The organism is Sphingomonas sp. OTU376 (genome assembly GCF_038440415.1).
Taxonomy (GTDB): Bacteria; Pseudomonadota; Alphaproteobacteria; order Sphingomonadales; family Sphingomonadaceae; genus Sphingomonas; species Sphingomonas kyeonggiensis_A.
In genome coordinates this window covers 1-57671 of sequence record NZ_JASATQ010000025.1, presented here as the reverse complement: position 1 = coordinate 57671, position 57671 = coordinate 1, and the positions used below count along the sequence as shown (strand labels likewise).

At 67.1% G+C, this 57671-nt stretch carries 37 protein-coding genes and 1 tRNA gene (1 of these 38 running past the window's edge); 13 read left to right on the top strand and 25 right to left on the bottom strand.

Going from position 1 to position 57671, the window contains the following annotated elements; translation table 11 throughout:
• From AAHM44_RS12565 to AAHM44_RS12555, 3 genes are all read right to left on the bottom strand, one after another.
• The coding region annotated (locus AAHM44_RS12565) for an autotransporter-associated beta strand repeat-containing protein (protein WP_342250191.1) crosses the window boundary (this coding region is incomplete at its 3' end): on the bottom strand, nucleotides 1–3233 show 3233 of its 9992 nt. The annotated region extends 6759 nt beyond the left edge of the window.
• 199 nt (nucleotides 3234–3432) lie between these two features.
• Nucleotides 3433–4833: a chromate efflux transporter gene (chrA, locus tag AAHM44_RS12560; protein WP_342250190.1), complete on the bottom strand. Its 1401-nt coding sequence runs from the start codon at nucleotides 4831–4833 to the stop codon at nucleotides 3433–3435.
• On the bottom strand, nucleotides 4830–5654 hold the full coding sequence (locus AAHM44_RS12555; RefSeq protein ID WP_342250189.1) for a chromate resistance protein ChrB domain-containing protein: 825 nt from the start codon (nucleotides 5652–5654) through the stop codon (nucleotides 4830–4832). Before AAHM44_RS12555 ends, chrA begins: the two co-directional genes overlap by 4 nt.
• Before the next feature lie 334 nt (nucleotides 5655–5988).
• Between AAHM44_RS12555 and AAHM44_RS12550 the strand changes: the two genes are divergently transcribed.
• From AAHM44_RS12550 to AAHM44_RS12535, 4 genes are all read left to right on the top strand, one after another.
• On the top strand, nucleotides 5989–6378 hold the full coding sequence (locus AAHM44_RS12550) for a response regulator (protein ID WP_269575031.1): 390 nt from the start codon (nucleotides 5989–5991) through the stop codon (nucleotides 6376–6378).
• 159 nt (nucleotides 6379–6537) lie between these two features.
• On the top strand, nucleotides 6538–8412 hold the full coding sequence (locus AAHM44_RS12545) for a PAS domain S-box protein (protein ID WP_342250188.1): 1875 nt from the start codon (nucleotides 6538–6540) through the stop codon (nucleotides 8410–8412).
• On the top strand, nucleotides 8409–9056 hold the full coding sequence (locus tag AAHM44_RS12540) for a response regulator transcription factor (protein WP_269575033.1): 648 nt from the start codon (nucleotides 8409–8411) through the stop codon (nucleotides 9054–9056). The genes AAHM44_RS12545 and AAHM44_RS12540 overlap by 4 nt, the downstream gene beginning before the upstream one ends.
• A 102-nt stretch (nucleotides 9057–9158) precedes the next feature.
• Nucleotides 9159–9638 carry a hypothetical protein gene (locus tag AAHM44_RS12535; protein ID WP_342250187.1) on the top strand — a complete coding sequence of 160 codons (480 nt, stop codon included), beginning with the start codon at nucleotides 9159–9161 and terminating at the stop codon, nucleotides 9636–9638.
• A gap of 16 nt (nucleotides 9639–9654) precedes the next feature.
• Here AAHM44_RS12535 and AAHM44_RS12530 read toward each other — a convergent pair whose 3' ends face one another.
• The 9 genes from AAHM44_RS12530 to AAHM44_RS12490 form a co-directional block, all read right to left on the bottom strand.
• Complete coding sequence (locus AAHM44_RS12530) at nucleotides 9655–10662, bottom strand: hypothetical protein (RefSeq protein ID WP_342250186.1); 1008 nt, start codon at nucleotides 10660–10662, stop codon at nucleotides 9655–9657.
• Nucleotides 10659–13217, bottom strand: coding sequence for a fimbrial biogenesis outer membrane usher protein (locus AAHM44_RS12525; RefSeq protein WP_342250185.1), 2559 nt, complete (start codon nucleotides 13215–13217; stop codon nucleotides 10659–10661). The genes AAHM44_RS12530 and AAHM44_RS12525 overlap by 4 nt, the downstream gene beginning before the upstream one ends.
• Complete coding sequence (locus AAHM44_RS12520; RefSeq protein WP_269575037.1) at nucleotides 13192–13950, bottom strand: fimbrial biogenesis chaperone; 759 nt, start codon at nucleotides 13948–13950, stop codon at nucleotides 13192–13194. Before AAHM44_RS12520 ends, AAHM44_RS12525 begins: the two co-directional genes overlap by 26 nt.
• 30 nt (nucleotides 13951–13980) lie before the next feature.
• Nucleotides 13981–14547, bottom strand: a complete 567-nt coding sequence (locus tag AAHM44_RS12515) for a hypothetical protein (protein WP_269575038.1) — start codon at nucleotides 14545–14547, stop codon at nucleotides 13981–13983.
• Nucleotides 14544–15128, bottom strand: a complete 585-nt coding sequence (locus AAHM44_RS12510; protein WP_269575039.1) for a hypothetical protein — start codon at nucleotides 15126–15128, stop codon at nucleotides 14544–14546. The genes AAHM44_RS12515 and AAHM44_RS12510 overlap by 4 nt, the downstream gene beginning before the upstream one ends.
• Nucleotides 15129–15141: 13 nt before the next feature.
• On the bottom strand, nucleotides 15142–15705 hold the full coding sequence (locus tag AAHM44_RS12505; RefSeq protein ID WP_184166972.1) for a hypothetical protein: 564 nt from the start codon (nucleotides 15703–15705) through the stop codon (nucleotides 15142–15144).
• A gap of 40 nt (nucleotides 15706–15745) precedes the next feature.
• Complete coding sequence (locus tag AAHM44_RS12500) at nucleotides 15746–16297, bottom strand: hypothetical protein (RefSeq protein ID WP_184166969.1); 552 nt, start codon at nucleotides 16295–16297, stop codon at nucleotides 15746–15748.
• Nucleotides 16298–16364: 67 nt separating this feature from the next.
• Nucleotides 16365–16925, bottom strand: coding sequence for a hypothetical protein (locus tag AAHM44_RS12495; RefSeq protein WP_184166966.1), 561 nt, complete (start codon nucleotides 16923–16925; stop codon nucleotides 16365–16367).
• Nucleotides 16926–17045: 120 nt separating this feature from the next.
• Nucleotides 17046–17648, bottom strand: a complete 603-nt coding sequence (locus tag AAHM44_RS12490; protein ID WP_184166963.1) for a hypothetical protein — start codon at nucleotides 17646–17648, stop codon at nucleotides 17046–17048.
• A gap of 550 nt (nucleotides 17649–18198) precedes the next feature.
• Here AAHM44_RS12490 and AAHM44_RS12485 point away from each other — a divergent pair.
• Nucleotides 18199–29100 (top strand): autotransporter outer membrane beta-barrel domain-containing protein, encoded by a 10902-nt coding sequence (locus AAHM44_RS12485; protein WP_342250184.1) that lies wholly within the window; start codon nucleotides 18199–18201, stop codon nucleotides 29098–29100.
• 13 nt (nucleotides 29101–29113) lie between these two features.
• Here AAHM44_RS12485 and AAHM44_RS12480 read toward each other — a convergent pair whose 3' ends face one another.
• The 6 genes from AAHM44_RS12480 to AAHM44_RS12455 form a co-directional block, all read right to left on the bottom strand.
• Nucleotides 29114–29620, bottom strand: coding sequence for a hypothetical protein (locus AAHM44_RS12480; RefSeq protein ID WP_269575041.1), 507 nt, complete (start codon nucleotides 29618–29620; stop codon nucleotides 29114–29116).
• On the bottom strand, nucleotides 29620–34617 hold the full coding sequence (locus AAHM44_RS12475; RefSeq protein WP_342250183.1) for a hypothetical protein: 4998 nt from the start codon (nucleotides 34615–34617) through the stop codon (nucleotides 29620–29622). The genes AAHM44_RS12480 and AAHM44_RS12475 overlap by 1 nt, the downstream gene beginning before the upstream one ends.
• Nucleotides 34618–34685: 68 nt before the next feature.
• Complete coding sequence (locus AAHM44_RS12470; protein ID WP_269575043.1) at nucleotides 34686–35756, bottom strand: DUF11 domain-containing protein; 1071 nt, start codon at nucleotides 35754–35756, stop codon at nucleotides 34686–34688.
• A 68-nt stretch (nucleotides 35757–35824) separates the two neighbouring features.
• Nucleotides 35825–36295 (bottom strand): hypothetical protein, encoded by a 471-nt coding sequence (locus AAHM44_RS12465; protein ID WP_342250182.1) that lies wholly within the window; start codon nucleotides 36293–36295, stop codon nucleotides 35825–35827.
• Nucleotides 36296–36309: 14 nt separating this feature from the next.
• A complete protein-coding gene (locus tag AAHM44_RS12460) occupies nucleotides 36310–37068 on the bottom strand; it encodes a hypothetical protein (protein ID WP_342250181.1) in 759 nt (252 codons plus the stop codon).
• Nucleotides 37069–37577: 509 nt separating this feature from the next.
• Nucleotides 37578–38474 carry a LysR family transcriptional regulator gene (locus AAHM44_RS12455; protein WP_342250180.1) on the bottom strand — a complete coding sequence of 299 codons (897 nt, stop codon included), beginning with the start codon at nucleotides 38472–38474 and terminating at the stop codon, nucleotides 37578–37580.
• Nucleotides 38475–38619: 145 nt separating this feature from the next.
• On the opposite strand from AAHM44_RS12455, the gene AAHM44_RS12450 reads away from it, so the two are divergent.
• The 6 genes from AAHM44_RS12450 (at nucleotide 38620) to AAHM44_RS12425 (ending at nucleotide 48506) form a co-directional block, all read left to right on the top strand.
• On the top strand, nucleotides 38620–39855 hold the full coding sequence (locus AAHM44_RS12450) for a multidrug effflux MFS transporter (RefSeq protein ID WP_342250179.1): 1236 nt from the start codon (nucleotides 38620–38622) through the stop codon (nucleotides 39853–39855).
• Nucleotides 39856–39883: 28 nt separating this feature from the next.
• Entirely contained in the window at nucleotides 39884–40903 is a 1020-nt protein-coding gene (locus AAHM44_RS12445; protein ID WP_342250178.1) for an aldo/keto reductase, read from the top strand.
• Entirely contained in the window at nucleotides 40900–41112 is a 213-nt protein-coding gene (locus AAHM44_RS12440) for a hypothetical protein (protein WP_342250177.1), read from the top strand. The genes AAHM44_RS12445 and AAHM44_RS12440 overlap by 4 nt, the downstream gene beginning before the upstream one ends.
• A 32-nt stretch (nucleotides 41113–41144) precedes the next feature.
• The gene (locus AAHM44_RS12435) at nucleotides 41145–41696 is read left to right on the top strand and encodes a flavodoxin (protein ID WP_342250176.1); all 552 of its coding nucleotides are present in this window, start codon (nucleotides 41145–41147) and stop codon (nucleotides 41694–41696) included.
• A 48-nt stretch (nucleotides 41697–41744) separates the two neighbouring features.
• Complete coding sequence (locus AAHM44_RS12430; RefSeq protein WP_342250175.1) at nucleotides 41745–42737, top strand: AraC family transcriptional regulator; 993 nt, start codon at nucleotides 41745–41747, stop codon at nucleotides 42735–42737.
• A gap of 312 nt (nucleotides 42738–43049) precedes the next feature.
• Nucleotides 43050–48506, top strand: a complete 5457-nt coding sequence (locus tag AAHM44_RS12425) for an autotransporter domain-containing protein (protein ID WP_342250174.1) — start codon at nucleotides 43050–43052, stop codon at nucleotides 48504–48506.
• A gap of 241 nt (nucleotides 48507–48747) precedes the next feature.
• Here AAHM44_RS12425 and AAHM44_RS12420 read toward each other — a convergent pair.
• The 6 genes from AAHM44_RS12420 to AAHM44_RS12395 form a co-directional block, all read right to left on the bottom strand.
• A tRNA-Lys gene (locus AAHM44_RS12420) sits at nucleotides 48748–48823 on the bottom strand.
• A 101-nt stretch (nucleotides 48824–48924) separates the two neighbouring features.
• Nucleotides 48925–50061 carry a rod shape-determining protein RodA gene (rodA, locus tag AAHM44_RS12415; RefSeq protein ID WP_269575054.1) on the bottom strand — a complete coding sequence of 379 codons (1137 nt, stop codon included), beginning with the start codon at nucleotides 50059–50061 and terminating at the stop codon, nucleotides 48925–48927.
• Entirely contained in the window at nucleotides 50061–52094 is a 2034-nt protein-coding gene (gene mrdA / locus AAHM44_RS12410; protein WP_342250173.1) for a penicillin-binding protein 2, read from the bottom strand. Before mrdA ends, rodA begins: the two co-directional genes overlap by 1 nt.
• Nucleotides 52094–52600: a rod shape-determining protein MreD gene (mreD, locus tag AAHM44_RS12405; RefSeq protein ID WP_311768446.1), complete on the bottom strand. Its 507-nt coding sequence runs from the start codon at nucleotides 52598–52600 to the stop codon at nucleotides 52094–52096. Before mreD ends, mrdA begins: the two co-directional genes overlap by 1 nt.
• A gap of 2 nt (nucleotides 52601–52602) precedes the next feature.
• Nucleotides 52603–53502 (bottom strand): rod shape-determining protein MreC, encoded by a 900-nt coding sequence (mreC, locus tag AAHM44_RS12400; protein ID WP_269575057.1) that lies wholly within the window; start codon nucleotides 53500–53502, stop codon nucleotides 52603–52605.
• A 16-nt stretch (nucleotides 53503–53518) separates the two neighbouring features.
• A complete protein-coding gene (locus AAHM44_RS12395) occupies nucleotides 53519–54559 on the bottom strand; it encodes a rod shape-determining protein (RefSeq protein WP_116840784.1) in 1041 nt (346 codons plus the stop codon).
• Nucleotides 54560–54707: 148 nt separating this feature from the next.
• Here AAHM44_RS12395 and mutL point away from each other — a divergent pair, with 148 nt between their 5' ends.
• Together mutL and AAHM44_RS12385 are read left to right on the top strand one after the other, a co-directional pair.
• Nucleotides 54708–56510: a DNA mismatch repair endonuclease MutL gene (mutL, locus tag AAHM44_RS12390; RefSeq protein WP_342250172.1), complete on the top strand. Its 1803-nt coding sequence runs from the start codon at nucleotides 54708–54710 to the stop codon at nucleotides 56508–56510.
• A 20-nt stretch (nucleotides 56511–56530) separates the two neighbouring features.
• Nucleotides 56531–56821, top strand: a complete 291-nt coding sequence (locus AAHM44_RS12385; RefSeq protein WP_342250171.1) for a hypothetical protein — start codon at nucleotides 56531–56533, stop codon at nucleotides 56819–56821.
• 435 nt (nucleotides 56822–57256) lie between these two features.
• Here the strand turns inward: AAHM44_RS12385 and AAHM44_RS12380 are convergent, their stop codons facing one another.
• Entirely contained in the window at nucleotides 57257–57544 is a 288-nt protein-coding gene (locus AAHM44_RS12380; protein ID WP_269575060.1) for a hypothetical protein, read from the bottom strand.
• Nucleotides 57545–57671: the final 127 nt, after the last annotated feature.

The window sequence follows — 57671 nt, the reverse complement described above, 5'->3', positions numbered from 1 at the left end:
TTGAGATTGTCGCCGCTCAGCGTCAGCGTGTTCGCGCCCAGCTTGGTGATCCGCCCGTCGCCGGCGATCTCCTGCGCGACGGTGATGTCGTCGGAGCGGTTGAACACCAGCTGGCCCATGTTGAAGACCGTGCCGGCGCCCAGCGCGCCGCTGGTGCCGCCATCGCCCACCTGCAGGATGCCGTCGGGATTGAGGATCACCGTGCCGCCGGCATTGCTGTTGTTGCCGGTCAGGATCAGCGTGCCGCTGCCGAACTGGCCGATCAGGCCGTCGCCCGAAACCTCCGCCGCCAGCGTGACCGTGTCCGATCGGTCGAACGCCAGCATCGCCAGGTCCTCGACCGTGATGCTGCCGGTGCCGAGCGTGCCGGTGGTGCCGCCTTCGCCGACGACCAGCGTCGCCAGCGTGCCCACCACGGTGTCGCCATAGCTGTTGTCCGCGGTCAGGGTGATGGTGCCGCCGCCGCTGCTGTCGGCGAAGCGGATACCGCCGCCGGTCAGCGGGCCGTCGAGATAGGTCTGGCCGCCGCCGCTGTCGATCGTCGCCGTGGTGATGACGTTTATGGCATTGGCCAGGGCCAGCCCGCAGCCACAGCTGCCGGCGTTGAGCAGGGTGGTCCCGCTGGCCAGCTCGATCGAGCCGGTGCCCGCCGCGAAGTCGTCGCCCAGGCCCAGCGTGCCGGCGGAGACCAGGGTCGTGCCGGTATAGCTGTTGGCTGCGGTCAGGATCAGCGTGCCCGCGCCGATCTTCTCGAAGCCGCGACTCTGCAGGTCCTCGTAGATCGCGCCGCTCTGGGTGGCGACATCGGCGCCGAGTACTTCGAACTGGGTGGTGTCGGAGCCGAGCCCGATCGCCGTGCCATTGTCGACGCCGTCGGCATAGCTGATCACCGATCCGGCGGTGAAGATCGTATTGCCGGCGCCGCCGGCCGCGCCGCTCTCGCCGATCACCAGCCGGCCGGCCAGGGTGATGCCGCCGGTCAGTGCGTTGTTGCCGAGCAGCGTCAGCGTGCCGCTCGGGTCGATCGTCAGCATGACATCGGAGTCGATCGAATTGCCCGTGCTGCCGAACGTTACCGTCTGGCCGGCGCCGACATTCAGGCTGCCGGTGCCGGAAGCGGCGATCGTGCCGTTGCCGCTGCCCAGGCGGGCGAGGTTGAAGGCGATATCGCCGACATCGAGCGTGCCGCCGTCGAGCAGGATGCTGCCGTTGCCAAAGGCATTGGCGCTGCCAAGCAGCAGCGTGCCCGCGCTGATCGTGGTGTTGCCGAGATAGTTGCTGTTGCCGCTCAGGGTCAGCATGCCGGCGCCCAGCTTGGTCAGGGTGCCGGTGCCGCCGATAGCGTTGGCGACGGTGATGTCATCGGCCCGGTTGAAGACCAGGTTGCCGGAATTGGAGACATTGCCGGATCCAAGCGAGCCGGTGGTGCCGCCATCGCCGACCTGGAGGGTGCCACTGGTGATGGTGGTGGTGCCCAGATAGCTGTTGTCGCCGGTCAGGATCGCCGTGCCGCCATTGGTCTTCCGCACGTCTCCGGAACCGCTGATTTCGTTCGAGACGGTCACCGTGTCAGACCGTCCGAATACCAGCAGGCCGTTATTGGTGACGTTGCCGCTGCCCAGCGTTCCCGAAGTCGTGACCCCCACCCGCAGCTGCGAGTTGCTGTCGATCGTGGTGGCGCCGTAGCTGTTGGTGTTGAGCAGCGCGACCAGGCCGGAGATCGTCAGGTCGCCGCCGCCGGTGACCGCGCCGTTGAAAGCGGCGCCGGCGCTTGTGTTGCCGTTGATGGTCGCGCTCTCGCCGGCGTCGATCCGGATCGCATTGGCGTAATAGGGCGTGCCGCTCGTCACCAGATTGCGAAGCGTGGTGCCGTCGCGGAGCCAGATCGTGCCCGTGCCGGCCGCCGTGGCGTTGTTGAGCGCCAGCGTGCCGGCGTCGACGATCGTCCCGCCCGTATAATTGTTCCCGCTGTTGCCGAGCGTCAGCGTGTTCGTGCCGAGCTTGCGCAACTGGCCGTCGCCGGTGATCTGGTGGGCGACGGTGATGTTGTCGGAGCGGTTGAAGGCCAGCTCGGCGCCGCTGGAAATGCTGACCAGCCCGCTGCCGAGCACGCCGGTGGTGCCGCCATTGCCCATCGTCAGCGTGCCGCCGCGGATTTCGGTGCCGCCGGCATAGCTGTTGTTGCCGCTCAGCGTCAGGTTGCCGATGCTGCTCTTGATCAGCTTGCCGACACCGGAAATGTCGTTGGACAGCGTCTGGTTGTTGCCCTGCACGAATTCCAGGCTGGTCCCGGCGATCTCGATGCCGCCGACCAGGCCCCAGCCGCTGGCGAGCGCGATCTGGTTGACCCCGCCCAGTCGCATCGCAAGCGCGCGCGTAACGCCGTTGCCATTGAGGCCGCCACTGATCGTGGCATGAAGGACAATGGCCACATCGCTGCCGACCAGGCCGATTCCGCCCGCACCGTTCTGGCCGACCGCGCAGCAGCCGGCGGCCGAGAAGCCACCGCGCACGCCGCCATTGCCGCCAGTGATCGCGCCACTGATCGAGGCGGTGGCGCCGGTGCCGGTGAACACCAGGCCATAGCCGCCATCACCGCCGCTGCCGCCATAGAAATAGCCGCCGCCGCCATCGCCGCCATTGCCGCCGGTGATCGCATAGTTGAAGAATATCGTGCCGGTACCGGTCGCCACCGCGCCATAGCCGCCCGCACCGCCGCCGCCGCCGTCGCCATCGCTCGAGGTGCCGCCCGCGCCGCCCTTGCCGCCGCTCACTGCCGAGCCTGGTGCGCCGGAAAGATAGGCGCCATGCGCGCCGCCGCCGCCGCCGCTCGCGCGGCTTCCGATGCCGCCACCCACGCCGTCGCCGCCCGCTGCGCCGGCGGTGGCGCCGCCTGCGCCACCCAGGCCGCCATCCGAAGCGTTGCCGCCATTTCCGCCGGTCACGCCGGCACCGCCGCCGGCGGCGCCCTCATAGCTTTCGCTGGTGCCTGCGCCGGCACCGCCCGCGCCGGTGCTGCTGCTGGTGCCACCGATTGGTCCAGGCGCGCTGTTGCCCTGGCCGCCGCCGCCGCCGCGCGTATCCTGCGCCATCGCGGGCACCGCGAGGAGGATGGTCGCGGCCAGGCCGCCGGCCAGCGCCGTCGCGCTGCGATAGCGTCCCGGACGGACGCCCTTGCGCGATTTCCGCCCCGCGATGCTCAGGATCCCGGACGACTCGATGCTGCTGGCCATGAAAATTCCCCCTTTCAGGGAGCCATTACCCACGGCGAACAGGAGTCAATACGCCATATGGGGGTGAGTCGAGGGCGCCGTGCCGCACCCATGGCCGGCACGGCGCTCAAGTTATTGGAACCACGCGCACATCTTGGACGGCTTGGCGTCACGTTTGCGGTGCGGGTTTTCGCGACGTCCTTGATTTTCCGGGCAGAAGTCAGAGCAGCCCGAGCAGGTGCAGCGCGATGCCCGCCGCCGATGTCGCCGCCAGCGTCACGATGACGCCGGCCCGCAGCACGAACACCCCCACGATCGCCGCACCGGCCAGCACCAGCGCCCACAGATCGATGCTCGCGGCCACGGGTGCGGCGAAGCGGATCGGCCCAAGCTCGACCGGCAGCGTCTGGCGGAACAGCGTGTGGATCGTGAACCAGATGGCAAGGTTGAGCACCACGCCCACCACCGCCGCCGTGATCGCCGAAAGCGCGCCCGATACGGCCGCGTTGCCGCGCAGCCGCTCGATATAGGGCGCCCCCAGGAAGATCCACAGGAAGCAGGGCAGGAAGGTCACCCAGGTCGCGAGCAGCCCGCCCAGCGTGCCGGCGAGCAGCGGAGAGAGCACGCCCGGTGTGCGATAGGCGCCGAGGAAGCCGACGAACTGCAGCACCATGATCAGCGGCCCCGGCGTGGTCTCGGCCATACCGAGCCCGTCGAGCATTTCGCCCGGGGTGAGCCAGTGATATTCCTCCACTGCCTGCTGCGCGACATAGGCGAGCACCGCATAGGCGCCGCCGAACGTCGCCACCGCCATCTTCGAGAAGAAGATCGCGATGCTGGAGAAGGTGTTGGTCGGCCCGAGCAGCAGCACCAGCGCGGCGACCGGCACCAGCCATAGCAGCAGGCAGGTCACCACCGTCCGCGACGTCTCGCGCCACGAGGCATGGGCGTGCGCCGGCAGTTCCTCGCCCAGCAGGGTATCGGCATCCGCGACCACGGCACCTCCTTTCGGCCCGCCATGCCCGCCGCCCTTGAACGCATTCGAACCGCTGCGCCCGGTCCACCAGCCGATCAGGCCGGCGGCGAGGATGATGAGCGGGAAGGGCACGCCCAGGAAGAAGATCAGGACGAAGGCGGCGGCCGCCAGCGCCCGTGACGCGCCGCTGCGCAGCGCCCGTCCGCCGATCCGGACGACCGCCTGGAGCACCACCGCCAGCACTGCGGCCTTCAATCCGAAGAACAGCGCCGCGACGAAGCCGAGCTTGCCGTACAGGACATAGATCCAGCTCAGCGCCATGATCGAGACCATGCCCGGCAGCACGAACAGCGTGCCGGCGATCACGCCGCCCTTCGTCTTGTGGAGCAGCCAGCCGATATAGGTGGCGAGCTGCTGCGCCTCGGGGCCGGGCAGCAGCATGCAGTAGTTGAGCGCGTGCAGGAATCGCTGCTCGCCGATCCAGCGTTTCTCCTCGACCAGGATGCGGTGCATCACCGCGATCTGCCCGGCCGGTCCGCCAAAGGAGAGCGCTGCGATCCGCAGCCACACCCAGAAGGCCTGGCCAAGCGTGACGGGAGCAGGTCGGGCCGGGGCTGCGGCCCCGTCGAGAGCCGCCGCGCTCATGCCTGCACCGCGCGCGGCTTGTGCGAGGTCCAGTCGTGCGTTTCCGATCGCGCGTCGCGGCACCAGCGGTAGAGCGCGTCGTAGATCGGCATGCCGGCCTCGAGCTGCTCCAGGTCGTCGGCATGGACGCGGGAGAGGCCGAGCGAGAGGGCGAGCAGGCCGGCTGCCTCGGGCACGATGTCGGGCCGGGCGGTGTCGGCGCCGCGCACGATCGTCGCCAGATGTTCGAGTGCGGGGAAGGCCGTGAGGCCGAAGGTCTCGACCATCAGGTCGAAGGTGCAGCGCTCGCCGCGATGGCTCCAGAACACCTCGTCATGCGCCACGTCGAAGGCGGCGGCGTCGAAGCGCCGGGCGGTCTCGATCACGTCGCCGGGGGCGACGAACAGGAAGCGTGCGGCGGGGTCGACGAAGCGCCGGATCAGCCAGGGGCAGGCGATGCGGTCGACCTTGGGCCGCGCGCGGGTGACCCAGAGTGTCCGGCCCTGGGCGTCGCGCCCCGGGAGCCGCTCGGTTGCGAGCAGGGGCAGGGTGGCGGCCTGCCAGGCGGCGAAACCGCCCTCCAGGATTTCGGCATCGATCCCGTCGCTGCGCAGCCAGGCAGCCAGGCCGGGCGCGGTGCGCGTGCCGTCCTCGTCGATGATGATTGCGGCGCGGCCGGTCAGGCGGGCGGTCCATTCTCCGATCGCGCCGGCGGGGACGGGGAGGGAGGCGGGTATCAGCGTGGTGCCGCGATCCTCGCGCAGGTCGAGGAGCATTGGGGCGGCGGCGGTGCCGATCAGGCGTGACAGCTTGTCAGCGGCTATGCTGTTGGGCGTGGGCATGGGGCGTCCTTCATTGCGGAACAGGACGCGATGCTTCGGCTGACGCCTCGTGGGGAGATCGCGTTCCCCATGGCTCGAAAAGAGCCCAGCGGGCTGGCGCTGTCAAGCGGCGGCGCGAGGGTTGGGCGGGACGGATCGAGGCGGAGGGGCACGTGTAAGTAAGACTACCAATCGCCATATGTTCGGTGCTCGCCTTAGGCTCGTGTGGCGTATCGGGACCGGTTTGGTGCATTGCCCTGTTCGCCACCTCCCCGAAGGCTGATATGGTAACCGGGCGCGGGAATCGCGCGAAGCCCGTTGCAGTGTCGAACCCGCTAGCTAGGCGCAGGTTGTAATGACGTCGTCGCGGAAGAAGAACATGCCGCCGCTGCTCCTGATCGAGGATGATGCCTCGGTGCGTCGGGGGCTGCAGCTCATGCTCCAGGGCGCGGGATATCAGGTCATCGCCTTCGCCAGCGCCGCCGCCGCGCTCGCCGATCCCGTATCGGTCGAGGCAACACATCTCGTGGTCGATTATTCGATGCCCTACTGTGACGGTATCGAATCCCTCCGCACGCTCCAGGAGAGGGGTTGGGACGGCGTTGCGGTGCTGATCACCGCGCATTTTTCCGAAAGCCTGCGAAGCGAAGCGATCTCCGCCGGTTTCGTCGAAGTGCTGCCCAAGCCGTTTCGCGATGACGTACTGCTCGAGGAACTAGCCCGAGTCGTCGAGCCGATAGTCTAACTGCGTCCCATTTCGCGGCATCGGACGCGGGATTTGATGTGTCCGTATAGTTTCCAAACCATTTCCGACCAATTTCTTTCGTGCTATCGACATCCGACCCGCTGAACGAGGGAACCCACTATCGGGTGTGGCTCGGGCGCTTCAGCGGCGGAGATTGCGGTGGCCGGTGCCCCAAGCACATCGGCGCGCGACCTCGCTGCCGCCTATGGTCTGGCGGTAGGCTCGGTCGTAGTCGCCACGCTTCTGCGCTGGGCCCTCGAGCCCTGGCTGAACGGTCACGGACATTATCTGCTCTATGCGGTCGCGGTGCTCGTCACCGGTGCCTTTGCCGGCTCGGGGCCCGCGCTGGCAGCCGCCCTCGCATCGGTGGCGGCGGTTACCCTGATGGGCTGGGCAAGCGGCGAGGCCGCCATTCTCGAGAGAGTCGTCTTCCTGTTCGCCTGCTCGGTCATCATCCTCGTCGTATCCTATATCATGCGCCTGCAATGGCGGTTGCGCGCCAGCGAGCAAGTCGCGGAACGCCGGGCAAACCGCGCGCATGACCTGGCGGAGACGCTGAACCTGCTGATCGACGGTGCCGAGGGATATGGCATCTACATGCTCGATCCGGATGGGCGGATAACGATCTGGAACAAGGCGGCCGAACGGCTGAAGGGCTGGAGCGAGCGCGAAGTCGTCGGCAGGCACTGCTCGATTTTCTACCCAGACACGGCGCTGGCGCTCGACAAGCCGCAGCATGACCTCGATCGCGCCCGCGCCGAGGGTTGCCTGGAGGAGGAGGACTGGTGCGTTCGCAAGAACGGCTCGGAATTCCTCGCCCACACCATGCTTACGCCGCTCTATGACGAGCAAGGTGCGCTGCGGGGCTTTGCGAAGGTCGTTCGCGACGTGACCGAGCAACGCGCGGCGGAACGGCATCTCCAGGCGAGCGCGGCGCAGTTCCGCTCCATCCTGGCGGCGGTGCCCGATGCGATGGTGGTGATCAACGAGACGGGCAAGATCCTGTCGTTCAGCGCCGCGGCGGAGAAACTCTTCGGCGTGTGCGAGGCCGACGTCGTCGGTTCAAACGTCAGCCGGCTGATGCCGGCTCCGGACCGCGATCGGCACGACGACTATCTTCGGCGATATCTCGAGACGGGCGAGGCCCGGATGATCGGGGTCGGCGGGATCGTGCTGGGGCAGCGCCACGACGGGACGACCTTCCCGATGGACCTGTCGGTCGGCGAGGCCACGTCAGAGGGCGGCCGGGTCTTCATCGGTTTCATCCGCGACCTTACCGAGAAGGTTGCGGACGAGGAGCGGATCGAGGCGCTGCGTTCCGAGCTGGTCCATGCCGCACGCGTGAGCGCGATGGGCACCATGGCATCCACGCTGGCCCATGAATTGAACCAGCCGATAACCGCCGTGGTCACCTTCGTGCGCGGTGCCCGGAACATGCTGCGCGACGGCAATGCCGAGGACCGGGAGACGATAGAGGAAGGGCTGGACGAAGCGTTCGAGGAAGCGCTTCGGGCTGGCAGCATCGTACGTCGGCTGCGCGAGTTCGTTGCGCGCGGCGAGGTCGAGAAGTCGATCGAGGCGCTTTCCGCACTGGTCGAGGACGCTTCCGAACTCGCGCTGATCGGCGCGCGGGAAAGGGGCGTGGAGGCGAGCTTCCGGCTGGACCTGTCGGTGGACAGCGTCCTCGTCGACCGCATCCAGATCCAGCAGGTGCTGATCAATCTCATGCGCAATGCCATCGAGGCGATGATCGGGGCGCCCCGGCGCTCGCTCACCATATCGACCGCGCCCGACGATCCCGGCTTCGTCCGCGTTACCGTCGCCGATACCGGGCCCGGGGTTCCGCCGGGGATCGCCGAGAATCTGTTCCGCGCCTTCCACAGCACCAAGAGCAGTGGAATGGGGCTGGGGCTGTCGATCTGCCGGACGATCGTCGAAGCCAATGGCGGACGCATCTGGCTGGAGCCGGACAGCGGCGACGGCGCCCGTTTTCATTTCACCCTTGTTCGTGCTGATGCGGAGTCCCTGGAATGAGCGACAAACCGTTGGTCCATGTCATCGATGACGAAGAAAGCGTGCGCCGGGGCGCCAAGTTCTTCCTGAGCGCCTCCGGCTATGCGGTTCGCGTATGGGCGTCCGGCATCGCCTTCCTGAAAGAGGTTCGCCATGTCGAGCCCGGCTGCATCCTGCTTGATATCCGCATGCCTGAAATGGACGGCATCGAGGTGCAGCAGCAGCTCGGCGCGCGCGGCGTGACGATGCCTGTCATCGTGCTGACCGGCCATGGAGACGTGTCGGTGGCGGTGAAGGCGATGAAGGCGGGCGCCGTCGATTTCCTCGAAAAGCCCTTCGACACCGATGCGCTTCTGGACGCGATCGGCCGGGCTTTCGACCGGATCACGGCAGGCAAGGACATCAGTGCCCGGGTCGCCGAGGCCGGCGTGGTGCTCGGTATCCTGAGCTGCCGCGAGCGCGAGGTGCTCGAGCGGCTGGCGCAGGGCCTGCCCAACAAGACGATCGCGTTCGACCTCGGCATAAGCTGCCGCACCGTCGAGGTGCATCGCGCCAACATCATGGCCAAGCTGCATGCGCGCAGCCTGTCGGAAGCGCTTCGGATCGCCTTCGCGGCCGGAATGGGCCAGGGGCGGCCGGTGCTCGCCGCAGCTCCCAGAGCGTAGCAACCCGGCCACACCGCTCCCGAAACCCGCAGAACCACGCCGTTACGCACCCGATGCGTCGGGTTACTGATGCCCGGTTTAACCGGACATCAACCGCTTTGGGTGGAGAAAGAACCGTTCTGGCGGGAGTTCTTCATCATGCAGTACAACAACAGCGTTTCTTCCTTCGTGCGCCGGGTTGGCGCAGCGGCCGCTTTCGGCGCGCTGATCGCGGCGACGCCGGCGGCCTTTGCCGATCCGTCGCAGGACGGCTACCGGCTGACGGTCAGCGGCTATGTGCCGGTTGTCTGCCGCGCGAACCTTGACAATTCGGTTGCCGCGTCGAGCGGCAACCAGGTCGATCTCGGCACGCTGCACGAATTCTGCAACAGCGCGAATGGCTATCAGGTGACGGTCGATCACTCGCCCGAGCTGGCCGGCGCCACCCTGATGATCGACGGCACTGCCGTGCGCCTCTCCGACGCCGGTTCGACGGTCATCTCGGGTGCCGCGCAGCCGGGCATCGCAGCGCACAAGGTGTCGCTGGTCACCGAGAACGGCCAGGCCAACGGCACGCTGTCGATCCGCGTTACGGCGCTCTGATCCAGCCCGGGCTGGATCACGAGCAGATCGTTCCCGGCGTACCCGCGGCCAGCGGGGAGATGGTGACGGTCAATATGTCCTGATAGTTGGGGGCGGGCGTTCGCGTCTGCCCCCCTTGCAGCAGGCGCACGTTCACCGGCAGTAATATGCCCTGGTTCGGTGGTGACCCGGCCAGGCCGGCGCGGGTGCAGGTCTGGTTGATCGGCGTCGTGTTGGACGGGCTGCGCGTCTGCCCGACAAAGGTCGCCGAATAGCTCATCGACTGGGTCGCGTTCGCCGGGTTGCCGCCCGGGAAGGTCAGCTTGTAGCCATTCTGCGACGTGACGTTGACGGAATAGGGACCCGAGCTGGCGACGCGGACATAGCCGGTGCGGATGATCGGCGTGTTCGTCACGTCGGTATCGGTCTTGTCGCCGACTTCTCCGAAATCCAGCGCCGGGCCGGCATAGCTGGCCTGCAGCGCGCTCAGCACATTGACGTTGATGTGGATCGCGCTCGACAGCTTGGTCGGCGTGGTGACATCGGCCATGCCGCCGGTGCCGTTGCAGACATAGAGGATGTCGAAGTCGATCGGGTTGCCCGCCGAGAGATCGACATTCGCCGGCACCGTGACGACCAGGTTGAACGGCGTCGACTGGTCGGGCTGCGAGGCGCCACCGAAATTGTAGTTGATCTCCCCCGCCGACTGCGAGTTGATCGTCGGGTGCCCCATGGTGTTGCCCTCTGTGTAGAGGATGCTCGTGCCATTGTAGAGGATCTGGTAGTTGGGCGTACCCACCGGCTTGGTCAGCACGAAGTTGACCGTCTGGGTCTTGGCCGCACCGGTGCCGAAGCGGGTCAGGATCAACGGGATCGTCACTTGCGTCAAACCGGTGGGCGAGAAGGGATCGTAGGTGATCGTCGGCGAGGCCAGTGCCTGGCCGGATACACCGCAGGTCCCCTTGCCCTGCGCCCAGGCTGGCGCGGCCCCGGCGATGCCGAGGACGCCGCAGACAGCTGCGAGCAGCGGTATCATCTTGCTCATGGCTTGGTTCCGTCCTTCGCTGCAGGCGTGAGCTCGCCAAGGCGCACCACGCCTTCGGCCTTCTCCGCGATATCAATGACGTAGCTGCTCTTCTCGGTATCGAGCATGTCGATCCGCCAGCGACCGGCGGCGAGGCCGGTGGCGGCGAAGCGGCCCTCACGGTTGGTGAACACCACAACCGGTTCACGCTCCGGATGCGCCAGCTCGGTCGCCTTGCCGGTGACCAGCGAAACAGGATCGCCGTTGCGGTCGGTCATCCGGCCCATCGCCGTCAGATTGTAGCCCGAGCCGACCTCCAGCCGATATCCGCTGCGATAGGGCGGGAAGAGGCGATAGGCACCCTGGCCAAGGTCGTATCCAGCGGGCGCGTTCGGCGCGTCGATCTTGACCGTGCGCTCCGCATAGGAGCTGAGGCTCGGCTGCAGCGCTGTGCCCAGCGCACCGGTCGAGGCCGTGTAGCCGAACTCGGTCGGATCGACGCGGATATTGGCGCCCTTCAGGCTCTCATGCCCTTTGACCACCGCGAAGCTGTCATAGATCGGCCGGCCGATCGTAAGCGCGCCGTCGGCGAGCGCGATCGCGGTGCCGAAGCGGAACGAAGTCCGCTGCCCGGTGGAGCGGCCGAAATCGTCGTCGAAGGTGCCGAAATGGCTGAAGCCGAGGTCGGCGCGGTTGCCCACATAATTGCCGGCTACGCTGACGCCCGCGCCATTCTTGTCGCGCTCGATATCGGCGGCGATGTTGTACGAGCCGACGCCCTGGCCGTGCATCATGTTGTACGACAGGCGTGCCCGCTCGGTCCGCGTGTCATAGTCGGCGCGGAAGTTGGAGTAGCGGCCGAGGCGCAGGGTCAGGCTGAGCAGTCCGCCCAGCCCCTTGCGGACATTGTCGCGCTCGTAGCGCAGGTCGCCGGTCATGGTCAGCCGGTCGTTGATCCGCCAGCCCATGGTGGCGCGCGCCGTGTAGAGGTCGCGCTGGCCGTCGCGTCCGCGCGAGTAGCGCCCGTCGATGCCGCCATAGATATAGTCGGTGAAGGTGTGCGAATAGCCGCCACCGGCCTCCCAGGCGAAGGGGTTGCGCGGAATCACCGTGCCGATCGGCCCGAAGTCGCGGCTGCGGCTCTCGAAGAACATGGTGATCGAGTCCGAGCGGCCATTGGGGCGCTGGATCAGCCGCTGGAAGGTTGCCAGCGCGGCGCGGCCCATGCCGATACCGTCGATATGCGAGAGCGAGAAGCTGCCCGCGAAGGTGCCGAGCGACGTGCCCCATACGGCTTCCACGCCGCCCATCACCACCCGGTTATCGGCCTGGATATTGGCACCCAGGGTGAGCGCGTCGCTCATGCCGTGTCGGAAGAAGGCGGAGACCGCCGGCTTGTTGGTATAATGCGGGCCGTGCGCCTCGAGCGGCGCCATCACGCCCGCATAGAGGCCGAATTCACTCAGCCCGGCCGAAAGCTGCGACTGGTCGAGGAAGACGTTGAAGCGCAGGACCTCGCTGCGGCCGGTATCGTCGAGGATGTTCAGGCGAACGTCGTTCGCGCCCTGGGTGAACGGGAAGTCGCGCAGGTTGTAGGTGCCCGGCGCCAGCTGGAGGCGTCGCACGAGCTCGCCATTGACATAGACCTCGACGGTCGATGAACGGGTGAGCTGGAAGCTGCGGTCGCCGCGCGGCCGCACGATTTCCTGCGGCTGCAGCACGCTGTACGACCGGAAGACGGAAACGCCCGCGATATCGGGCACCGACTGGAAGCCGCGCGTGACCGGCTGGAGGTCGCCAAGGGTCCAGCGGACCAGCCGCTTCGGATCGTCATAGACGAAGCGCGAGCCCAGTCTCTGGAAGTCGGTGGCGTTGCTGCCGGGCTGCCAGACCGCCTGGCTCTCCAGCACGACGCCCATGGTGCGGATGGCGCCGTCGAGGAACAGCACCGGCGATTGCACACCCTTGTCCGCGCCGCTCCAGAGGTAATCGACATTGCCGCGGATGTTCAGATAGGCGCTGAAATCGGCGGGTTTGACATAGGTACCGATCTTATCGCGCTCGAGCGGGCTGACCATCACCGTGCGGGTCGCGCGGCGCTCGCTCGCGATGTCGAGCACGATCGCCAGCTGCTGCGGATCATAGTGGAGCTGGATGCCGGATGCCTGGAACGCTTCCGGGCCCAGTGCCGCCTTGCCGGCGAAGCTCGCCTGCAGGTTGCGCAGCACGTCCGGGTCGAGGACGTTGGAGAGCAGGTCCATCAGCCGCCGCGACGAGAACTCGATCGAGTCGTCGGGCTGGATGGTGACGACGATGTCACCGAGATAGACCGGGCCATCCTTCGCGGCCACCGTCAGCGTCACCGGCTTGCCGGTGGTGTTGATCCTGGCCTGCGCGTCACCGCCGGCGCTGGGCTTGGGCAGGACGATGTGGCGCTCCTGCTCCTGGGTCGTCTGTTTGGGACCATCCTCGCTGGCGCGAGCGGCCGGCGAGATGGCGAAGGGCGCGCAGCCCGCCATCAGGACGATGGCGAACCAGCGCAGGGGGCGCCTAGCCCTCGGGCGTGAATTGGGCATCGATCGTGCCTTCACTGGTGGGGAGCTGGATGGGGATGAGCAGCCGGCGGGTCTGTCCTGCGCCGACCAGGCCGAAGCCTACGGTCTGCTGGATTTCGGGCCCGGCGAGCGTGCGACGGAACACTTCCTTGCCGCTGCGATCGCGCTCGACGATCCGCAGCCGGCCCTTGGACAGATAGCCATGGGCGGGGCTGTCGTTGGTCAGGGTGATCGCGGCGATCGCCTGACCCTTCTCGTCGAGCGCCACTTCGCTCTTCGCGATCTTGAGCTCGGGCCTCGCGCCGGCGGGCCGCACGCTGACCAGCACCTGGAAGTTGTACAGGATCTGGATGGCGGACTGGCCCTGCGGCAGCTGCACCGGCAGCTGGGCGACGGTGACGTAATAGTGCTTGCTGCGGGCAAGGGCGGGGTCGCCGATATATTGCACGCGGAAGGACTGGGTCTGGCCGGGCTGGATGATCGCCTGGGGCGGGAAGATCAGCAAGTCGCCGGAGTCCTTGCCCGTGCCGTGCAGTCCGGCCTGGTCGAAGGTGAGTTCCTCGACGCGCAGCTCCACCGGAAGCGGCTGGGTGAAGGTGTTCTCCACCGTGATCGTCTGGCTCATTCCGCTGCCAGTGGGCGTCAGATCGACGACGACCGGCTGCACCGTCTCCGCCTGTACCAGCGGAGTGCTCGCGAGCATGGCGGCGGCCAGTGCCGGACCAAGAGCGAGACCACGGACCCATTTCTTCATCTGTTTTCCTCCCGGAATGCGTGGGGTGCGTCAGTCGGCGACCTGGATCTCCAGGACGATCTCGTCGGTGTAGTTGCCCGCCACGAGGGGGGCGCCGCCGCTGGCGAGGGTGAAAAGGACCGCAAGGTCGCCCGAGCGGGCGCCACTTGCGTCGATGGTGATCGGCGTGCCGTCATCGGTGCCGCGCTCGGCCTGGTCGGCGCCCCAGCGGACACCCAGCCGATAGGGCAGCAGCTGGCGGAAGGGGGCGACGCTCGCCACCGCCGCGCCGTCCCGCCGCAGCCCGCCATTGCCGCTGCGCAGCACGATGCGGTGGGGCGCGTTGCAGATGACCGGCAGCTCGACCCGGATCGTCGCCGCCAGGGGCGTCGCATCGTTCAGGCTCGCCAGCTGGTCGATCCGGATGCGGCCGGTGCCGGACGACACGGGATCGAAGCTGGCATTGGTGCCGCTGGTGCCTGCGGGGGATTTCATCAGGCAGGCGGCCGGCGCTTCACCGATGATGTCGAGGTGGCCGGTGACCGGCTGCGGCTGGTTCTGGGCCAGGGCGGCTGCCGGAAGCATTGCCAGCGCGACGGGGATCAGGATCCTCTTCATTGCTGCGGCTCCAGGGTAATGCGCAGCGTGTCGCCATAGGTGCCGGCGACAAGCGGCGCGTTTGCGCGGTGATTGGTGGCACCGGCATCGATCTCGAGGCGGAGCTGCAGCGTTCCGGTCGCGGTTTCGCTGACGAAGAGGCTGGTCTCGGCCATGCGGCGCAGCCGGGCATCGGCGAACAACGCGAGGGTCTGCGATGCCCAGTAGAGCGTGGCGCGGTAGGGAACCGCGTCGCCGAACCCTTCCGGGGCGTTGCCCACCCGCTCGCTGGTGCGCCAGAGCCCGTTGTTCTGGCTCTCCACCCGCAGCAGGTGCGGGAATGCGCAGACCGCGTCGAAGCTGATCTCGGCCGATGCCGGGCGGGTCGACAATGTCGTCCCGTCGACCAGCTGATCGATCGGCAGGCTGTTGCCGTTGATCCCGCGGAAATTGGCCTGGGCGCCACCCAGCCGCGGAGCGCCGAGCGTGCAGGTGCCTGGCACCTGGCCGGTCACGTCCATTGCCCGGACCTCGCTGATCGTCTGCGCGACGGCGGGGAGCGGGAGCAGGACCGCGATCGCGAACAAGGGGTGGCTGCGCATGTCGTGCACTCCCTCAATCGGCCACCGACAGCGTCACCGTGACCGCGCCGCGATACAGCGGATCGGAGACGAGCCGCAGCCCGGTGCCTCCGCCGGTCAGGAAGTTGTCGAGCGTGATGGTGATGTCGCTCTGGAACGCGGTGGCGCGGTTCTGCGAGGCGGCCGGGTTGCTGGCGGCGCCCGTGGTGAAGACCGCGGATGTCGGGGTCCAGCCGCTGGCGGCGGCGCGGTAGTTCACCGTCCGCGAGAAGCCGGCCGGCGGCGTGCCCGTCGCGTTCTGCGACAACAGGGGCGTCGCCTCGACCGAGATCACGCTGCGGGTGCTGCAGAACGCCCCGGTCAGGGTCCGGGTCGGCGCCGGCAGGTCGGTGCGCAGCAATCCGGTCGACGTGTCGATGAGCACGCCGAGATCAATGTTGCTGCCGCCCGTCAGCGTCCCGCCGAAGCAGAGCGAGGGTACCGTGCCGGTCACCGTAACCGTACCGCTGGAGGTGGTGCCCGTGGTCTGGGCCCATGCCGGCGCGCAGATGACCATCGAGGCGGTCAGGGCAGCGCGGAAAACCATATGCTTGTTCATGCTAGCCTCCCAATTCGGTCGGGTGAGGTGCCTGGCGGGATCAGTCTCCGCCGCCACTGAAGTTGGGCGTGAGGGTGACGATCACCTGGCCGCCATAATTGCCGGCGACGAGCAGGCCGCTCCCCGGCGTCGAGGACTGGGACAGCGTCACCCGGATGTTGCCCGAGAAGAGCCCGACATTGACGGCGCCGCCCGGACCCGGGCTCGCTGCCAGCGAACTGTCGGTCGTCGAGGTGCTGTTGGCCGCGGCCGTGGCGAGATAGTCGACCCGGGTGTCGAACCCGGAGATGGCGGGGCCGCCATAGTCGAGGTTGAGCAGCGGCTGCGCCTCGACCGTCATGGTCGCCGCGGTGCCGTTGCACCAGCCGACGAGATCGCGGAACTGGTTGTCGACGCGGGCGGTGTCGAGCCTGCCGGCAGCCGCGCCGGTGCCGCTCTGCGAGATCTCCCCGAGCGCGATGACCGCGGAGGGGACGGTGAAGAGGCAGCGATCGGCGACGGATCCGTTCACGTTCACCGTGCCAGTCGACTGCGCCAGCGCCGGGGTCGCGACCAGCGCGGCCGGAACGGCGAGCAGGAAAGAGATGCGCATGGTCGTTCTCCAGCAGAAATGTCTGGACGAGGGAGGAGAGGGGGCGGCCTCCCTCGCCCAGCACGGGTCAGGCGGACGGGCTCACGGTGAGCGCGATCACACCCGAGTAATTTCCGGCCTCCAGCATGTCGGTCGCGGTGGTGGTGTTGCCGTTCGAGACCGTGAGGACGATGTTGTTCGGCGCATTGGCCAGGTGATCGCCGACAAGCGCGGTGGTCGCGCCGGCGACGTTCGAGGTGTCGATCGCCGAGGTCGTGCCGCCGGCCGCTTTCGAGGCGACCATCGTCGCGGTGTAGTGCACCGTGTTGGTATAGCCGGCGGTCGGGGTCACGATCGCGGAGTTGACCAGTGCCGAGGCATCCACCGAGATCTGCGGATTGGCACTCGTGCAGGTGACCGTGAACGACCGGCTCAGGCCACCCACATTCGCCGAGAAGGTCGGATTGACCTTGCCGTCGGCAACGGCGAGTTCGCCCAGGTTGATGCTGCCGTTCAGGCCGCCCGCGGAAGTGCACTTGGCGGCGACCGTGCCGGTCACCGTGACATTGCCCGACACGCTCTGCGCGGCTGCCGGGACCGCCGCCAGCGCCGAACCGGCGAGAAGGGCGGTGAACAGAAGCTTCTTCATAATGCTCTCCTATTTGAAGTCGGGCAGGTCAGGCCGGAGCGGCGCGGCTGCCATTTTTCACTTGGGGTAGAAGCCCGGGGTATCTGGCGCCGGCCGCCGGGCCGAACCGGCAGGTCGCCGTCAGGGCGATGCGCTGAGCGTCACCGTCAGGACGTCGGAATAGGTACCGTTCACCAGCGCCGATGCGCCGGCATAGGGTGGGGCGGATACGCGCAGGTACGAGCCTGCCTGCAGCGTCGATGCGGCGGAAAGGCGCAGCCCCTGCGCGGTGCTTGCCGGGCCGAGGAAGCTGCAGGTGGAGCCGGTGGGCAGCGTCGATGCGGCGCAGGTGGCGTCCGCCGTCGTCCCGCCGCCATTGGCGACGAGATGCAGGCTCACATCATAGGGCGCGCGAACGGTATAGCCGGTCGGCGCGGTTCCCGTGGTGAGCAGGCCGCCATTTTGCGACACTACCGCGACGCGCGAAGGGCCGGTGCAATCGAGCACGAAGGCGAAGTCGTGCTGCAGCCCGTTCACGTCGAAATCATTCTGGTTGTAGGAGCCGCTCGGCGTGCCGCCCGTGCCGAAGCCGCATCGGCCGCCGACTGAGGCCGTGACCGGGATCGACAGGACGATCTGATTGGGCGTGCGGCCCGAATCGGGGGAATATGCGGTTGTTTGGGCAGAGGCGGCGGAGACCCACCCCATGCAGACCGCGAATGCCAGATGCGTCCTTGTGCGCATGTCCTCACCCTTCTGGTTCGCGACACTCTCGGCATCGCGCCTTGCTCAGAAGGATGGTGAACAAACCGTTAGGTAGAACTTGTGGTCTTCCACATGTCGGTAATTGCGTATTACATCGATAATACACAGATCAATGATCTGATATCATTCGCTTTATTTTCGCCCGAACTTTCGCTTGCCGCGCATCGTCTCGATTCGGAGCATTGCCGGGCCCAGAATCGTCGCGGATTGACGCGATCCGCGTTTTCGGGACGGCCCTTGGGAGGAGAGGGCAGGTCGGTGCCCGGGCCTGCGAACCGCACGGATCGTGCCGGTCCTCAGGCACCCGATCGAGCGATTTTTCCTGAAAAACGTAGGGTAAATGCATCTCAACGCGGTCGATTTAGATTGCGTTAACACCTTGTGCCGCACCGGGACATCGAACGTTTCACCTATGTCACGAGTGCCACTCGAACGAATTGCGTGATGGGCGATCCCACGATCGTCCCAGTCTTCCCGGCTTGCCGTGGAGGGCGCGTTTGCACGTCTGCGTAGCGTCAGGAGAGTAACGATGTTCACGACCGCTGGATCGATCCGCAAGGCCACGAATGTTTCTCCGTTTCGCCGCCGGAAATTGCTGGCGGGTGCGGGCGGCGCGGCGCTTGCCCTGGCGCTGTTCCTGCCCTCGGCGGCCTGGGCAGACGACTATGTCGTGACCAGCGAAGCCGAGCTGCAGGCGGCGCTGACCGTCATCGCCGGCAATGCGGACCCCAATCCCCGGATCGTGCTGGGTGCCAGCTTCAGCGTATCGACCGCCACCTTCACCCTGCCGAACAAGCCGGTCACGATCGACACCCAGGGCTTCGTGCTGACCGGCCCCAATACCGGTCCGGGAATGCTCATCGCTGGACCCTCGGGCTCCAATACCCTGGTCCTGGCAGGCAATTTCTCCGGTAATGCCGGCGCGACCTCGGGCGCCTTGTCGCTGACCGGCACGGGCATCGTCACCAGCAGCGCCACGATCCGCGGCAACTCGGTCAGCAATGCGGGCCAGGATCCGGGCATCGCCCTCAGCCTGAACGGCACCGGGACCTTCGTGAACAACGGCACGATCGCGGCCGGCGACTCGATCTCCTATGCGCACAGCCTGACGGGCGACAATTCGGGCGTGGCCGTATCGATCAACACTGGCGGCACGCTGATCAACAACAGCCTGATCCAGGGTTCGAACGGGCAGAGCGGCAGCGATGGGTTCGCCATCTATTCGCGCAACATCGGCCAGACCTCCTTCATCATCAACAACGGGACGATCCGCGGCGGATCGAACAGCGATCCCGCCTTCACCGGCGGCGCGGCGATCCGCGGCATCGGCTCCTCGCTGCTGACGCTCACCAATGCCGGCACGATCGAAGGCGGCAACGGCGCCGCTGCGATCCAGAGCTTCAACCAGGCCTGGTCGGTCAAGATCATCAACACGGGCACGATCCGGGCGGGCGCCGGCAGTACCGATGCCATCCGCATGGATACCAATGGCGGCACCCGCCTTTACCTCGAGCTATGGGCAACCTCGAACATCGAGGGCAACGTGACCGCCAGCGTGAGCGGCACCGAAGTCCTGGGCTTCGGCGGCGCCACCGATGCGAGCTTCGACATCTCCCAGGTCTCGCCCACCGGCAAGTATCGCAACTTCGACACTTCCGACAAATTCGAGAAGAACGGCGCCAGCACCTGGACGCTGACCGGCACCAACGCGATGCTGATGGACTGGACCATCAACCAGGGCACGCTGCAGGTCGGCGACGGAGGCGCCGCGAGCGTGGCATTCCGCCAGCTGGTCGACAACGGCATCCTCGTCTTCAACAGCAGCGCCGCCAACACGGTGAGCAGCTTCATCAGCGGTATCGGATCGATCGTCCAGAGCGGATCGGGCACGACGACGCTGGTAGCAAACACCAACACCTATAGCGGCGGCACGACGATCACCGGCGGCAAGCTGTCGATAAGCTCGAACGGCGCGCTCGGGGATGTATCCGGCGCGCTAACGATCGATGGAGGTACGCTCCAGTGGACCGGGGCAAGCGGCAGCATAGCGCGCACGCTCAACTGGGGCGCGAGCGGCGGCGGCTTCGAGATCACTACTGCCGGCAGCAATCTGACCATAGGCCAGTTGGTGGGCGGCGGCGCGCTGGTCAAATCGGGTGTGGGCGTACTCACCCTGGTGGGCGACAACAGCTACACCGGGGTCACGACGATCGCTTCCGGCACGCTGAACATCGGCAATGGCGGCACTACCGGTTCGGTCCTGGGCGATATCATCGACAATGGCACCTTGGCGTTCAACCGGACGGATGCCTTCACCTATGCCGGTTCGATCACCGGCACCGGTGGCCTGTCCAAGCCGAACACCGGGGCGCTCACGCTCACCGGCCAGAACAATTACGGCAGCGGGACGACCATTTCCGGAGGCCAGCTCCTCATCGCTGGGGGCGGAACGACCACCTCCGGCGGCGCCACCTCGATCAATGTCAACACGGTCGTCCCGGCCATTCTCGGCGTCGACGGGGCGGGCTCGGCCTTCAGCACCACCGCGATCACCGGCGCGGCGAACCTAAACCGGACGATGACGGTCAGCGTCACCAATGGTGGCCATCTCACGACCACGACCGGCGACATCTCGCTGCGGGCCTCCACGGTCTCGGCCGCCTCGACCAACACGGCCGAGCTCCTCGTCGATGGGGCGGGCTCGCGGGCCGATGTGGCGGGCGGGCTGGTGCTCGCCGGCTCGAGCGTCACCAACGGCAAGCTCACGATTGGCGCGGGCGGCTCGCTCCGCACCGCGGGCGCCAGCACCATCGGTTTCGCGACGGGCAACACCCGCGGGGTGCCGACGGCCACGATCACGGGCGCCGGATCGAACTGGATCAGCACCAGTTCGCTGGTGATGAGCAATGGCGACTTCACGCTGAGCCAGGGCGGCGCGGCGAGCTTCTCCGCTGCCACCTTCGGAACGGCGACGCTGCCGGCGAAGCTCACCATCTCGGACGCCAATTCCAGCTTCACCACCACCAGCGGCGATCTGGTGATCGGCAGCGGCGCGGGCACCGGCGAGCTCGTCCTCAGCAATGGCGCCTCGGTGACTCTCGCCGGATCGCTGGTTCTGGCCGATGCCGGCACCGCGACCGGCATCCTCAGCATCGGCGCTGCCGAGGGCGAGAACGGTGTCGCGGCGGGTGCGTTCACCGCGCCGGCGGTCACCCTGGGCAGCGCCACCTCGCGCCTCAGCTTCAATCACACCGACAGCGATTATCTGTTCAGCGCCGCGATCTCGGGCGCGGGGGTGATCAACCAGGTTCAGGGCGTCACCAACCTGACCGGCAACAGCAACGGTTTTGCCGGCACCGTGAACGTCTCGAACAGCACCGGCAACGGCAGCACGCTTCGCGTCAACGGCACGCTGGGCAATGCGGCCAGCCTGGTCAATGTGTCGAACGGCGGCCGGCTGGGCGGCGCCGGCACGATCGGCGGCAACGTCGTCGTCACCGACGGCATCCTGGCCCCCGGCAACAGCCCGGGCACGCTCACCATTGCGGGGGATCTCAGCCTCGGGAACAATTCGCTGCTCGATTACGAGTTCGGCCATTCCGACGTGGTCGGCGGCCCGCTCAACGATCTCACGCAAGTCGGCGGGAACCTGACGCTCGACGGCACGATCGACGTCACCGTCACGCCGGGCGGCGAGTTCGGTGTCGGTGTCTACCGCGTGCTCAGCTATGGCGGATCGCTCACCGACAATGGCCTGAATATCGGCACGGTGCCGGCAGGCGGCATCGTCGTCGCCCAGACCTCGGTCGCCGGGCAGGTGAACCTGGTCAATTATGCCGGTGCCGCGCTCAATTTCTGGGACGGCAACGGCGCGCGCGGCGACAGCGTGATCACCGGCGGCACCGGCGTGTGGCAGGCCGGTGGCGGCAACGACAACTGGACGCTCGATACCGGCGCGGCCAACAGCGCCTATACCGACGGCAATTTCGCGATCTTCATGGCTGCGCCGGGCACGGTGACGGTCGATGCCGGCCTGGGCGCGGTGAACGCGTCGGGCATGCAGTTCGCCAGCAGCGGCTATCTGGTCACCGGCGACGGGATCGGGCTGGTCGCGCCGCAATCGATCGTCCGGGTGGGCGACGGCACCGCGGCGGGGGCGGGCTACACCGCGACGATCGCCAGCGCGCTGGGCGGATCGGGCCAGCTGGTGAAGACGGATCTCGGCACGCTCGTGCTGACCGGCGTCAATAGCTACACGGGCGGCACCGCGATCAATGGCGGCGTGCTGCAGGTGGCGAGCGACGCCAGTCTGGGCGACGCGGCGGGCGGGCTGAGCTTCAGCAACGGCACGCTGCGGGTCGCCGGCGACATGACGTCGAACCGCGGCGTGGTGCTGGCGGGGGCGGGGGCCGTCACCACCACCGCGGGATCGGACTGGGTGCTGACCGGCAATGTCGGCGGCGCCGGCGCGCTCACGATCAGCACCGACAATACCGTGACGCTGACCGGGGACGTCGCGCACACCGGCGGCACCACGATCACCGGCACCGGCTCGCTGCTCATCGGCAATGGCGGCACCAGCGGCACGATCGCGGGTAGCATCGTCAACAACGCCAATATCCAGTTCAATCGCGCGGATGCCTCCACTTTTGCCGGTTCGATCACCGGTTCGGGCAATTTCAGCAAGCTCGGCGCCGGACAACTGAATCTCTCCAGCAACAGCACCTGGACCGGCTCCGCGCTGATCCAGCAGGGTGAGCTTCGCATCGCCAACGGCAACAGCGTGACCGCCGCAAACCAGACGGGGGTCACCAATGGCGGTACGCTCACCGTCTCCGGTACCGGATCGACTTTCACGACCGGGTTCATCAACGTATCGGGCAGCGGCAACGGCGTATCGACCATCAATGTGGAAAATGGCGGCGTACTGCGGACCACGCTGGGCGGCCTTGCCCTCCGGTCGGGGCCGCCGGCGCCCGCTGCCGCAGCGAACCTCAACATCACCGGCGCCGGCTCGCTGGCCGACCTGCTCGGCCCGCTGACCGTCGCCAGCAGCGCAGGGACGTCGATCGGGAACGTCACGATCAGTGGCGGCGGCGCGCTGCGTTCCGCCGGTGCCAACCTGGTAGGCGCGGCGGTGGGCAACGTCACCGTTCCCACGCTCACGATCACCGGCACCAGTTCAAACTGGACCAGCACCGGCACGCTGGCGATGACCAATGGCGACTTCTCGTTGCTCGACGGCGGCGCGGCGAGCTTCACCTCTGCCGTAATCGGATCGGCCACCACGCGACCGGCCGCGCTGCTGGTCTCGGGCCCGGCCTCCGTCTTCACGACGAGCGGCGATCTTACGGTCGGGACCGGTGCAGGCACTGGCGTGCTCACCCTTGCCGAAGGCGGCAGCATCGCGGTGGGCGGTGTCTTCACCCTGGCCGACAATGCCGGGGCCACCGGCGTGCTCAACATCGGCGGCGCCGAGGGTGCGGCGGCGGCGGCGGCGGGCCTGTTTGGTCCGGGGTCGCTCAACCTGGGCAGCACGACTTCGCGGATCAATTTCAACCACACCGATCCGGCTTATACCTTCGCCGCACTGCTGAGCGGCACCGGAAGTCTCAACCAGACCGCCGGTACGACGATCCTGAGCGGCGCCAACAGCTATGGCGGCGTCACTAACGTCACTGGCGGCACGTTGCTGATCAACGGCGACCAGTCGGCGGCGACCGGGCTCACCACGGTGGCGGCGGCGGGCACGCTGGGCGGCACGGGCATCATTGGCGGCGGCGTCGACCTGGCCGGCACGCTGGCGGCTGGTTCGAACGGCGTCGGCACGCTGACGATCGGCGGCGACCTCAACCTGGCTTCGAGCGCGCACCTCGCCTTCGAGCTGGGCCAGGCCTATGCCGTGGGCGGAACGCTCAACGATCTGGTCAATGTCAGTGGCAGTTTGGTGCTCGATGGCACGGTCGACGTGACGACCTCGACGGGCGGAAGCTTCGACGTCGGTATCTACCGCATCCTCAACTATGCGGGCTCACTCACCAACAACGGGCTCGTCATCGGCGCCCAGCCGGCGGGAGCGGACACCTTCGTCCAGACTTCGGTCGCGGGCCAGGTGAACCTGGTCAATATCGGCGGGCTGACGCTGAACTTCTGGGACGGCGCCGCCGGTCCGAAGTTCGACGGCGCGATCGCCGGTGGTAACGGCGTCTGGCAGGCGCATGCTGGCAACGACAACTGGACCGAACTGAGCGGCGCGCTCAACGCCGGTTTCTCGGACGGCGCGATCGCCATCTTCACCGCAAATGCGGGAACGGTAACGGTCGACAACAGCCAGGGTGCGGTGACCGCTTCGGGCATGCAGTTCGCCACCAACGGCTATGCGATCACCGGCGACGCAGTGACGCTCACCGGGACGCAGGCGGTGATCCGCGTTGGGGACGGCACTGCCGCGGGCGCGGGCTATACCGCGACGATCGCGAGTGCTCTGACCGGCGCGAGCCAGCTCGTGAAGACCGATCTGGGTACGCTCGTGCTGACGGGTGCCAACAGCTATGCGGGCGGTACCCGGATTGAGGGCGGCACGCTCCAGATCGGCAATGGCGGCAGCATCACCGGCGACGTCGTGAACAACGCCGCGCTGGCGGTGAACCGCACCGGCACGCTGGCGCTGGACGGCGCGATCTCGGGCAGCGGCACGCTCACTCAGTCGGGCGGCGGTACGCTGATCCTGAACGGTGTGAACAGCTATTCGGGGGGCACCACGATCACGGGTTCGAGCATCCTGCAGATCTCGAGCGACGCGAATCTCGGCGCAACGACCGGCCTGCTGGCGCTACAGGGCGGCACGCTCCGTGCCGGCGCCTCCTTCACCTCGAACCGTGCGATTACGCTCGGCAGCGGCACTTCCAACCAGATCGACGTCCAAGGCTTCGATGTCACGCTGGGCGGCGTGATCGGCAACGGCGCCGGCAACATGACGGGGAACTTCCTCGACAAGCTGGGCACCGGCACGCTGACTCTCGCCGGCGTGAACAGCTATTCGAACCGGACCCTGATCGCGGCCGGCACGCTGGCCTTGGCGGGCGCGGGTACGATCGGCGCGGGCAACCTGATCGTCGGCGCGGGCACCGTGTTCGACATCTCCCAGGTGAATACGGGCGCGCGGGTTATCCAGCTGAACAGCGGGGCGGCGGGGACAATCGCGCTCGGCTCCAAGGTACTGACGCTCGGTGCCACCCTCTCGTTCAGCGACTGGTCCGGCAGCATCGCCGATGGCGGCATCGCCGGCGGCACGGGCGGCAGCGTTGTGATCCAGGCGCCGAGCGGCGCGGTGCGCTTCTATACGGCGCAGAGCTACTCCGGCGGCACCACAGTCAATGGCGGCACGCTTGCACTGATCGGCAATGGTGCGCTCTATGCGGGCGGCGCGGTGGCGGTGAGCACCGGCGCGGCGTTCGACATCAGCGGCGTCACTGGCCCGGGCACTGTAGTCGGCGACCTGTCGGGTGCGGGCGCGATTGCGCTCGGTGGCAACGTGCTGAGCTTCGGCACCGCCAATAGCACCAGCTTCGCCGGCACAATCTCGGGTAGCGGCGGCCTGGTGAAATCCGGCACAGGCACCGTCACCTTGTCGGGCGCGAACAGCTATACTGGTACCACCAGCGTCACCGGCGGTACGCTGCTGGTCAATGGCAACCAGTCGGCGGCAACCGGCCTGACCAGCATCGGCAGCGGCGCGACGCTGGGCGGTTCGGGCATCCTCGGCGGCGACGTTCTGATCGCGGACGGCGGCACCCTCGCACCGGGCAACAGCCCGGGCACGCTCACCATCAATGGCGGGCTGACCCTGTCGGTGGGTTCGGCCCTGGCCTATGAGTTCGGTGCGGCCAATGCGGTTGGCAGCCCGCTCAACGACCTGGTCAATGTCGGCGGCAACCTGGTGCTTGATGGCACGATCAACGTCGCGGTGAGCGCGGGCGGCGCGTTCGATATCGGTCTCTATCGGATCGCCAACTATGGTGGCACGCTGACCGATAACGGCCTCGCCATCGGGACGACGCCGGCGGGCGCCGAGCTCAGCGTGCAGACCGCGATCGCGGGCCAGGTCAACCTGGTCAACACCGGCTCGGCGGTGCTCAACTTCTGGGACGGTGCTGCCGGCCCGAAGTTCGATGGCGCGATCGCCGGCGGCAGCGGCGTGTGGCAAGCGACTGGCGCCGACAACTGGACCGATGTCAGTGGCGCGGTGAATTCGGCGTTCGACAACGGTGCGGTCGCGATCTTCGCCGGCACGGCCGGCACGGTGACTGTCGACAACAGCCAGGGCGCGGTGACTGCCGCGGGCCTGCAGTTCGCGGCCACCGGAACCTATGTCATCCAGGGTGGCGCGCTGACCCTCACCGGCCCGCAATCGGTGATCCGTGTCGGCGATGGCAGCGCAGCGGGCAATGGTTTCATTGCCGACATCCAGTCGGTGATCGTCGGCAACACCCAGCTGGTGAAGGCCGATATCGGCCGGCTCATCCTGGGCGGCACCAATACCTATACCGGCGGCACCGCGATCAACGGTGGCGTGCTGCAGATCGCGAGCGACGCCAATCTGGGCGCGGCTTCGGGCGGCCTCAGCTTCAATGGCGGCACGCTCAACACCACCGCCAATATCAGCTCCGCACGCGCCGTTGCCCTTGCCGGGCAGGGCGTGTTCTCCACCGATACGGGTACGACGCTGGCCTTGACCGGCGCGATCAGCGGCACGGGCAGCCTCGGCAAGACCGGTGCGGGTACGCTGGTGCTTGGCGGCACCGGCAGCTTCACCGGTGGCGCTCAGGTCGTGCAGGGTACGTTGCTGGTGAACGGCAACTATGCCGCGGCGAACGGCACTACCAGCATCGCCGCGGGTGCAACGCTCGGCGGTATCGGCACGCTCGGCGGTAACGTGACCTTGAACGGCACGCTGGCGCCCGGTGCCGGCGGTGCGGGCACTCTGACGATCGGCGGCAACCTGTCGATCGCCCAGGGCGCGACACTTGGCTATGAGTTCGGCTCGGCGAACGTCGCAGGCGGCGCCCTCAACGATCTGGTCAATGTCGGCGGCAACCTGGTGCTCGACGGCACGATCAACGTAAGCCAGACTACCGGCGGCCTGTTCAGCGCCGGGGTCTACCGCGTCTTCAACTATGGCGGCGCGCTCACCGATAATGGTCTGACTCTCGGCGCGCTGCCGGCCGGCAGCAACGTTGCGGTGCAGACTTCGATCGCCGGCCAGGTCAATCTGGTCAACTTCGCCGGCCTCACGCTGAACTTCTGGGACGGCGCCGCCGGCCCCAAGAACAATGGCGCGATCAATGGCGGCACCGGCGCCTGGCAGGGCAGCACCGGCAACGACAACTGGGCCGATGCCTCGGGCGCGGTCAACGCACCCTATAGCAACGGCGCCTTCGCAGTGTTCGGCGGTACCGCCGGCACCGTCACGGTCGACAACGGTCTTGGTCAGGTCGCTGCTTCGGGCATGCAGTTCACGGTGGGCGGCTACACCGTTACCGGCGGTGCGATCCTGCTCACCGGTGCCCAGGCGGTGATCCGCGTCGGCGACGGCAGCACCGCGGGTGCGGGCTATACCGCGACGATCAATGCCGCGCTCACCGGCGCGAGCCAGTTGGTCAAGACCGATGCGGGCACGCTCGTCCTGGGCGGCACCAACAGCTACACCGGTGGCACGCTGGTCACCGGCGGAACCGTGCAGATCGCAAGCGATGCCAATCTGGGCGCGGCTGCGGGTGGCGTCACTCTCGATGGCGGCACCCTTGCCACCACCGCGTCGCTCGCCAGCGCCCGCAACCTCGTCCTCCAGGGCGCTGGCACCGTTTCGACAGCCACCGGAACGAGCTTCACCCTGAGCGGCCTGCTCTCGGGCATGGCCAATCTCACCAAGGCCGGCGCCGGCACGCTGGTTCTGGGCGGCACCAGCACCGGTTATGCAGGCACCACCCGGGTAGCGGCGGGCACACTGGCGGTAGCGGGCGCCCTTGGCGGCACCGTCAATGTCGACGCTGCCGGTCGTCTCGAGGGCACCGGCACGGTGGGCGTGGTCAACAATGCGGGCACGATCGCGCCGGGCCTTTCCGGGGTCGGCACGCTCACCCTTACCGGCAACTATACCGGCGCCAATGGCACGCTTGAGATCGAGGCCGAGCTTGGCGGCGACGGCGCGCGGGCTGACCGGCTCGTCGTCGGTGGCGCTACTGCGGGCACCACATTGGTCAAGGTTACCAATGTGGGCGGTACGGGCGCACCTACTATTGAGGGCATCAAGATCGTCGATGTCGCGGGAGCCTCGAACGGCGTGTTCACGCTCGACGGCGACTATGTCTTCGAGGGGGCCCCGGCGCTGATCGCCGGTGCCTATGGCTACCGGCTCTACAAGAACGGTGTCTCCACGCCGACCGATGGCGACTGGTATCTCCGCTCGAGCCTGCTGAGCCCGGTGGCCCCGCCGGCAACGCCGCTCTACCAGCCGGGCGTTCCCGTCTACGAAGCCTATGGCCAGACGCTGGCGACGCTCAACACTATCGGTACGATGCAGGAGCGCGTCGGTAATCGCCGCTGGAGTGCAGGCAGCGATGGCATTTCGGGTATCTGGGGCCGGATGGAAAGCGCCCGCTCGCGCCCCAATGCCGTGCAGTCGACCAGCCTTTCCGACGTGAATGTCGACAGCTGGACGGTCGAGCTTGGCGCGGACCAGGTCGTCAGCACCCGCAGCGACGGCGCAACCCTCGTGGTCGGCCTGCTCGGTGGCTATGGCGAAGCGCGGGCGAACATCGCTTCGCCTTTCGGCAACGGCAGCATCAAGACGCAGGGCTACAGCGTCGGTGCGACGCTTAGCTGGTTCGGGCCGCAGGGATTCTATGTTGATGGCCGGGCGCAGTTCACCTGGTTCGATAGCAAGCTTAAATCGACCATTCTCGGCAAGCTGGCCGACAGCAACAACGGCACCGGCCAGGCTTACAGCGTCGAAGTCGGCAAGCGCTCGCCGCTGTCGGGCAGCCTGTCGGTGACGCCGCAGATCCAGATGGCCTATTCGACCGTCGGGTTCGATCGTTTCACCGATCCGAACGGCGCAACGATCTCGTCGCGCCTCGGCGACAGCCTGAAGACGCGCTGGGGAATCTCGCTCGATCGCCAGGACGACCGCAGCCACATCTATGGCGTGGTCAACCTCAGCTACGAGTGGCTCGACGGCACCGTGACCGAGGTCTCGGGCACGCCGATCGCGCGCAGCAACGAGCGGCTGTGGAGCGAACTCGGCCTGGGCGGCAGCGTGGCGGTGGGCCGCGTCACCTTGTTCAGCGAGCTCTCCGCCAACACCGCGATCCACGACTTCGCCAAGAGCTACAGCCTCAAGGGCGTTGGCGGGCTTCGCCTGGCATTCTGACCGGGGCGGTGGGTCACTTGATCATCACGCGGAAACGCAGGGTGAAATTGCTGCCCGCCGTCTGGTTGCCGGTCGGCTGGACGCGGATATTGGTGACCGCCGCGTCGCAGCCATCGGCGTCGAGCGAGGGGATATAGGTCCAGGTCGCGCCATTGTCCGACGAGAAGGACAGACTGTCGGACATGTTCCCGCGGCCGAGAAACGAATAGGTGAGCCCGGTGCCGGGGACCAGGCTGCCCGTGAACACCATCGGGCCACTGTTGTTGCCGTTCAGGTCCGCCACATAGAGCTTGGTCTTGGCGGGCACCGCGTCCTTGAAGTCGATCGTTTTCACCGTCGTCAGCGAATTAGCCGCCGGATTGGTGATCGTGATCGTGTAGTCGACCAGCGCGCCGGGGATCGACTTGGGAAAGAGCTGCCCCGTCGGGTCCGAGACCACGCTCGACGTCTTGGTGATCGTCAGCGGCACCGCGGCGACGAGCATCAGGAGCATGAGGGGCAGGGAGAGAAGGCGCCGCATCACTTGCCTCCGAATAACTGGCCGGCCTGCTCGAACAGGGACTTGTCGAGCCGGACGCGCATGGTGAGATAGGGGCCCTGGCGGGTATAGCGCGAATCCTCGAAATCGCGGTCGCGATAGCCCGAGACATTGTAGCCCGCGCTGATCCAGGTGTTGCCGCCCGGCGAGAAGCCGAGCGACGGGCCATAGGAGAAGGTGGCGTTGCCGCTCGACCAGCTGTGCTGGACGCTGGCGGAAACGCCGATGTCGAGATTGCGGCGCAGATCCTTGCGGACCTCTATGCCGACCACGTCGATGAACCCGTCGATCGTCTCGTCGGCATAGCGGCCGCGAACGAATTTCGCGCCGTAATAGAGACTTGCCTCGAAACCATGCGATGCACCCTCAGGTCCGGTGCGGTAGCTGAGCGCGACGTTGTTGACCGCGCGGAGCGTCGATTGGTCGCCGATCGCGAAGGTCGGTACCGCCAGCACGTTGCGCGAGGAGACGCCGGCATCGGCCTGTTCGTGGCGCAGCTGGAAGCGCTCGAGCACGGCCCAGCGGCTGTCGGCCGGACGGATGGCGAGGGCAAGGTCGGCGGTGGCGTAGGAGACGGTGGCGCCGTTCTTGTCGGTGACGCGATAGGCGTTGATGCTCGAAGCGAGCGTGCTGCCTTCGCCGAGCGTGCGCAGCAGGCTGCTGGTGATCCCCACGCGGCGGCTCAGGTCGGAATTGCGATATTCGGCGCGGCCGGTCCACGACCAGCGGTTGCCGCGATAGGTGGCACCAAGCGTCACCGCGACGAAATCGCCATCCCGACTGTCCTGGCCAAGCACCCCGCCGGTGGCGCGTGGCTGGAACGGGCTGATCGTCGCAGCAGGATCGACATGCCCCGAAAGCGTGCCGCTGGCATCCAACGTGGCATCGATCGTCCAGCGCTTGCTCACCGGCAGTGACTGGCTGAGGCCATATTGGGCATAGGTGCGCGTGCCGTTCTCGCCCATCGCCTGCTGGTTGATGCTCGACATCAGCCGGGCGCCAGCCCAGGGCGCCACGTCGAAGCCCAGCCGTGCGGCGTGCGCGGTATAGGTGTCGCCCCTGGCGATCTCGTAGAGACCGAGAAGGCGGATATCCCTGGTGATCTTCCAGGTGGCGCCGATCTGCTGGCGGGCCGGGAAGTCGGTGCTCTCATCCTTGCCGCCCAGCGCGACCTGGCCCTGGCCCTGAAGCTCGACATCACCGCCGAACAGTTTCTGGGTCGCGCCCACGGTGAACAGCTGCGAGACGCGCCGCTTGCCGTCCGTGCCGACATCCGAAGCGAACTGGCCGCCGACGAAGACGGTGCCATTGTCGCGGCGATATTCGATACGGCCATCGGCGGCGACACGGCCGGCACCAGTCACCAGGTCGTCCTGCACCCAGGCGGAGAGCGATGCGCTGAGCCGCTCGCCGATGCGCAGCCGGCCGTCGGTGCCGATCTTGCGGGTGCCGGCTTCGCCGAAATTCTGCTGGCCGAGGCCGAAGCCGGCATCCTGCTGATGCATATAGGCGAGGAGATCGACGCTCTTGCCGTGATGCTCGATCTCCGCGGAGAAGGCCTGGCCGGCCTTGAGCCCGCCCTTGCCGCCGGTCGCCGCCTCGGCGCGGATCTCGGTGCCCTGGAGCGGGCGGACCTTGAGATCGATTGCGGCAACGGTGGCGCTGCCGATCGTCTCGTCATGCAGGATGGTGGCGCCGAACTCGGCCTTGCCGTTGGCGGCGGTGACTGATGCGCGCGCTCCGCCGACGCGCTTCTTGCCCGGGCCATAGGTTTCGTAATCGACCACGATGAACACGGGGTTGAGCGCGCCGTCTCGGCTCAGCACCGGCTCGCGGAAGCGGATCGTGCCGGCGATGGGGTCGATGTCATAATCGATATGGCGGGTCAGCGTGGTGCTCTCCAGCACCTGGTCGGGGCGATAGCGGTTGCGCGTCTCGAGCCGCAGCTTGTCGCTGTTGGGCACGATATCCTGCTGCGACAGGCGATACGGGCCCGACAGGCCGTTGCCCTGGATCTCGTCCCGGGCGTAGCGCTCGTCGACATTGGCGGCGAACACGGCGACGTGCGCGCCGTCCCTGGCGTACTCGGCCTTGGCGCCGTTCAGCGTGCGGCTGTAGCGGGCGAGGCGGGTGTCGGTGAAGCCGGTCTCGAAATCGCCGAACAGCGCGTAGAACGCCTTGTGCTCGAGGCGGAGGTAGAGCTTGCCGCGCGTGGCGGCGTCATAGCCCTGGGCGGTGCCGTCGCCATAGACCGTGTAGTAGCGATCCGGATCGATCTTGCCGAGCAGCCCGCGATCGCGATCGAAACGGCGATCGCTGTCATAGGCGAGGGTGAGCAGCCAGCTGCCCTTGATCCGGCCCTTGGCATAGAGCGCGAGCTGGCCATCGGTGACGACGTCATGGGTGCGGACCGTCGGATTGCTGTGTTTGCTCAGCGTCTGATAGCCGATCGTGCCCTTGCCGAAGCCGACGATCATCCAGTCGCGTGCCGGCGCGGAGAGCCAGGGGCGGATCTCGGTGACGTGCTTCTCGCCGTCCGCGCCCTGCAGCGTGACCGCGATGCGTGCGGTGCCGGCCTGGGTAGTGGGAGCAAGTGCGAGCAGGGCGATGCCTTCGTCGCCGGTGACGCGGGCGGTCGCCTCGGCCCGGTCGAGCCCGGCCAGCTGGCGGGTCTGTTCGGCGGCATCGGCCTGGGCGGCGGCATAGGGCTGATCGATGCGGAAAGCGACGATCGCCCCGGCGCGCACGGGCTTGCCGTCGCGATCGGTGACCCGAACGGCGATCTGGGGCTGGCGAAGGCCATCCGCGGCGAGTTGCGAACGTTCGGCGACATAGGTCAGCTGCGCCGGCGTGTTGGCATAGTGGACGGTGCGCTCGAGCGTTGCGACCAGATTGCCCTGGGCATCGAGCACGCGCGCCTGAAGATGATTGTCGCCTTCGATCAGGGGCAGGCCGGTCCAGCGCGAGACGCCGACGCCGCGCGCGACATCTTCATCACTGCCGTCATAGGCCAGCGGATCGGTCCGCTGGCCATTGAGCGTCAGCGCAACTGCCTGGCCCGGCGCATGCTGGATCACGATACGCAGTGCCGGCGAGCGCGGATTGTGGCTCGCGTCGGGGAACAGCCAGGCAGGTGCGCCCGGTTGCGCGGCGGCAAGCCAGTCGATGCCGCTGCCGGCAGCGGTGGCGTCATCCAGCACGGCGGGCTGTGCGGCCTGGCCGGCATCGGCGGGCAGGGCGATCCGGCGCAGTTGGAAGTCGGCGCGCTGCAGGCTGCCGCCCATGCCCTCGACGAAGCGCGAGGTGCCGTGGCTGCCGGCACTGCGCGTGTCGCGGTCGCAGGTGACCGGAGCATAGCCAGACGGCAGCGCACCGGTGTCGAGCTGGACGACATGCGTGCCCGGGCGGACACCTTCAAAGTGATAAAGGCCATTCTTATCACTGAGTGTGAAGATTCCATCCTCCAGCAGCACGCGCACGCCGGCCACGCCCTTGCGGTTCCGGTCGGGGTTCCGGCAATCTCCCTCGGTGATACGTCCGATCAGCGTCATGGCGTCGGTGAACAGGGCTGCGTGGATGCGGACGGCGGCACTGGCCTCCGGAGTGGCGGCCGCACCGTCGGTTGCCGAGGCGCGGTTCACCGCCACGCCCTGCGGCGTATCGGGCCCAACTGAGGTGAGATAGGATATAGTTCGGGCACTATTTGAAGAAATGTTTGCGAGAGTAAATCGCAACGTGCTGCCATCACTGGATATTTGTGGTTCGGGGGCGCCCTTGACCGTGCCCGGGCGATAGCGCAGGCCACGCGGGAGCACGTCCGTCACCACCGGTGCCTGCGCAGTGGCGCCGCCGACATTCTTGAGCTCGAGCGCATAGGCGACGAAGTCCCCTGCGCTGGCGTCGTTCACCGAAGCGGTCTTGGTCAGTACCAGCTTTGCGGTCGCGGCGGCCCGGGCGGGCGGATCGAGCGGCACGTCGATGTGCACGGGTTCCGGGTCCGCCAGCAGGAAATCGCCGCCATAGGAGGCGTCGGTGATCCGGTACTTGCCCGGCGGGCCGATGAAATCGGCCAGCTCGGCCGGCGTGCGGGCCGAAGGCGCGGTGTAGCCGGCGGGCGGGGTGACCTGCAGCCGGTAGCTGCCCGCGGGCGCCAGTGGGAAGCGGAAATTGCCCGGCGTGAAGGCGTAGACGCCGCCACCCGCGTCGGTGACGGTCGTGCCGGTGACCACGGTGTTCGGATAGGCACTGATGCCGTCATCGCCATAGACCATCGCGGCCGGCTTGCCGGTGGCGTTGTCGATCAGCGTGACCGTCGCGCCGTCGATCACCGCGCCGGTCTGCGAATCGAACACATAGCCTTCGGGATCGATCAGCAGCGAGGCGTCGGAGGGAAAGCTGAGGTCGTCGCCGTCGAAATTGACATATAGCTTACCGATGCCGGTCAGGCGGATGTTGCAGGCGGCCAGGTCGGGACGAGTGCCGGATGCAGGCACCGCGCCGGCGAAGATGCCGGTATCCACGCCGGTTTCCATCAGCGGCAGGCGCACCGAGGCGGTGCCGATCGTGGCCGTGATCCAGGCGATTTCGCGCGTCTCGGGGTCGCGATTCTCGGCCTCGGCCTCGAGCGTCACGATCATCGCGTTTTGCACGTCATGCGATTGGAGCTGCGGCGCGGCGGCAAGCTGCGCGACGGTCACTTCGGCGGGCGTGAACTGAAGGCTGGGGCTCGTCTCGCACTTCATGCCGACGAACTGATAGCCGGCAGGGAGCTGGCGGAAGCCCAGCACGGTCGGCTTCTTGAGGCGATCCAGCGTCACTTCATTCGATGCGATCGCGCGCGTGCCGGAGCCGTCGGCAAATTGAAGCGTGGCGGTATTGCGAATCGTCTGCGCCTCCGCATTCCCCAGGAATGCGGAGCCAAGCGCTGCGAGCGCGAGGGCGCCGGTGAACAGGCGCGAGAGACGAGACGGTGGGTTCATTGATCTTCCCGATCCGGTGCGCAGCGCAAAGCTGCACACCGGCATGGGTTTTCAATCACTTATGCGGATCAGTTGATCGTGACTCGGAACGCGACGGCGTAAGCGCCGAGCGGCGCTACCGACGGGATCGTGCCCCGCACCGTGGTGCCGTCGAACGAACCGCCATAGAGGTCGGTCTCGTCGGCGCCGGTATTGTTGTCGTCCTCGGTGGTGCCGATCAGGATGCAGCCGCCACCGCCGGCCGAGGTGCCGACCTGGATCGAGCCCGGCACGAAGGTGGTGTTCGCCGGCACATTGTCGGTCACAGTGAGATTGGTCGCCGTGCCCGGGCCCGCATTGTTGATCGTCATGCAATATTCGATCGTCGCGCCGGGGATGGCATGCGGGTTGACCAGGAAGTTGATCGGATCGCTGATCACGCGCGAGGTCTTGCCCAGCGTCACCACCGCGGTGGAGATGTGATAGGCGTCGAACGCGCGGGCCTGGCCGTTGCGGGCGAGGTCGAGCGCGCCCGAGCCGTCGGCGAAGACGATTTCGACGGTGCCGGCGGAATCCGGCAAGAGCGTCGAGCTGGCGATCAGGTCGGCGCCGAGCGCGCCGCCCGTGCCGCCGGTCGCTGCCACGACGTTGAGCGAGACGATTGCGGTATCGATCCCCGGGGTGTTCGGTATGTCGGCGACGATGAACACAGTGACCGAGGCATCCGGCGCGAGCTCGTCGATATAGGTCGCGGTGTCGATACCGGCGTCGTAGGTGCCGTTGCCGTTGCTATCGACATAGGCGTGCATGTTGGTGACATTGAAATTGTCGCTGCCGAGCAGCGGGATCGATACGCTCTGCTGGTCCGGATCCAGGCGGAAGTCCTGGGTCGCGTTGGTCAGGTTGGTGACGGTGAAGGTCGTGACCTGGGCCGTGGCGCCGATCGCCGTTTGCGTCACTGCGCCGCCGACTTCGGCGACCGCCAGATTCACTTTCTTGTCGACCACGAAGCTGGCGACGTTCGACGAGACCGACTGGGTCGATCCGCCGACGTCATAGCTGACGCTGGCCTGGTTGTTGACGGTGGTGCCAGACGCGGTCTGCGACTGGGCGAAGGCAGGCGCTGCCAGGGTCGTTGCCGCGAGTGCGCTGCCCCCCAACAATGCCCCCCGCAAAGGATGGATGCTCATGAGAAAATACCCCAATTACGTACGATAAAATACTGATATCACTTAAGAAGTGCGCGGAATGCGACTTGCTGCGCACCGCCGGCGGGCACCGGCTGGGCCAACCGCCAGCGCACCACGCGCACATCGGCCGCGGTGGCGGGGCGGGCCCGGCCATCGGCGGTGACGATGCGAAGCGAAGCGAGCTGGCCGAAGCTCTTCCCGTCGACCGACACTTCGGGCGCGGGGGAATTGGCGGCGGGTCCGGCATATTGCATGCCGGCCGGCACCGGATTGGCGATCACCACGCCGCTGGCGGGCTTTGCGCCGCTGTTGGTGACCTTGATCTGGTAGACGACATGGTCGCCGGGCACGACGCGCCTGGCCGGCACCAGCTTGACCTGGGTGGTGCCGTTGGCTGCGTCGGCACGCGTTTCGGCGAGTACGGTCGTGGTGATGTTCACCGGCCCGGTGGGCGCGGCGACGGCGGCAGTCGTCAGCAACAGACTGCCGAGCAACAAGGCATGGCGCATGGTGAAACTCCTCGTCATTGGATGGTGACCTTGAACTGGATGCTGTGTGTGGCGGCCGCTGGCACATCGCCGAGCGCGACCCGGATCCCGGTGCCGTCAAAGCCGCCGGCATCGCCGTCGCTGGCGTCGCTGAGCGCGGTGCCGTCGAGCATGAGGCTGCCGGGGAGGTAGCGCGTCCCGGCCGGGATCGGATCGATGACCGCGGCATTGGCGGTGAGGCCGGGGAAAGTGGCGACAAGCGTATAGGTCACCACCGCGCCATGCGCGGGAATGGTCCCGCCCCAGGGATCGAGCACCGACTGGCTCTTGGTGAGCGTCGGATCGCCGCCGTCCACCACCGGCTCGATGGTTACGACGGTGGAGACGGGGCCTGTGCCGATGGTCCCGCCGCTGCTGCCCTTGGGATGGGCGATCAGGGTCAGCGTATGGACCGTGCCCAGCCTGCTGCGGAAGAACGCGAGGAAGTCGACCGATTGGCCGGGCTCGAGTTCTTCGGTGCAGCCGTCAGGCAGCATCCTGTCATGCGCGGGATCGTAGAGCCCGTCGCTGTCGCCATCGATCGCGAAGCCCTCGACCGTGCCGTCGGGATAGTCGGCGCTGAGGCAGAAGGCCTGGCGGCTGTTGCCAATATTGGTCAGGGTAAAGGGAAGGGGTGTGAGTTGGCCTGGCACCACCGCCATGCGCAGCGGGCGCGCGACGATCCGGCTGCCGATGAATTCTGCGACTTGCAGCGTCGAGGGGTTGGAGCTGACCTGCTCGGGCGCGCCGTCCATGGAATAGTCAAGGCGCGCGGTATTGGTGATCCAGGTTCCCGCGCGCGTCTGCGCGAAGGCGGGCGTCGTACAGATACAAGAAAGGGCTGCCGCAGACAGTAATACTGCCCTGCGCTCCCTTTCATGTCTGACACGAGTAACCTGCAAGCAATTTTCCCCCTGAAATCGCAGGGGTAAATTGCGCTCGACGAATTAATTTAAACTGTAAGTGTATACCGTGGTTAATCCCTAGCCGTGATCTTGCGAGTAAGTATGTTGACATAGAAATTGCGTAATTTGATGTAGAAATTGCGTAATAACCGCAATATTGTCTGTAAATTATCTTCGGGTTTCTCGCTATTTGCGATATGCGTCGGGTCGTGAGGATCTGCACGCCCGTCCAGCATCCTGAGCGGGTTCATGATTGGACGGTGGTTCGCCGAGACCGCTAGCGGGTGCCGAGCCCGCTTGTCTCGTGCTTGCCGACGGCCTCTGCTTCCTGGTCGAAGGCGCCGGGTTTGCTAGGGGGCTCAGGGCTGCCGGTAGCGAAGAGCTTCGATGAACAGCCTGAATGCCGGCGACACCAGCCGGCGGCTTGGATAGTAAAGGTGATAGCCGTCGAAAGGCGGGCACCAATCTTCAAGTATTCGCACGAGCGATCCTGAGCGCAGTTCTTCATTCGCCCGGTCTTCCATGACGAACGCGATACCGTGCCCCGCCGCCGCAGCCTTGAGGATCAGCGAAACCCGGTTGAGCACCAGCTGGCCGTCCACCTTCATGCGCAGTTCGCGTCCGTCCTTCTCGAACTCCCAGGCATAGATTCCACCCGCACTGGTCATGCGCAGATTGATGCAGCGATGCCGGGCGAGATCCTGGGGTGTTGCCGGCATGCCATGCTCGGTGAAATAGCCGGGCGCACCGACTGCGATCATCCTGACCTGTGGACCAATGCGGACCGCGATCATGTCCTTGGCGAGCGCTTCGCCGAGGCGGACGCCGGCATCGAAGCGGCCGGCGACGATGTCGGTCAGGCCGGACTCCACGTTCAGCTCGATGTTGATGTCCGGATACGCGAGGGCAAACCGGTCGATCGCGGGCCAGAGGATCGTTTCGGCGGCATGTTCGGACGTCGTGATGCGGACCGTGCCGGCCGGCCGTTCACGCAGCCGGGTCAGCGAGGCCAGCCGCTGGTCGATTTCCTCCAGGGCCGGTCGGAGCGTGTCGAGGAGGCGTTCGCCCGCTTCGGTGGGGGCAACGCTGCGGGTGGTCCGGGTCAGCAGCCTGAGGCCAAGCCGGGTTTCAAGTCGGCGGACGGTATGGCTGAGCGCGGATTGCGAGATGCCCAGCTTCTTCGCGGCGGCCGTGAAGCTCGCTTCCTCGGCGACTGCCAGGAACATCGTGAGGTCCGCCATGTCCTCGCGTTTCATGCCGGTTCCTCAAAGTTTCATGACTGACATTCATAGGCTCAAGTTGCATTGCCTGTCTAATCGGCAAGGGTCCAAGGGCGTAAATGGGCGGTGATCAGGAACGCTGCGGCAGTGGACCACCGTCCTGCTCGTGAAGGACCGCGACATGACGATGCAAGTCACCTCCCCGTCGATCAGTCTCCCGTCGGAGGCGGCAAGTGCAGCTCGCAACCCTCTGCGGATACTGGCGGTGCTGGCGACGCTGATGGCGTTCGGTTCGATTTCCACGGACCTGTATCTGCCTGCAATGCCCGCGATGGCGATCGACCTGCACAGCGGCCCGGGCGCGCTGGAGCTGACGGTGTCCGCCTATCTGGTCGGCTTCAGCCTTGGCCAGCTCTTCTGGGGCGCGGTTAGCGACCAGATCGGACGCCGGATACCCGTCGCGATCGGCATCGCGCTCTTCATGATCGGTTCGGCCGGCTGCGCACTTTCCGCCAGCGTGCCGGAAGTGATCGCATGGCGGTTGGTGCAGGCAACCGGCGCTTCCGCCGGCGTCGTTCTTTCCCGCGCGATGGTGCGCGACTTGTTCGCCGGCAACCGGGCGGCGCAGATGCTCTCCACCCTGATCACGATCATGGCGGTGGCGCCGCTGGTCGGGCCGCTGATCGGTGGCCAGCTGCTGTCGATCGGATCCTGGCATCTGATTTTCTGGCTGCTCGTCGGCATTGGGGCGATCACGATGGCGGCGCTGTTCACCGTTCCCGAAACGCTCGCATCCGAGCGGCGGGACGCCAGTGCCGTCCGCCACGCCCTTTCGCGCTACGTCGCTCTGCTGGGCGACCGGCGGATCCTCGCGGCGGCAGGCGTGGGCGGTTTCTTCTATGCCGGTGCCTTCGCCTATATCGCCGGTTCGCCCAACGCATACATCCGCGTCCACCACGTCTCGCCACAGCTTTATGGCTTTCTGTTCGGCCTGGCGATCCTGGCGATCATGCTGATGAACATGCTCAATGCCCGGCTGGTGCCACGCCTCGGCATGAACCGTCTCATCCGTTCCGGGGCAATGATCGCGGCAATTGCCGGGCTGGCGTCGGCGGTAGCGGGCTATACCGGCTTCGGTGGGCTCGCCGGCCTGGCCGTCCCGCTGATCCTGTTCAGCGGCATGAACGGACTGATCGTGGCCAATTCCATCGCAGGCGCGCTGGATGCCTTTCCCGAGCGGGCCGGAGCCGCCTCCGCGCTTATCGGCGCGTTCCAATATGGCGGTGGCATCTTGGGTTCGGCGCTGGTGAGCATGCTGGCGGATGGAACGCCGGGTCCGCTGGGCCTGGTGATGGCGCTCACCGGGGCAGCCTGCCTGCTTTGCACCTGGCTGCTGCCGTGCACGGCCCGCAACTGATTTCAAACCGACAAACCGGAGAATTTCGATGAAGACACGTACGCTTGGTCAGGGCCTTCAGGTCTCGGCACTCGGATTTGGCTGCATGGGCCTGGACTTCGGCTACGCCACCCGGGTGAGCAAGGATGAGGGCGTCACCCTGATCCGCCAGGCCGTGGATCGCGGCGTCACCTTCTTCGACACGGCAGAAGTCTATGGTCCCTTCACCAATGAGGTGATGGTCGGCGAGGCCCTTCGGCCGGTGCGGGATCAGGTGGTGATCGCCACCAAGTTCGGCTTCGACATCGATCCGGAAACAGCCGAGAACCGCGGCGTCTCCAGCCGTCCCGAAGCCATCCGTGGCATCGTGGACCGTTCGCTACAGCGGCTCGGGATCGAGACCATCGATCTGCTCTATCAGCACCGCGTCGATCCCAATGTGCCGATCGAGGATGTCGCGGGCGTCGTTCGCGATCTGATCGCCGAGGGCAAGGTCAAGCACTTCGGGCTTTCCGAGCCCGGCGCGCAGACGCTGCGCCGCGCCCATGCGGTGCAGCCGGTGACGGCAGTCCAGAACGAATATTCGTTGTGGTGGCGTGCGCCGGAGACCAACGGAATTCTCGCGGCCTGCGACGAGCTCGGCATCGGTTTCGTGCCGTACAGCCCGCTCGGCAAGGGATTCCTGACCGGCGCCATGTCGAACCAGACGCTGCCGCAGGGCGATTTCCGCGCAACGACGCCGCGCTTCCAGCCGGAAGCGCTGGCGAAGAACGAGGCATTCGTGGATCTGCTGCGGCGCGTCGCCGGCGAGAAGAGCGCTACGCCTGCCCAGATTGCCCTCGCCTGGTTGCTGGCGCAGCGCCCGTACATCGTGCCGATCCCGGGCACGACGAAGCTCCATCGGCTGGAGGAGAATATTGCGGCGGCCGAAGTGGTGTTGGGCGACGATGAACTGCGCGACATCAATGAGGCAGCATCCCGGATCGAGCCCGCCGGCGAGCGCTATGCACCTGCGCAAATGGCAATGGCCGGCCGCGAGGCACCTGCCAGGCAGGAGGTGGCGGAATGACCGGGCAACCGAAGATCGGCCGCCGCGCCTTGCTGGCCGGAGGCGCGCTGGCTATGGCCTCGCTGATTGCGCCGGGGACTATTGCGTCGGCGCAGATCGCCGGCGCCCCGGACGCTTCCGGGGCGGTGGCGGCGATCACGGTCAAGGGCGATCGCCTGCCACTGGCGGTGCAGGCGTTTTCTGGGGTGGAAGCCCCGATGCGACCGTGACGGGGAAGGGCGATGCCTTCTCCCGTCGCGCGATGCTTGCCGCGCCGGCGGTCCTCGCGTTTACCAGCACGGGCGCCTGTGCGAAGGACGGGGGCGCGGCGATGACCGGTTCCAAGGTGCTCGTCGCCTATCTCACACGCTCGGGCAACACGCGCGTCATTGCCGAGACGCTTCACCGGGAGCTTGGCTGCGGACTGTTCGAGATCCGACCGGCCCGCCCGTATCCCCAGGATTATGAGCAGCACGTCGCGCAGGCGACAAGGGAGCGGGATAGCGGCTTCGAGCCCGTGCTGGCGGCGAAGATCGAAAATCTGGCGGATTGCCGGGAGTTGTATCTCGGCTTTCCCATCTGGGGTGAAACCGTGCCCCCACCGATCCGATCGTTCCTGAAGATGCATGATCTGCGTGGGCGCACGATACGGCCGTTCATCACCCATGGCGGCTACGGCATCGGCAACGCTGCGTCGGTACTTGCGAGCCATGCGCCAGCTGCCCGGATCGAGACGCCTTTTGTGATGGAGGCAGATCAGGAACGGCGAACCCTCAACCAGGTCAGAAGCTGGCTTGGCCAGTCGAAAGGATAAAACCACATCCGGTTGGCAAGACCGCCGGACAGGGCTACCCCCGTAACGATGTCGCTCGCCCCTCGAACCGAAACTGCTTCCCGAAGCTATTTCGGTACCTTCTCCGATCCTGACGCGATGGCATCGGCAATCGGCGGGATCAACTCGGGGAGCAGTCCCAATCCGCTGGGCGGCTCCGGGCGGAACTTCCACGCGATGCTGGCCCGCGCGGTTTTCGACGGGCTCAACATCGGCATCGGCAAGTTCGCCCGCGGCATCCCGCAGACCGCGGCCATCCCCAATGTCCACACCTTCATGTTCGCCACCGAGCCGGGCATCGTCCGCCAGGTTTCGGGCCGGAAGCTGTTCGGCCGGCGCATCTTCCATTTCCGCCCGGACGAGCGGACCGTCACCGGCTCGCCCGACGGCATGCCCTGGGCCTTCGGCATTGTCGCCATGCCGTTCGACCGGCTCGCCGGCCATGCGCCCGACCTGATCGGCACCGATCACGGTGTGCCGCTCGACGACGACCGGATGTTCCACGCCCCGGAGGCCGCGCTGACTCGGCTCACCGACCTGATGCGAGACATGGCGGAAGTGATCCGCGACACGCCGTGGATCGTCGACGCGCCCCAGCCGGCAAAGGCGCTGTCCGGCACCATCCTCGACAGCCTGCTCGCCTGCCTTGCCCATGGCCGGGTAAGTGCCGACCGCGCCGCGCTTGGCCGCCACCGCGACATCGTCACGCGGTTCGAGCGCGTGGTGGAGGAGCGGCCGGAGGAGATGCTCTCGCTCGGCGCGATCTGCGCGGCTGTGGGCGTGCCGCAGCGCACGCTCAACCTCGCCTGCCAGGAGTTCCTGGGCGAGAGCGCGATGCACTATGCCCGCAACCGCCGGCTCGAGCGGGTGCGCGAGACTCTGATGGCGTCGGACCCGTCGAGCACGCTGATCACCAGCGTCGCGATGCATTACGGCTTCTGGGAGCTAGGCCGCTTCGCCCAGGCCTATCGCCTGCGCTTCGGCGAGCGCCCCTCCGATACGCTGCGCAGGAACGCGCACTAGCACGTACCGGCATTCGGCTCTTTCAGTTCCGCGGCGAAGGCCGGGGCCCAGCTGCAATGTCGGTCGAGAAGTTCACGCGCCTAACCAACTGCGTCGAGACTGGGCCCCGGCCTTCGCCGGGGAACTTGAAGGGCTGAATGCCTATCTCCCGCCCCTCGGGCATTCATGCCGGAATCGCATAGTGAGCCGCCGCACCCCCGTGGCAAGCGCCGGACGGGACATCGCCGCCGGTCCGGGGAACCGCGGCGCATGGGTCCCGACTTTCAACATGCAATTCCGGCCCGGCGAGACGGGCCGCCATCGGGGTGAGCCATGCAGCATCAGTTTCTCAAGGCGCGGTCGGCGCGTCTGGTTCGCGGTTCGACTTCGCTGGCGGCGCTCGCCGTGGCGATCAGCCTGGCGCCTTCGATGGCGCAGGCCCAGCGGATCACCCAGGGCGGCGGCAACGGCGCCTGGATCTCCGGCCGAACCATCGGACAGGGCGGCATCGCCGGCGGCGGCGGCGGCGCCAGCAGGGGCGCCGGCGGTTCGGCGGCGCAGACCCCGGATGGCACGGCGTCGGCTGGCGGCATCAGTTCGGGCGGGGCCGCGGGTGGCCAGCCCGGCACACCCAACGATATCGCGGCTGGCGGCGGGGGCACGGGCGGCAGTAGCGCCGGGGCGACGGGCGGCGATGGCGGCGCCGGCAATCTGGTCACGGCCACCGGCAATTTCGCCTTCTCGATCGACTATGTGGGCGGTGACGGCGGCATCGGCGCCGGCTCCGGCGCTTCGGCTGGCGGCGGTGGCGCGGGGCTCGTGCTGACTGGCGCCAATGTCCAGGTCACGACACAGGGTTATGACGTGACCGGCGGCAATGGCGGCCGCGGTTCGGGCCAGGGCAGCGGCGGCGGCGGCGGCGCAGCGCTGGTGTTGCTCAATGGCGGCAGCGTCACGGTCGATGGCGGCACGGGCGGTGCATTCAGCACGATCACCGGCGGCATCGGGCAGGAATATGGCGGCTCGGGTGCTGGCATATTCCTCTATGACGGCGGCACGCTGACGATCCGGAACGGCAACAAGGTGACTGGCGGCGAGGGCGGCACCTTCACTACCGACGGTGGCACCGGTGGCGCCGCGGTGCTCAGCAATCTCGGCACGGTGGTCAACGAAGGGGCGATCGCCGGCGGCGAAGGCGGTTATGGCTATTCCCGTGGCGGACGTGCCGGGGACGGCGTGCAGGCCTGGGGCGGCACGATCCAGAACAGCGCGACCGGAACCATCACCGGCGGCCGGGGCGGCTACAACAATAGCGGCAACCCCAGTCATTATACCGGCGCCGGCGGTGCGGCCGTACGCCTGATGGATGGCCAGGCCGCGACACTGATCAACGCCGGAGAGATCAATGGCGGCGCGGGTGGCCCGCGCTATGCGTTCGGCACCGCGGTCGGTGCGGGTGGTATGGGCGTGGTGGGCGCCGCGGGTGGCGGCTCCACGATCATCAATTCGGGCATCATCCGTGGCGGCGTGAACGCATCGTCGCAGCGCAACCTTGCGATCGGCCTGTTCGGCGACAACAACCGGCTCGAGCTGCGGGCGGGCTCCTATATGGATGGCGGCGTCGTGGTCCAGGCCGGCGGCGTCAACAATGTCCTGGCACTGGGTGGCAGCACCGATTCGGGCTTCGACGTCACCGAGATCGGCTCCACTGCCAGCTTCAACTATTATCTGGGCTTCGACACCTACGAGAAATCGGGGTCGAGCACCTGGACGCTCACCGGCACCGGCAATCAGGACTGGCGGATCACCGGCGGCAACCTGGTCGGCGACACCAACAGCCTGGGCGGCAACCTGACCTTCACCTCCACCCCGCTCACCAGCGTCGTGGCGTTCAACCAGAATTTCGACGGCAGCTATGCCGGCACGATCTCCGGCACCGGCACCATGCTCAAAATGGGCAGCGGCACGGTCACCCTGACCGGCAGCTCCGCGGTCGATTGGGCGATCAACCAGGGCGGTGTGATCGCCGATGCGAACCACTTCACCGGCAACGCCAAGATCCTGGCCGGTGCCTCGCTGACCTTCAACCAGACCGGCAACGCCAGCTATGCCGGCACGCTCCTCGATGCCGGCGACCTGCACAAGACCGGCAGCGGGCGGCTCACGCTGACCGGGGATTCATCCTGGCTGACCGGTACGACTTTTGTCGAGGAAGGCACGCTGACAGTGAACGGTCGGCTCGGCTCGAGCGTCACCGTGGCCTCCGGCGCCACAGTCGGCGGCTCCGGCACCATCGGCCGCACGACCGTACAGAGCGGTGGCCATCTCGCGCCGGGCAACTCGATCGGCACGCTGAACGTCGTCGGCGGCCTCACGGTCGCGGCGGGCGCCAATCTCGATTTCGAGCTGGGCCAACCCGGCGGCCTGGCCTTGTTCGGAATCAGCGACCGGATCGTCGTCTCGGGCGGCGACCTCGCGCTCGACGGCACGATCAACCTGAGCCAGAGCGGCAACCCGGCCGATGGTGCGGCGGGGATCGGCTATTACCGGTTGATCACCTATACCCACCAGATCACCAGCAACACCGCGGTGATCGGCACCACGCCCGGGCTCAGCAACGTCAATTACGAGCTGCAGGTCGGCGGCGGCAGTGTAGACCTGTTTATCAGCCCGTCGCTGATCCCCGGAGACGATACGCTGCAGCACTGGCAGGGCGGCGACGGCACCTGGAACGCCGCGAACACCCAGTGGCTCAACCAGGGCGGCACCGCCCCGGCGAGCTGGGCGGGCAATTACGCCGTGTTCAAGGATGACGACGGCTATGTCGGCGGCACGATCACCGTTGCGGGCGCGCAGTCTTTCCTCGGCCTCCAGTTCGTCAACAAGGGCTATGTCCTGCAGGGCAGCGGCCAGCTGGTCACCGATCCGGCCGGCAGCGAGATCCGCGTGCTCGCCGACAGCGCCGAGATCGCCACCGAGATCACCGGAACCGGCGCTCTCATCAAGACCGAGGCGGGGACGCTGATCCTCACGGGCACCAACAGCTATTCGGGCGGCACCACCATCCAGGCCGGCACGCTGCAGATCGGCAACGGCGGGACGAGCGGCTCGATCACGAACAATGTCGTCAACAACGGCACGCTCGCCTTTGCGCGCTCCGATGAGACCAGCTTTGACGGCATCATCTCCGGCACCGGGGCCGTGCGCGTGCTGAGCGGCGACGTCACCCTCACCGCCGACAGCAGCTATTCCGGCGGCACCGGCATCGCCGCGGGTGCGACGCTGCGGGTCGGCAGCGGCACCAGCGGCTCGATCGGCGGCAATGTCGCCAATGACGGCACGCTCGCCTTCACGCGCTCCGATGCCAGCAGCTTCGGCGGCACCATCTCCGGCGCGGGCGCGGTGGAGGTCCTGAGCGGCAGCATAAGGCTCACCGCCAACAACAGCTATACCGGCGGTACCAGCGTCGCCAACGGCGCGACCCTGCAGCTGGGCAGCGGCAGCACGACGGGCTCGATCACCGGCAATGTCGCAAATGACGGCACGCTCGCCTTCGGACGTTCGGACGAGATCGGCTTCGGCGGCATCATCTCCGGCACCGGCGCGGTGCGCATCCTCAGCGGCGGCGTCGCACTCACCGCCGACAACGGCTATACTGGCGGCACCAGCATCGCCACCGGTGCGATCCTGCAGATCGGCAATGGCGGGACGACCGGCTCGATCGTCGGTACCGTGGCCAATGACGGCACGCTCGCCTTTGCCCGTTCCGATGCCGGCACTCTGGGGGGGAGGATCACGGGCTCGGGCGCGGTGGAGGTCCTGAGTGGCAGCCTCACGCTCACCGCCGGCAACAGCTATACCGGCGGCACCAGCATCGCCACCGGCGCGACCTTGCAGCTGGGCAATGGCGGCACCACCGGCTCGATCACCGGCAATGTCGCCAACAGCGGCACGCTGACCTTTGCCCGTTCCAGCTCCAACAACTTTGCCGGCACGATCTCGGGCTCCGGAGCGGTGCGCATCCTGAGCGGCAGCGTCACCTTCACCGCGGACAGCGGCTATACCGGCCGCACCAGCATCGCTGCAGGCGCCACCTTGCAGCTCGGCGATGGCGGCACGACCGGCGGGATCACCGGCAATGTCGCCAATGGCGGCACGCTGGCCTTCAACCGCTCGAACAATCTTGTCTTCGCCGGCGTACTCAGCGGTGCCGGCAGCATCCGGCAGGCGGGTTCGGGCAAGACCGAGCTGACCGGCGATTCGAGCGGCTATACCGGGACGACCAGCGTCGCGAACGGCACGCTGGCGGTGAACGGCAAGCTCGGCGGCACGGTAACCGTGCTGGCCGCCGGACGTCTGCAGGGCACCGGCACCATGGGCAACACCATCGTCTCCGGCACCATCGCGCCGGGCAATTCGATCGGCACGCTGAACGTCGCCGGGAACATCGTCTTCAACACCGGCTCGACCTATGAGGTCGAGGCCGACGCCGCGGGCCTGGCCGACCGCATCGTCGCCACGGGCACCGCCACGCTCAACGGCGGCACCGTCTCGGTGCTTGCCGGTGCCGGCAACTACCGGCCGGAGACCAGCTATCTGATCCTCCACGCTGATGGCGGCATCGCGGGCACCGGCCGGTTCGGCGGCGTAACCTCGAACCTCGCCTTCCTCGATCCCTCGCTCAGCTATGACGGCAACAACGTCTATCTGCGGCTGCGGCGCAACGACATCAGCTTCGCCAGCGTCGGTGCCACGCCGAACCAGGTCGCGACCGGCACCGCGACCCAGGGCCTGGGCTGGAACAGTCCGGTCTTCGCGGCGGTGGCCAATCTCTCGGCCGAGCAGGCCCGCGCCGCGTTCGACCAGCTTTCCGGCGAAGTCCACGCCTCGGCACGCACCGCGCTGATCGAAGACAGCCGCTTCCTGCGCGACGCGGTCGCCGATCGCCTGCGCGCGGCGGACGCCGGCTTCGCCATCTGGGGCAATGGCTTCGGATCCTGGGGGCATTGGGGAAGCGACGGCAACGCCGCCCGCCTCAATCGTTCGGTCAACGGCTTCGTGCTCGGCGCCGACGCCACGGTCCTCGGCAAGGCGCGGCTTGGCCTGGTCGGCAGCTATGACCGTGCCAGCTTCGACACGCGGGCACATGGCTCGTCCGGCACGCGCGACAGCTATGAGATCGGCATCTATGGCGGCGCGGACCTGGGTGGGGCAGCCGTGCGGATCGGCTTGTCTCATGGCTGGCACAAGCTCGACACGACGCGCCTGGTCGCCTTCCCAGGCTTCACGGATGGCCTCAAGGGCGAGCAGGATGCCCGCACCACCCAGGCCTTTGGCGAGCTCGCCTATCGTATCGAGCTGGGCGCCACGCGCGTCGAGCCCTTCGCCGATTTCGCCCATGTCTGGCTGAGCACCGACGGTGCCACCGAGAAGGGCGGGGCGGCGGCGCTCCGGATCGCCTCGGCGGAAAGCGGCACCAGCTTCACCACGCTCGGTCTGCGCGCCGCGCCGTCCTTCTCGCTGGGCAGCGCGAAGTTCACGGCCCGCGGTGCACTTGGCTGGCGCCATGCGTTCGGCGATGTGACGCCGCTATCGGCGATGCAGTACGCGAGCGGTGGCGACAGCTTCCGGATCGCCGGCACCCCGATCGCGCGCAATGCCGCCGCGCTCGATGCCGGGATCGATCTCGCGCTTACCTCGCGGGCAGCGCTCGGCATCGCCTATGGCGGCCAGTTCGGTTCGAACGCTTCCGACCAGTCGGTGCGCGCCAGCTTCAGCCTGAGGCTTTGAAGGCGTGCGGCTGATGCTGGGGGCTCAGCCGCACGGAATCTCGTAGGGCCAGCAAGCCATTGCACCTGCGATCGAGAGGAGGGGGCTGTCGCGTCGCGGCGGCCTCCCGGCCTGCTGCGCTCGGTTGCAGCCTTCTGGCGCCAATGGCACCGTGCGTTTTCTGGGTCTGCCAACTGCGCTTGGGCGGCTCCGAAAGCTCCCGAAAAGCTTCTGAGGATATGCCGCTAAGTCATTGAAGGAATGGTGGACGCACTAGGGCTCGAACCTAGGACCCGCTGATTAAGAGTCAGCTGCTCTACCAACTGAGCTATGCGTCCATTCCGGGTTGTTTCGGCGCCCTTGGTGAGTGCGCCTCCGCAGTGGAGGTGGGCCTTTAGCTGCGAGGTTCGCGGCTTGTAAACCCCCTATTTTGAAAAAATCACCAACGCTGCGTGCGGCGGCTGTTCCGGTCGATGGAAAGCAGGATTCCGAAGCAGATCATGAAGGTCATCACGGCGGTGCCGCCGAAGCTGATCAGCGGCAGCGGCACGCCAACCACCGGCGCCAGGCCCATCACCATCGCCATGTTGATCGCGCAGTAGAAGAAGATCGTCGCGGCAAGGCCGGAAGCGGTCAGCCGGGCGAAGCGGCTCTGCGCGCGCATGCTCACGCCGATCGCCCAGCGGATCAGGATGCTGAAGCCGATGATCAGGAAGAAGCCGCCCATCAGGCCCCATTCCTCCATCATCGTCGCCAGCGCGAAGTCGGTATGCCCCTCGGGCAGATAGTCGAGATGGCTCTGCGTGCCCTGCAGGAAGCCCTTGCCGAACACGCCGCCCGAACCGATCGCCACCTTGGACTGGCTGATATGATAGCCGGTGCCCAGCGGGTCGCTCTCGGGGTTGAGGAAGATCAGCACGCGGTTGCGCTGATAGTCGTGCAGGACGAAGTTCACCGCGAAAGGGATCGCCAGCGCCAGCGCCAGCGCGCCGCCGATGAACAGGCGCAGTGGCAGGCCGGCCAGGAACATCACCGCGACGCCGCCGAAGCTGATCGCCAGCGCGGTGCCGAGATCGGGCTGCAGCATCACCAGCGCCGCCGGGATGCCGATCAGCACGCAGCCGGGCCATAGCGCGCCGAACTTGCGGATCTCGCCGGCGGGCAGGATCTCGTAGAAGCGGGCCATCGCCATGATGATCACCGGTTTCATCAGCTCGGAAGGCTGCAATCGGATGAAGCCCAGGTCGAGCCATCGCTGGCTGCCGCCGGCGACCGCGCCGAGCAGCTCCACGCCCACCAGCATCAGCACGACGACGATGTACATGGGGAAGGCGCCCAGCGCCCAGAAGGTCTCCGGCACGCGCGACATGCCGATCGCCATGGCCAGGAACACGAAGAAGCGTAGCCCCTGGTTGAACGCCCAGGGCGTCACGCTGCCGCTCGCCGCCGAATAGAGCACGACCAGCCCGAACATGCCGATCGCCACCACCAGCCCGATGATCCGCCAGGGGAGCTGGGCAAGCGGGCCGGGGACGATGCCCGAGGGGCCAAGGCCCGAGGATTGGAGCGTGGACATCAGTCTGCCTCCACGCTGCCGCGTTCGGCCGCGCTGCTGTCGATGGTGTTGCTGGTCGTGGCGTTGGCCGCTTCGGAGGCGACGGTGCTCGCTGCCTCCGCCGCGTCCTCGGGTGCCTCGGGGGGCGGGGCGCTCTGCGCGGCCCTGAACGCCGCGGACTGGGCCGCCATCCGGGTGCGATAGTCGCCACCCCAGGTCGGCTCCTCGGCGTGCAGCGAGTCCATCGCGCGCTTCCGGTCGAACAGGAAGGTCATGATGTCGCGGCCGATCTGCGGCGTGTCGAGATTGCGGATCGTGTGGCCGTTATGCTCGAGCACGATGCCGGCGGCATATTTGGGATTGTCGGCCGGCGCGAAGCAGACGAGCAGCGCGTGGTCGCGCAGCTTGAATGGCAGCGAGGCGTTCTTGAGCACGCCCGAGCGGCGCTCGGCCATGGTGATGCGGCGCACCTGGGCGGTACCGGTCTTGCCCGCCAGCGAGATGCCGGGGACCAGCATGCGCGCCGCGCCGCCGGTGCCGCCTCCGTTGATCACGCCGAACATCGCGTCGCGGATGATCGCGAGCTGCTCCGGCGTGGCGGCAAGGGGAGAGGCCTCGATGCGCGGGGCATCGGCGATCAGCCTCGGGATCAGCTCGCGGCCCGAGGCTAGCCGGCTCGCCATCACCGCCAGCTGCAGCGGATTGGCCAGCACATAGCCCTGGCCAATCGACGCGTTGAGCGAATCGGCGACGGTCCATTGCTGCTTGTAGCGCTTCAGCTTCCAGGCGCTGTCCGGCACCGTGCCGAAGCGCTGGGTGGAGAAGGGCAGGTCGAACTTCTGGCCCAGCCCCATGGCGCGAGCCATCGGCGCCACCGCGTCATAGCCCACGCGGCGCACCATTTCGTAGAAATAGATGTCGCAGCTCTGCATGATCGCATGCTTGAGGTCGAGCGGGCCATGGCCACCGCGCTTGTGGCAGTGGAACACGCCATTGCCGACGCGCATCGCGCCCGAGCAGACGACGCGGGCATTGGGATCGACGCCGGCATGCATCAGCGCCAGGCCGTTCATCGGCTTCACCGTGGAGCCCGGCGGATAGAGACCCTGCAGCACCTTGTTCATCAAGGGGACGTGGTCGTCCTCGCTCAGCATCTTCCATTCGTTGCGGCTGATGCCATCGGAGAAGCTGTTGGGGTCGTATGCCGGCATCGAGACCATGGCGAGGATGTCGCCATTGCTCACATCGATCACCACCGCCGAGCCCGAATTGGTGCCCAGCCGCCGCGCGACATATTCCTGGAGCAGCGCGTCGATGGTAAGCTTCACCGTCTCGCCGGGCTGGTCGGGCCGAGTGGCGAGTTCCTTGACCAGCCGGCCATGCGCGGTGACTTCGACGCGCTTGGCGCCGGGCGTGCCGCGCAGGCGGTCCTCCAGCACCTTTTCCAGCCCGTCCTTGCCCAGCTTGAAGCCGGGGGCGACGAGCAGCGGGTCCTTTTCCTTCTTGTACTGCTCGGCCGAGGCGGTGCCGACATAGCCGACCAGATGCGCGACGCCCGCCGCCAGCGGATAGTTGCGCGAGAAGCCGCGGGTGGGCTGCACGCCCGGCATCTCGGGCACGCGCACGCTGACCGCGGCGAAATGCTCCCAGTCGAGCTTGTCGGAGACCTGCACCGGCTGGAAGCCCGACGCGCGCTTCAGGTCGGTGCGGATGCGCGCCATCTCCTCCTCGCCCAGGCTCAGGATCTGCTGGAGCATGCCCAGCGTCTTTTCCTTGTCCTCCATCCGGTCGGGGATCATGTCGACGCGGAATGCGGTGCGGTTGTTGGCGATCGGGATGCCGTTGCGATCGACGATCCACCCGCGGCGCGGCGGGGTGAGCGTCAGGCGCACGCGGTTGCTCTCGGCGGTCAGCCGGTAGCGCTCGTTCTCGAACACGGCGAGCCAGGTCATCCGCCCGGCCAGCACCAGCGCGGCAGTGCCCTGAAGCCCGCCGAGCACCAGCGCGCGGCGGGAGAAACTGTAAGCCTGCGCTGCTTCGGTGATCCGGGCCATTATTGTCGCTTCTTATCCCGATCGAGCCATGCGCAGAACCGGGCAATCACTGGAAAAAGTGCCGCCGAGACGACAATCTGGAGCAATAGCGCGGTATCGACATGCGCGCTGAACGGCGTCGCCAGCAGCCGCCCGCCGATCAGCACCAGCCCGATCGCCGCCGATGCGATCAGCCAGTCCTGCCAGAAATCGCGCCACACCAGCCGCGTGTCGAGCACATCGACCATCAGGATCGCCAGCGTCCACAGCACCATCGCGCTGCCCAGCGGCTGGCCGCTCAGCATGTCGTCGACAAAGCCCAGAGGCACCGGCATCCACACCTTCATCGCATCGCCGCGCACCAGCCGCCAGCCGAGCAGCATCATCAGCCCGAACGGCGGCAGGAAGGGCACGGTCGCGATGATCGGCAGCAGCACCGTCATCGATCCCAGCACCACCGAGAGCGGCGCCAGCCAGACGCTGCGCGGGATCTTCTCGCTGCGGCCGAGAGGAATATAGTCGGTCACCGCTATTTCTTCTGCGCCGCCGGCTTCGCGCTGGGCGAGGCGCTCGGCGTAGGCGTCGGCTCGGGCAGGAAGGTCTGCTGGACCAGCGCGAAATCAAGCGCGTCCGGATTGGCCGAGGGTGCTGCCACCGCAATGTCGCGCGCGGTGCGGATCACCCGCGCCACCGGGATGTTCGGCGGGAAGATTCCGCCGGTGCCCGATGTCACGAAGGTATCCCCCGGCTGGAAGATCATCGTCGCCACGCTGGCCGAGCGAATGTCGAGCAGTCCGTCGCCGCGGCCCGTGGCGATGCCGGGCAGGCCGTCGCGGGTGCGGCGCACCGGCACGATGCTCTCCGAATCGACGATGAGCAGCACGCGCGCGGTGTTCGGGCTGGTTTCCACCACCTGGCCGATCAGCCCGTCGGGCTGGCGCACGGGCTGGCCCGACTTCACGCCCTGCCAGCCGCCCGCGTTGAGCGTGGCATAGCGGCGGGTGCTGCCGATCGAGCTCGCCACCAGCCGCGCCACCGCCACCGCATCGGTGGAGACGTCGCGCAGCTTGAGCATCTCGCGCAGGTGGCGATTCTCCTGGTTGAGCGTGCGCGCGCGATCGACCAGCAGCGCGTCATCCGCCATCTGCTTCTTCAGCCGCGCGTTCTCGCCGCGCACGTTCCAGTAGCTGGAGACGCCGCCGGGCACCCCGGCCACGCTGGTGCGCACCCAGGTGAGGCCACTGGCGACGGGCGTGGTGATCTCCGAGAAGAAGCCGCGCACCGCCGCGAAGGCCGGCGGGTTGAACGTCGAGAGCAGCAGCAAGGCCACGCCGATCAGCATGCCGCCGACCGCGCCCACATAGCCGAGGAAGAGCCCGTATTGCGCCCGCCGCGAAAAACCCGGGCGCCGGTTGCGTGGCGGCGCCATCTCCCCTTATCCTCGCTTAGACTTGGATGAGCACGCCGCGGAACACCGGATCCTCGAGCGCGCGGCCCGTGCCCAGCGCCACGCAGGTCAGCGGGTCTTCGGCGATCGTCACGGGCAGGCCGGTCTCGTCGCGCAGCACTTCGTCGATGCCCTGCAGCAGCGCGCCGCCGCCGGTGAGCACGATGCCCTGGTCGACGATGTCGGCGGCCAGTTCCGGTGCCGTGTTCTCGAGCGCGATGCGCACGCCTTCGACGATCGTGCCGACGGGCTCGGACAGTGCTTCGGCGATCTGGCCCTGGTTGATCTGGATTTCCTTGGGCACGCCGTTGACCAGGTCGCGACCCTTGATGTGGATCGTCTGGCCGATGCCGTCCGCCGGCGGCTTGGCGATGCCGACTTCCTGCTTGATGCGCTCGGCCGTGGCTTCGCCGATCAGCAGGTTATGGTTGCGGCGCACGTACGAGACGATCGCTTCGTCCATCTTGTCGCCGCCGACGCGGACCGAGGTGGAGTAGGCGAGGCCGCGCAGCGAGAGCACGGCGACTTCGGTGGTGCCGCCGCCGATATCGACGACCATCGAGCCGATCGGCTCGGTCACCGGCATGTCGGCGCCGATCGCCGCCGCCATCGGCTCCTCGATCAGCCAGACCTGCGAGGCGCCGGCGTTCGAGGCGGCGTCACGGATCGCGCGGCGCTCGACCGAGGTCGAACCCGACGGCACGCAGATCACGATCTGCGGCCAGCGCATGAAGCGCCGCTGGCCATGCACCTTGCGGATGAAGTGCTTGATCATTTCCTCGGCGATGTCGATGTCGGCGATCACGCCGTCGCGCAGCGGGCGGATCGCCTCGATGCTGCCCGGGGTCTTGCCCATCATCAGCTTGGCGTCGTCACCGACTGCCTTCACACGCTTGACGCCGTTCAGCGTCTCGACCGCCACCACCGACGGCTCGTTGAGGACGACGCCGCGGCCGCGCAGATACACGACGGTGTTCGCGGTGCCGAGGTCGATCGCCATGTCGTGGGACATGAAATTGAACAAGCGGGGAAATGCCATCTATGGTTCCGTCCTGCGGCGCGGGCGCCCGCCGCGCAGCTCTTCAAAAAAATCTAGTCCGGCCCCTTCCGGGACGGACTGAAGAATCCGGCCTGGTGCGATGCGGTTGGGGTCGCGGGATGCCGTCGCTTGGGCTAGAGCAACGACCATGTCAATACGCCGTCTACCCGAACATCTTGTCAACCGGATTGCTGCAGGCGAAGTGGTCGAACGCCCCGCCAGCGCGCTGAAAGAACTGGTCGAAAACGCCATCGACGCCGGGGCGACCCGGATCGCCGTCAAGCTATCCGGTGGCGGCACCGATCTGATCGAAGTCACCGACGACGGATGCGGCATGTCGCCGCCCGAAATGGCGCTCGCGCTGGAGCGGCACGCCACCTCCAAGCTGCCCGATGACGAGATCGATCAGGTCACGACGTTGGGTTTCCGGGGCGAGGCGTTGCCCTCGATCGCCAGCGTCGCGCGCATGTCGCTCGAAAGCCGGGTGCGCGGCGCCGAGGGGTGGCACCGGATCGTCGATAATGGCGAAGTCGTCTCCGAAGGCCCCGCCGCACTGCCGCCGGGCACCCGGATCCGAGTCGAGAGCCTGTTCGCCCGCGTGCCCGCCCGCCGCAAGTTCCTGCGCTCGCCGCGCGCCGAATATGCCGCCAGCCTCGATGTGATGAAGCGGCTGGCGATGGCGCGGCCCGATATCGCCTTCTCGGTCGAGCATGACGGGCGCAAGGCGTTCCATGTCCAGGGCAATGAGAGCGGCCCCGAGCGCGTCGCCGGCCTGACCGACCGGGCGCTGGCGGAGAACAGCGTTGCGATCGATTTCGAGCGCGAAGGGCTGGTGCTGGGCGGCGTCGCCGGCCTGCCGACCTTCAATCGCGGCGTCGCCGATCACCAGTATCTCTTCGTCAACGGCCGCCCGGTGAAGGATCGCCTGCTGATCGGCGCCCTGCGCGGCGCCTATGCCGAGATGCTGGCGCGCGACCGGCATCCGGTGGTCGCGCTGTTCCTCGACGTCCCGCCCGACCAGGTCGACGTCAACGTCCACCCCGCCAAGACCGAGGTTCGCTTCCGCGATCCGGCACTGGTGCGCGGGATGATCGTCTCGGGCCTGCGCCGTGCGCTCGACGAGGCCGGCCACCGCAGCGTCCAGCGCCCGAGCGAAGCAGCGCTCGGCATGTGGACCAGCGAAACCAGCCCGCCGCCGGCACCCGCGCCGCAGCTCTGGGATGCCGAGCCGGCCTTCACCCCGGCACCGCAATACAGTCCGGCACCGTCCTACAATTATTCGAGCGTCCAGGATCGCCGTCCGAGCTTTGCCGCTCCGCCGCCGCTCGCCCGCGCCGAGCCGGCCATCGCGCCGGTGCCGCAAAGCGTCCAGCATCCGCTCGGCGTCGCGCGTGGCCAGGTCGCCAAGACCTATATCGTCGCCGAAGCCGAGGACGGCCTGGTCCTGGTCGACCAGCACGCCGCGCATGAGCGCCTCGTCCTCGAGCGGATGCGCCGGGCGATGTCCGAAGGCGGTGTCGCCAGCCAGGGCCTGCTCGTCCCCGAAGTGGTCGAGCTCGACGAACCCGGCTGCGACCGGCTGGAGGCGCGCGCCGGCGAGCTCTCCGACTTCGGCCTCGACATCGAGCGCTTCGGCCCCCACGCCGTGCTGGTCCGCGCCGTTCCCGCCGCGCTCGGCAAGGGCGATGTCCACGCCTTGGTCACCGACCTCGCCGACGAACTGGCCAGCTTTGACGAAGCGCTCAGCCTCAAGGAAAAGCTCGACCATGTCGCTGCGACCATGGCCTGCCACGGCTCGGTGCGGGCAGGACGGGTGCTCTCGGTCGCCGAGATGAACGCGCTGCTCCGCGAAATGGAAGTCACCCCGCATTCCGGCCAGTGCAACCATGGCCGCCCGACCTGGGTGAAATTGGCGCATGGCGATATCGAGAAGCTGTTCGGGCGGAAGTGAAGGCTTAGAGAATGTTCGTAATGGAAACCGTGGACGATCTCTGGAATCACATCGCCTATGTCCTTGGCTATGCGCCTGATAAATTCCCGTATCGCGACTTTCTTCCAGCCGATGGTCAGATGACGCTGGATCGCGCATTTGAGCAACTCCACGCCGGTGTCTTGATCGCCTATCCCGAAGACCAATGGGCGGAAAAGCGTCGCGAGCTTCACGACATTTTGGATCGTTCGTTCTTAGCCTATCGGAACGGACAAGAGATCGAAGGCGGCCACCTGCTGAACGATTTCGAAAGCCGAATTTTCAAACAGTGACGGAACGTGCTTGCACTTGGGTGAAGCTGGCGCACGGCGACATCGAGAAGCTGTTCGGGCGGAAGTGAGAGCATAGGAAAATCGACCTCCAGCCCCTTGCTCGACTCAACGAGGAAATGCTCTGTCGATAAGTGCGCTTGGCAGGAGCAGGCGCTGAGGCGGCAAATCCGCCGTAATCGTGGAGGGCCCTTGGGCCTTATCTTAAGATTACAGGGTGAGCTCGGAGCGGCAAATGCTTGAACACGTGCCAACGCTGATTCTCGTCGGGGTCGCGATAGGGAATGCGATGTTTGGCTTGGCTGCGGTCATTCGGGCGCCGTTCGAAGGTTGGGCCACGGTAATACGGGCAAAACGGGGTGAGCCTGAACCTGCTAGACAGGGGACTGCCGTATCAACGCTCACAAGGCGACGCCAAAATGGCGACAGTGCTTAGCCCTACCGCCGCACTTTCCCGAAGTGCCACGCACAGTAACTCCCCAGCACCAGCCAGCCGGCGATCACCGGCCACACGCCATAGTCGTGCAGCGAGTAGCTGAGCAGCGCCGAGATCCCGATCAGCAGGTTCGCGGTGCCCCAATAGAAGTTCATCAGCGGCGAGGAGTGCCCCACGCCGCGCGGACGGGCAAAGGGAGTGGGGAAGGGCTCCCCGCGCAGGCCGGAGGCAAGGTGCGGGATCGCGTTGCAGAGCAAGGCGCCGGCCAGGAACAATACGAGATACCCCATCGGCGGTAATCCTCACCGATAAGGGCGCATCTGGCAATCTACCTTGTTCCCCGGCGAAGGCCGGGGCCCAGGGTTTCTCTGCCGTTCCGCTCGTGACCCTGGGCCCCCCCGGGGGGGGCGGGGGGGG

Excerpts from the sequence above, each read along its gene's own strand:
- chrA (WP_342250190.1), bottom strand. The coding sequence starts at position 4,833 with ATGAGCGCGGCGGCTCTCGACGGGGCCGCAGCCCCGGCCCGACCTGCT.
- AAHM44_RS12555 (WP_342250189.1), bottom strand. The coding sequence starts at position 5,654 with ATGCCCACGCCCAACAGCATAGCCGCTGACAAGCTGTCACGCCTGATC.
- AAHM44_RS12550 (WP_269575031.1), top strand. The coding sequence starts at position 5,989 with ATGACGTCGTCGCGGAAGAAGAACATGCCGCCGCTGCTCCTGATCGAG.
- AAHM44_RS12540 (WP_269575033.1), top strand. The coding sequence starts at position 8,409 with ATGAGCGACAAACCGTTGGTCCATGTCATCGATGACGAAGAAAGCGTG.
- AAHM44_RS12530 (WP_342250186.1), bottom strand. The coding sequence starts at position 10,662 with ATGAGCAAGATGATACCGCTGCTCGCAGCTGTCTGCGGCGTCCTCGGC.
- AAHM44_RS12525 (WP_342250185.1), bottom strand. The coding sequence starts at position 13,217 with ATGCCCAATTCACGCCCGAGGGCTAGGCGCCCCCTGCGCTGGTTCGCC.
- AAHM44_RS12520 (WP_269575037.1), bottom strand. The coding sequence starts at position 13,950 with ATGAAGAAATGGGTCCGTGGTCTCGCTCTTGGTCCGGCACTGGCCGCC.
- AAHM44_RS12515 (WP_269575038.1), bottom strand. The coding sequence starts at position 14,547 with ATGAAGAGGATCCTGATCCCCGTCGCGCTGGCAATGCTTCCGGCAGCC.
- AAHM44_RS12510 (WP_269575039.1), bottom strand. The coding sequence starts at position 15,128 with ATGCGCAGCCACCCCTTGTTCGCGATCGCGGTCCTGCTCCCGCTCCCC.
- AAHM44_RS12505 (WP_184166972.1), bottom strand. The coding sequence starts at position 15,705 with ATGAACAAGCATATGGTTTTCCGCGCTGCCCTGACCGCCTCGATGGTC.
- AAHM44_RS12500 (WP_184166969.1), bottom strand. The coding sequence starts at position 16,297 with ATGCGCATCTCTTTCCTGCTCGCCGTTCCGGCCGCGCTGGTCGCGACC.
- AAHM44_RS12495 (WP_184166966.1), bottom strand. The coding sequence starts at position 16,925 with ATGAAGAAGCTTCTGTTCACCGCCCTTCTCGCCGGTTCGGCGCTGGCG.
- AAHM44_RS12490 (WP_184166963.1), bottom strand. The coding sequence starts at position 17,648 with ATGCGCACAAGGACGCATCTGGCATTCGCGGTCTGCATGGGGTGGGTC.
- AAHM44_RS12485 (WP_342250184.1), top strand. The coding sequence starts at position 18,199 with ATGTTCACGACCGCTGGATCGATCCGCAAGGCCACGAATGTTTCTCCG.
- AAHM44_RS12480 (WP_269575041.1), bottom strand. The coding sequence starts at position 29,620 with ATGCGGCGCCTTCTCTCCCTGCCCCTCATGCTCCTGATGCTCGTCGCC.
- AAHM44_RS12475 (WP_342250183.1), bottom strand. The coding sequence starts at position 34,617 with ATGAACCCACCGTCTCGTCTCTCGCGCCTGTTCACCGGCGCCCTCGCG.
- AAHM44_RS12465 (WP_342250182.1), bottom strand. The coding sequence starts at position 36,295 with ATGCGCCATGCCTTGTTGCTCGGCAGTCTGTTGCTGACGACTGCCGCC.
- AAHM44_RS12460 (WP_342250181.1), bottom strand. The coding sequence starts at position 37,068 with ATGGACGGCGCGCCCGAGCAGGTCAGCTCCAACCCCTCGACGCTGCAA.
- AAHM44_RS12455 (WP_342250180.1), bottom strand. The coding sequence starts at position 38,474 with ATGAAACGCGAGGACATGGCGGACCTCACGATGTTCCTGGCAGTCGCC.
- AAHM44_RS12450 (WP_342250179.1), top strand. The coding sequence starts at position 38,620 with ATGACGATGCAAGTCACCTCCCCGTCGATCAGTCTCCCGTCGGAGGCG.
- AAHM44_RS12445 (WP_342250178.1), top strand. The coding sequence starts at position 39,884 with ATGAAGACACGTACGCTTGGTCAGGGCCTTCAGGTCTCGGCACTCGGA.
- AAHM44_RS12440 (WP_342250177.1), top strand. The coding sequence starts at position 40,900 with ATGACCGGGCAACCGAAGATCGGCCGCCGCGCCTTGCTGGCCGGAGGC.
- AAHM44_RS12435 (WP_342250176.1), top strand. The coding sequence starts at position 41,145 with ATGCTTGCCGCGCCGGCGGTCCTCGCGTTTACCAGCACGGGCGCCTGT.
- AAHM44_RS12430 (WP_342250175.1), top strand. The coding sequence starts at position 41,745 with ATGTCGCTCGCCCCTCGAACCGAAACTGCTTCCCGAAGCTATTTCGGT.
- AAHM44_RS12425 (WP_342250174.1), top strand. The coding sequence starts at position 43,050 with ATGCAGCATCAGTTTCTCAAGGCGCGGTCGGCGCGTCTGGTTCGCGGT.
- rodA (WP_269575054.1), bottom strand. The coding sequence starts at position 50,061 with ATGTCCACGCTCCAATCCTCGGGCCTTGGCCCCTCGGGCATCGTCCCC.
- mrdA (WP_342250173.1), bottom strand. The coding sequence starts at position 52,094 with ATGGCCCGGATCACCGAAGCAGCGCAGGCTTACAGTTTCTCCCGCCGC.
- mreC (WP_269575057.1), bottom strand. The coding sequence starts at position 53,502 with ATGGCGCCGCCACGCAACCGGCGCCCGGGTTTTTCGCGGCGGGCGCAA.
- AAHM44_RS12395 (WP_116840784.1), bottom strand. The coding sequence starts at position 54,559 with ATGGCATTTCCCCGCTTGTTCAATTTCATGTCCCACGACATGGCGATC.
- mutL (WP_342250172.1), top strand. The coding sequence starts at position 54,708 with ATGTCAATACGCCGTCTACCCGAACATCTTGTCAACCGGATTGCTGCA.
- AAHM44_RS12385 (WP_342250171.1), top strand. The coding sequence starts at position 56,531 with ATGGAAACCGTGGACGATCTCTGGAATCACATCGCCTATGTCCTTGGC.
- AAHM44_RS12380 (WP_269575060.1), bottom strand. The coding sequence starts at position 57,544 with ATGGGGTATCTCGTATTGTTCCTGGCCGGCGCCTTGCTCTGCAACGCG.